Genomic DNA, 57,671 nt, shown 5'->3' on the forward strand with positions numbered 1-57,671 from the left:
TCGGCATCAGGAGCTTCCGGTGGCACAAGGACCGTTCGAAAGGCTCCGTACTTGTTTGTGTTAGGTAAATTTGGAAAAGGTGTAAAAAGGTGCGGCAATAATGCCTCTTATACGGCATCTAAAATAATAATAATAAAACAATACTGGAAGTAATTTAAATGATTCATAGGCATACAACCATTTTTAACACAATGACAGTGAAGGGGCTAATTTGCAAAACTTTCCGGATTAGTACTGTGCTAACGGATATATTTTATAGGTCGGCCTGTAAAAAAAGCAAATGCGCGTGAATAGCTAAGCCAGCGCATGTGTGCCTTGTTATTGCTCCAGCACATTTACGCTCACGTACCCGTGTCCGCCTTTGCTGGCCACACGCCAGCCTGATTTTTTCAAGTATCTAAGTATAAAACTGTTGAGTAGGCCATGTGCTACCAGCACCGCTATGCCGCTGGCCTGCGCTTCGGTTGCCAGTAGGGTGGCACCGGCCTGGGCGCGTTGCCTGGCCTGCCGGAAACTCTCGATTCCCTGGTGGTTGAGCCCCAGAAACCATAGCAGGCGTGCTGTCAGCAGCCAGAAACCAAGCGGCAGGCGCAGCAGGGGCAGCGGAAAGATTTTTCGCTCAAATTCCCGGAAGCGGGCATCCGCCACCAGGCGCACCTTTTCTCCGAAAATAGCCTTAGCCGTTAGTTGGGAGCGCAGCAGCGTGCTGCAGTATACTTTGGTGATGTGCTTATACGGAAAGGCTTCGTGCTGCAGAACAAACGCTTCTACTTCAGCGGCATCGTAGGCGGTCAGGAAGCCGCGGGCCGAACGGGCCGAGAACAGGCCGCTGCGCTGCACCAGGGGCCGCGCATGGCGGATAAGAAAGATCTGCTTTGGGGGAGTGCTGCTGGTTGTTTCCAAGTATAAACGGGTGGTTGGCTATACGTTGCAGTACCGCCTGCTCGGTCGAAAGGTTATGCCGGCTGCTATAGAACAGGTCCGCAAAGACCTTCTGCCGGAGGTACGCCCCTGCCGGTAAGAGAAGTATACTATCCAATATCGTGTCGCGCGAGCGGCCATCATGCAGTACGCCGGCCAACTTGCCCATGGCCTTGTGAGGGCAGGCTCAGTCCGCCTTTTTTCAGCTTGATCCGCACTGTTCAGAAACCCCACAGACAATGCAATAGCCTCTGCAGATTTTGGCGACTCGTAAAGTATAAAAATAATCGTAAAAGGCTGGGCCACGGCAAGCTATCAAATTTTTATATAGCCTTATTTCAGCATCTATAACCCTATTTGCCTCTCCTACGTTTTACCTAACAATGTTAAGGAATTTAACAATTTCTATATAGGGAGAAAAATTTACAGCATCACGTGCAGCATCTGAAGGGTAGAAAGGCATTGATCAGTGGGGGAGCCTCGGGCATTGGCCGGGCCATAGCGGCCAGATTGATTCAGGAAGAAGTAGCCACCGCGCTGGCCGACCTCCACCTGCCCGGAGAAGCGCCCCCTGCCACAAAAACCTTCCGGTGCGACGTCACGTCCGGCCCCGATGTGGATACGCTTTTTGCAGGCGTTCAGGCTAGTATAGGCGCCCCAGATATCCTTGTTTGCAGCGCGGGGCGCGGCATTCACGAAAAACTAACGGAAGGTGATCCTGCCAAATGGCAGCAAGCTATTGAGGTAAACCTGCTGGGTGCCCTGCGCATGATCCGTGCGTTTGTGCCGGGTATGGTTGCGGAGGGGCAGGGCGATGTGGTGCTTATCTCGTCGGTAGCAGCGGGGCAGGCTTATACCTATGACGGCGTGTACGGGGCTTCAAAAGCGGCGCTGGAGGTAATAGCCGAAACGCTGCGCCTGGAAGTGCTGCCCCTTGTGCGGGTAACCGTCATTGCCCCGGGCGTAACAGATACTCCCTTTTTCGAGCATACTATTTCAGGATCTCATACGGCAGCAGCTATCGGCTTCGGCGCTATTTCGCCGGAGGTAGTGGCTGACGCGGTGCTTTATGCATTGCGTCAGCCTAAAGGTGTTTCGGTCAACCGCATCACCGTCAGGCCTACAGCCCAGCCGTTTTAACTTGTATAAACCAAACCGATGACGAACAACAGACTATGAAAGAAACGATTTTAATCACGGGCGGAGCTGGGTTTATTGGTTCGCACCTGGCAGATGAACTGATCAGAGAAGGCTATCGCGTGCGGGCCCTGGATAACCTGAGCGAGCAGGTGCACGGCAAAAACTGCGAGCGCCCCGAGTACCTACACGAAGAAGTGGAGTTGCTGGTGGGCGATGTGCGTAATCCCGACGATGTGGCGCGCGCGCTGGAAGGCGTGGATTATGTTTTTCATTTTGCCGCCATGGTGGGCGTGGGGCAAAGCATGTATGAGATCCGCAACTATACGGATGTCAACAACATGGGCACAGCCGTACTGCTCGAGGCACTCATCAAAAAGCCGGTGAAGAAACTGGTGGTAGCCAGCAGCATGAGCATCTATGGCGAGGGCTTGTACCAGAACCCGCAGGGGGAGCTGCAGACGGTTTCTGAACGGCCGCTGGAGCAGCTCAAAGCCGGCGACTGGGAACTGCACGATGCGCAGGGCCATACCCTGCAACCTATCCCTACCCCGGAATCCAAAATTCCTTCGCTTTCATCAGTATATGCCTTGTCTAAGTATGACCAGGAGCGCCTTTGCCTGATGGTGGGCCGGGCTTACAACATCCCGACGGTGGCCATGCGCTTTTTTAACGTCTACGGCACGCGGCAGGCGCTTTCCAACCCTTATACCGGGGTGCTGGCCATTTTTGCTTCGCGGCTGCTGAACAACAACGCCCCGATGATCTTTGAGGACGGCTACCAGCAGCGCGACTTTGTGCATGTGCGCGACGTGGCGCTGGCCTGCCGCCTGGCCATGGAAAAGGACGAAGCCAACGGCCAGGTATTCAACGTAGGCAGCGGCAATAACTATACTATCCGTGAGATCGGCGAACGCCTGGCGATGGTGATGGACAAGCCCCAGCTGGTGCCCGAGATCACAGGCAAGTATAGAGTCGGCGACATCCGCCATTGCTATGCCGACATTTCCCTGGCCAATAAGGTGCTGGGCTTCTATCCGCAGGTAGATTTTAATGATGGCCTGGACGAGCTGGCCAAATGGCTCGAAGGGCAGATTGCTTATGACCGGGTGAGCGAAGCAAGCGCCGAACTGGCCGCCCGGGGCCTGACAGTATAGTAAATGGTAAAAGCACCCGCACCCCATATGTAGATAAAAGAAGTAGCACAAAATGAAAATAGATAAGGCAAAGAAAAACGAATCGCTCCCTGTTGTCGGACTAGTGGAGTGGTTCCGGATGGGTGAGCACGAGCAGGTTAAGCAAACGCTCGCCGATTTAAAGGAGATTGGCGTAACCGAGCTGAGAACTGGCGTGTCGTGGGCGGATTATTATACCGAAGAAGGCAAAGCATGGTACAATTGGCTCATTCCGACGCTGGCCAAAGAAGTGAACGTACTGCCCTGCTTCCTTTACACACCGCCTTCTATCGGGGAGCGTGCCCGCACCTCGGCGCCGCCAAAAGATAAAAAAGCCTATGCCGATTTCCTGGATGTATTTATCACCGAACTGGGCGAGCACTTTGAATGGGTGGAGCTTTGGAACGAGCCCAACAACAAGGTCGAATACGATTTTACGCTGGACTACGGCTGGTATAAGTTTGCCGAAATGGTGGGCGGCGCAGCCTACTGGTGCAAGCAGCGCGGCAAGAAAACGCTGCTCGGCGGCATGAGCCCCATCGATCCTAACTTCCTGCATACCATGTATGAGCGCGGCGTGATGCAGTACATCGATGCGGTAGGCCTGCATGGCTTTCCGGATGTATTCGACCAGCAGTGGGAGGGTTGGGCTGAGAACATCAACGCCGTGCGCGAGGTGATGGCACAGCATAATTCCACCGCCGAGCTCTGGATAACGGAAGCTGGTTTCTCTACCTGGCAACACGACGAGTTCAAGCAGGTGCAGGAGTTTAAAGCTACCCTGAAAGCCGATGCCGCCCGCGTATACTGGTACGGCCTCCGCGACCTGGATGCCAGTCTGCCCACTGTAGGCGGGTTTCACCTGGATGAACGCGAGTACCACTTTGGCCTGAAACGATCCGATAACTCCACCAAGCTGCTGTACCGCCTCTGGGCTAAACACGGCCTGGCCAAACTCCAAAGCCTCGACTACATCAAACGCACTCTCACCGAAGCGACCGAACCCTATACTTTAATTACAGGTGGCGCCGGCTTTGTAGGCACCAATGTGGCCAAGCGGCTGCTGGAGCAGGGCAAACGCGTACTCGTTTTCGATAGCCTCTCCCGTGATGGCGTAGAGCAGAACCTGAAATGGCTGCATGAAACCTACCCCGACAAGCTGGAAATATACGTTGGCGATATCCGTGATCTGCAAACAGTGCGCTACGTGATGCAGAAGGCCGAGGCCGTTTTCCACTATGCTGCGCAGGTTGCCGTAACCACTTCCCTGGATTTCCCGATCAACGACTTCGAGGTGAATGCCCGGGGCATCATCAACGTGCTGGAGGCCATACGCGAGCAGCCGACGCCGCCGCCGCTGGTGTTTACCTCTACAAACAAAGTATACGGCGGCCTCGAAGACCTTAAATTCATCTCGAATGGCTCGCGCTATTATCCGGCGGAGGTAACCATCAAGAACCATGGCATCAGCGAGGCCCGTCCGCTGGATTTCCATAGCCCTTACGGCTGCTCCAAAGGCGCTGCCGACCAGTATGTGATCGACTATGCCCGTACTTACAACCTGCCCATGGCCGTGTTCCGGATGAGCTGCATCTATGGGCCGCACCAATATGGCAACGAAGACCAGGGCTGGGTGGCACACTTTGCCATCCGGGCTATTGAGGGCAAGCCCGTTAATATTTACGGTGATGGCAAGCAGGTACGGGATATTCTTTTTGTGGAAGATCTGGTAGACGCTTTCCTGCTGGCGCAGGAACACATTCAGGAGATAAAAGGCCAGGCCTTCAACATTGGCGGCGGCCCTGAGAACACGGTCAGCCTGCTGGAGCTGTTAAAGACCATCGGCAAGTATAGGGGCAAAGAGATTCCGCTCAAGTTTGGCGGCTGGCGTCCCGGCGATCAGCATTATTATGTGTCCGATACGCGCAAGTTTCAGAAAGCCACCGGCTGGTATCCCAAGCACAACGTGCAGGAAGGCGTAGCCAAACTCTATCAGTGGCTCTGTGAGAACCGCGGCCTTGCCGTGCCTATGATTTTATTATCTGAAAAAGAAATAGCAGAACCCGTTAAAAAAGCAGCAGTAGCCTAACCATGCCAGATACGCTGACAACCGAAGAAGAGACCGTAGCCAGCACCCGGGCTACCACCATGCATGCCGCTGTGATCACAGCCCCGAAAGTAGTAGAAGTACAGCAAGTACCTATGCCGCAGCCTGCTGCAGGGCAGGTGCGTATCCGCCTGCAGGGCTGCGGCCTTTGTGCCTCCAACATCCCCGTTTGGGAGGGCCGCGAGTGGTTTACTTACCCCGTCGCTTCGGGCAACCCAGGCCACGAGGGCTGGGGCCTGATAGATGCCGTGGGCGAAGGTGTGACAAACGTAAAAGTAGGCGACCGCGTGGCGGCCCTTTCCTACAACGCGTATGCCCTGTATGATTTGGCAGATGCTGATAAAGTAGTGAAACTGCCGGCCTCCCTGGCAGGCAAGCCGTTTCCGGGCGAACCCCTGGGCTGCGCCATGAATATCTTTAAGCGAAGCGATATTTCCGAAGGCCAGACGGTAGCTATACTAGGTATTGGCTTTTTAGGTGCGTTGCTTGTGCAGCTGGCCAAAAAGGCGGGCGCAAGAGTAATTGCTGTGTCGCAGCGGGAGTTCTCACTCGAAACAGCAAAGGCCTGTGGGGCAGATGAGGTGATCCGGATGGACGACCATTATAAAATTATTGAGAAAGTTAAAGAACGCACCAACGGAAATTTCTGCGAACGCGTAATAGAGTGCACCGGAAAAGAATGGCCTCTCAACCTGGCCGGAGAACTGTGCGCCGAACGGGGCAAACTCATCATTGCCGGCTTCCACCAGGATGGCCTGCGCCAGGTGAACGTGCAGCTCTGGAACTGGCGCGGACTGGATGTGATCAACGCCCACGAGCGCGATCCGCAGGAGTACATCAACGGAATAAAAGCAGCAGTAACAGCCGTAGAGCAGGGTACCATTAACCCCGATCAGCTCTACACGCACACCTATACCTTAGATGAGATCGCGTCGGCCTTTGAGCATTTGACAAGCCGCCCCGAAGGATTTATAAAAGCCCTGATAACCTTTTAAACCCTATGCAAGAAACAATACTGGACAACGCGCAGGAAATTCAAGCTTCTTCTTCTACCATCCTGGCCAAGCCGAAGCTCGGCTTTCTGGGCGTGGGCTGGATCGGCCGCAACCGCATGGAAGTGATCGCCAGGCACGAGACAGCCGAAGTGGTTTACATAGCCGACACGGCGCCGCAAAATGCCGAAGAAGCGTTGAAAAGTGCTCCGGAAGCCAAACAGGTAAACTCGCTCGAAGCTATCATCAGCAAACCCGACGTAGACGGTGTGGTAATTGCGACACCCAGTGCGTTTCATGCCGAGCAAAGTGAGCTGGCGCTGGAGGCCGGCAAAGCCGTGTTTTGCCAGAAGCCGCTCGGCCGCAACGCCGAGGAAACAAAGCGGGTGGTAGAGGCTGCCCGCCGGCACAACAAGCTGCTGGGCGTGGACCTTTCCTATCGTTTTACAGCTGCCATGCAGCAGGTATACAAGGTGGTGCAGAGCGGCGAACTGGGGCAGGTATACGCCATCGAACTGGTATTTCATAACGCTTATGGCCCCGACAAAGCCTGGTTCTACGAGCCAAAATTATCCGGCGGCGGCTGCGTGATTGACCTGGGCGTGCATTTGGTGGACCTGGCCCTGTGGAGCATGAATTTCCCGGAAGTAAAACAGGTACACAGCCAGTTGTTTGCAAAAGGCAAGCCCATCGCCATGGGCGAGGGCAAGGTGGAGGATTACGCCACAGCAAGTATAGAACTGGCCGGAAACACGCATGTGCAGCTGAGCTGCTCCTGGAACCTGCCTGCTGGGCAGGAAGCCATTATCAGCGCCACCTTTTATGGCACCAATGGCGGCGTGGCTTTAAAAAACATAAACGGCTCTTTTTACGATTTCGTGGCTGAACGCTACCACGGCACCAGTTCGGAGCGCCTGAGCACGCCACCGGACGAATGGTCGGGTCGGGCAGGTGTGGCCTGGGCCGAACGGCTGGCCCGGGGCGAAGGCTTTAGCGAAGAAGCAGAGGAGTTTGTGCGCGTAGCAGAAGTTTTAGATAAAATATACGGGAGATAAAAGTATGGAAGCACATCATCCTTCAAACATTTTGATGACAGCAGATACCGTGGGCGGTGTCTGGAATTATGCCCTGGAGCTGGTTCGCGCACTGGCACCTTTTGGTACTAAAGTGGCCCTGGCCACCATGGGAGCCCCACTAACAGCGGAGCAACGCCGCGAAACCGAGGAGATCAACAACCTGACGGTACACGAAAGCAACTACAAACTCGAGTGGATGGACAACCCCTGGGAGGATGTGGAAAAAGCCGGCGAGTGGCTGCTGGAGCTGCGCGATAAAGTGCAGCCCGACCTGGTGCACCTCAACGGGCTGGTGCATGGCAACCTGAACTGGGGCGTGCCGGTAGTGGTGGTGGTGCACTCGTGCGTGATGTCGTGGTGGCGGGCCGTAAAAGACGAGGAAGCGCCAAGAGAATGGGATACCTACAGAGCGATGGTGAAAGCCAGCCTCCAGAAAGCCGATATGGTGGTGGCGCCTACCCAGGCCATGATGCACCAGGCCGAAGACCTGTATGGCCCTTTTAAAGCCCGCACGGTCATTTACAATGGCCGCGGCCAGCACAGCTTCCAGTTCGGTAAAAAAGAGCCGTTCGTGTTTAGCATGGGCCGTGTGTGGGACGAGGGCAAAAATATCTCCCTGCTGGCTCACATCGCCTCCGACCTGCACTGGCCGGTATACATTGCCGGCGATGACAAGCACCCGGCTACCGGCCAGACAGTAGAGCTGGATAACGTGCACTTCCTGGGGCAGCTCACCGAGAAGGAAGTATCGGACTGGCTTTCCAGGGCATCTGTGTATGCGCTGCCTGCCAAGTATGAGCCCTTCGGCCTCACCATCCTGGAAGCCGCAATGTCAGGTTGCGCGCTGGTAGTAGGCAAAACCGACAGCCTGGCCGAAGTATGGGGCAATGCTGCCCGGTATGTAGATCCTGGTAACGCCGACGAGCTGCGCGATACGATCAACAACCTGATCGAAGACGAGTTTGCCCGCAACATCATGGCCATGCGCGCTATCAAGCGCTCGCACGGCTACACTGCCGACCCCATGGGCCAGGATTACGACCATGTGTACCGGCAGGTAATGAAGCAAACCGTTTCGGTTTAAATAAATTTTGAATAATTGAATTTTGAATAACTGAATGGCTCGTGCACGATAAAATGGTTCGTGAACGATCTATATAGAATTCAGTTATTCAAAGTTCAATTATTCAGTCATCCTAAATTCAATTATTCAAAATTATCCACATGCATATAGTCCTTTTCTACCACTCTATACTTTCTGACTGGAACCACGGCAATGCGCATTTTCTGCGGGGCATTGTGGGCGAACTGGAGAAACGGGGGCATCAGGTTAAGGTGTATGAGCCGGAGAACGGCTGGAGCCTGCAGAACCTGGTGGAAGGCTACGGAAAAGAGAAGTTAGAAGAGCTGCAGACCTATTATCCTGGCATCAGCACCAATTTTTATACCTTGGAAAGTATCAATCTGGATGCGGTGCTGAAAGAGGCTGACCTGGTATTGGTGCACGAATGGAACGACCATGAACTGGTAAGACGCATCGGCGCACACCGCGCCAAAAGCGGCAAGTATAAACTGCTGTTCCACGATACCCATCACCGCGCCGTAAGCGAGCGCGAAAGTATGGCCAAGTATGACCTGACGCACTATGACGGCGTGCTCGCCTTTGGCCAGAAAATACGTGATTTATACTTGCAGGAGGGCTGGACGACCAAAGCCTGGACCTGGCACGAAGCGGCTGATACCTCCGTATTTTATCCGCATGAAAAAACGGGTGTTGAAGGCGACCTGATCTGGATCGGCAACTGGGGCGACGAAGAGCGCACCGCTGAGCTGCACGAGTTCCTGATCAACCCAGTAAAGGAACTGGGCCTGAAAGCAAAAATATACGGCGTTCGCTACCCCGAACATGCCCGCAAAGCGCTGGCCGATGCCGGCATTGCATACGGCGGCTGGCTGCCTAACTACAAAGCGCCCGAGGAGTTTGCCCGGTATAAAGTAACCGTGCATGTGCCCCGCAGGCCGTACGTGGAAGCGCTGCCCGGCATTCCCACCATTCGCCCGTTTGAGGCGCTGGCCTGTGGCATTCCGCTGATCTCCTCGCCTTGGGACGATGCCGAACATCTCTTTACGCCGGGAGAAGATTTCCTGGTGGCCCGCACCGGCCAGCAGATGAAAGAGCAGCTGCAACTGATCCTGAACAATTCCGGAAGAGCAAAAGAACTGGCCGACCACGGCCTGCAAACCATCCGAAACCGCCATACCTGCGCCCACCGTGTAAACGAGCTGGAAAAGGTATGCGCAGAGCTGGGCATAGCCCCCTCAAAAATCTATCTCACCCCAAATGAACAAGTGCTGCATGAAGACTAAGAAACTCAACATCGCCTTTTTTGGCTCAAGCCTGGTATCGGCCTACTGGAATGGCGCCGCCACCTATTACAGAGGCATCATCAGAGCCCTGAACGAGCGCGGCCACCAGGTCACTTTTTACGAGCCGGATGCATATGAGCGCCAGCAGAACCGCGACATGGACGACCCGGAATGGGCAAAAGTAGTGGTATACGACGCTACCGAGGAGGCTGCTTTTAAATGCCTGAAAGAAGCCGCGGCCGCTGATATAATTGTGAAAGCCAGTGGTGTGGGCGTGTTGGATGAGCTGCTGGAGCGTGAAGTGCTGAAACTACAGACCGATGACAAACTGGTGGTGTTCTGGGATGTGGACGCGCCAGCCACGCTCGACCGTGTTCACCATAACCCTAATGATCCGTTTCTGGCCCTGATCCCGCAGTACGACATGATCCTGACCTATGGCGGCGGAGACCCGGTGGTAAATGCCTACGAAGCGTTAGGGGCAAAAAAATGCGTGCCCATCTACAATGCCCTGGATACAACTACGCACTACCCGGTAGCGCCGGAACCGGATTTTGCCTGCGACCTGGCTTTCCTGGGCAACCGTTTGCCTGACCGTGAGGCCCGCGTAGAAGAGTTCTTTCTGAAACCCGCGGCGGCTATGCCCGACAAGCAGTTTATCATTGGCGGCAGCGGCTGGGGCGACAAGCAAATGAGCGGCAACGTTACCTACATTGGTCACGTTTACACAAATAACCACAACGCCTTTAACTGCACCCCGAAAGCAGTGCTCAACATCAGCCGTGAGAGTATGGCCCGCTATGGGTTTTCGCCGGCCACGCGCGTGTTTGAGGCCGCAGGAGCAGGCGCCTGCATTATTACAGACTATTGGGAGGGCATCGATTTCTTTTTTGAACCGGATCAGGAAATTCTGGTCGCAAAAGACGGTGCTGAGGTGGCGGCTATACTTGCCGGTTTAACCGACGAGAAAGCCAGGGCCATCGGGGAGGCTGCTTATCGCAAAGTGCTGTCGGGGCATACCTACAGCCACCGCGCCGGGCAGCTCGAGCAGCTACTATACGCGAAAGTAAAACAGGTTAACGAAGCATTGGCATGAATATCGTAATTCTAGGTTTATCGATTACCTCCAGTTGGGGAAATGGCCACGCCACCACCTTCCGGGGGCTTGTGCGTGCGCTCAACGAACAACACCATCATGTCCTTTTCCTGGAACGCGATGTTCCCTGGTATGCCGCCAGCCGCGATCTGCCGGCGCCCGAATACTGCCAGACGGAACTTTATACTTCCTTAACGGACCTCAAAGCGCGTTTTACCGAGCATGTGCAGGAGGCGGATATGGTGATTGTAGGCTCTTACGTGCCGGAAGGCGTAGCGGTAGGCGAGTGGGTGATCAAGACGGCGCATGGCATCAAGGCTTTTTACGATATCGACACGCCCGTAACGCTGGCCAAGCTGGAACGCGGCGACTACGAGTACCTGCATCCCCGCCTCATCCCCAAGTATGATTTATACTTGTCGTTTACCGGTGGCCCGACTTTAAGGATGCTGGAGCGTACGTATGGTTCCCCAATGGCGCGGGCGCTTTACTGCTCGTTCGACCCGGGTTTATACTATCCCGAGTTTCAGAATGTGCAGTGGGACCTGGGCTACCTGGGCACGTACTCTGATGACCGCCAGCCACCGCTCGAAAAGCTGATGCTGGATGCAGCCCGCCAGTGGGAGGGAGGCCGCTTTGTAGTAGCCGGCCCGCAGTACCCCGAAAGTATACAATGGCCTGTAAACACGCAGCACATCCAGCACCTGCCGCCTGCCGAGCACCGCAAGTTTTACAACAGCCAGCGCTTTACCCAGAATATTACGCGGGCCGATATGATCAAAGCCGGCTATTCGCCAAGCGTACGCCTGTTTGAGGCGGCCGCCTGTGGCACGCCGATCATTTCGGATTACTGGGAAGGCCTCGATTCTATTTTCGATATAGGGTCCGAGATACTGGTCGCTTACTCTGCCAAAGATACGCTTCGGTTCCTGCGGGAGATCTGCAAGTCAGAACGGAAAATGATCGGTGAACTGGCCCGTAAAAAAGTGCTCTCGCGCCATACGGCCGCGCACCGCGCCAAAGAGCTTATCAGCTATGCCGAAGAACTCATGACGCTGGAATCGTCGGACAGTGAGGAACTGGTGGTAAGCAGCTAAATAAAAAAACATTCAAGTATTCACTCATTCAAAATTAATAATGCAGGAGGAAATAAAGCAGCTCGGGCCCTGGTTTCATAACTTACACTTGCCCAACGGCGAGCAAACAGCCCCGAATCATCGGTTAGGTGATTTCCCTGCTTTTAAATGGGCAGAACTGGCATCCTACATTCCCGCAGACCTCACCGGCTGGAAAGTGCTGGATATTGGGTGTAATGCCGGCTTTTATAGTATAGAACTGGCCAAGCGCGGCGCGCAGGTTCTAGGTATCGATGTGGACCCGCACTACCTGCGGCAGGCTGCCTGGGCGGCCAAGCAATTTGGCCTGGAGGATAAAATTGAGCTCCGCCAGATGCAGGTCTATGACCTGGCCCGCCTCGACGAGCAGTTTGACCTGATCTGGTACATGGGGGTGCTGTATCACCTGCGCTATCCCTTGCTCTCGCTCGATATCCTATCGCAGAAAGTGCGGAAGCTGATGGTGTTTCAGACGCTGACCATGCCCGGTAAAAAGGCAGCCGAAACGCCCGCTGATTTCGATATCAATGACCGCAAACGGATGCTGGCCGAAGATTGGCCGAAAATGGCGTTTATAGAAAAGCGCATGGCCGGCGACCCGACCAACTGGTGGGCGCCCAACCACGCCGCCATCGAAGCCATGATGCGCTCCTGCGGCCTGCGCGTAACTGCGCGGCCTGGCCACGAAATGTATATCCTGGAAGTGGATGAAGCTTTGCGCGAAAAACAGCAATGGAACCAGTCGGAGTACCTTTCTGCAACCGGCCAGGACTGGCAGGAAGCGGTGCTGCATAAAGTGAACAGCAAGAACGAGTACATGGTAGGCCACAACGGAAACGGCCAGCCCTGATGCGCCTCGACTGCCTTTGCAATGAAGCGCAGCTAGTTTAGCATACACCTTACCTAAAAGCCCGGCACCTGAACTTTAGCAGGCGCCGGGCTTTTTAGGTTTTAATCCTAACTTGCAGCGCCATATTTTTATACTCTGTCAGCATGGAACATACCGAAAATACCCCAAAGCCCTGGAAAGTACTTAAGTCAGAAATGGTGTTTGAGCACAAGTGGTACAAGCTCCGGCGCGACCACGTGGCCTTGCCCAATGGCCGCGAAATGGACGATTACTTTGTAAGTGTGCGGCCCAATGTGGTACTTACGTTCCCGCTAACCGAAGATAACCACGTGATTTTTGTACGACAGTATAAACACGCGGCAGGGAATATTTTTATGGAGCTTCCCGGCGGCGTGATCGACGAAGACGAAACAGACCCCAGTGCAGCAGCCATGCGCGAGCTGCTGGAAGAAACCGGCTATACTTCGGATGCGGTGGAACCCTTGCTGGAGGTGATCGATAACCCGACCAAAGACACCAACAAAATCTACTTTTTCCTGGCCCGTAATGTGCGCAAAGTAGCGGAACAGGACTTGGACGAAAGCGAAGACATCGAAGTGCTGAAAGTGCCCCTTGCTGACGTGGAAAAGCTGGTGCTCGGGGGCAGCATTCATGTGTCGGGTTCGGTGGCGCTTTGCCTGTTGGCCATACGAAAATTAGGTTTGTAACCTGCACCTATATCTGGTTTACTTCTTCAAAGCGCCTGTTTGCAACAGGCGCTTTGCTGTAAGTACAAGCTGCTGCTAACTACCCGAGCCGGAAAGCCATTCTGCCTGAGTAACGAACGCTGCTTTCATACTTCTCCCAACAAGGCCTGTTTACTTCCCGCCTGCCTGCTCCTATGTTTCAGGAACTCCTTCTGTAATGCCTAGGAAATCAATTACATAGGTATAATTGTGGATTTTCAAGCGAAAAAGGTGGAGGAAATATTTTGTTTTCATGAACTATGTACGTACATTTGATGTATATACATATAAATAATCTTCCTTCCCGGATCGGTATAACAAAGCAGCAATCAGCACAGCTCGTGTTATGCGTCAGGTCCGAAGGCAGCTCTAAGAAAGTATAGCAGAACAAAAAAACGACACAACCTATGAATCCATCAACAGAAACAAAGTCAATCTGGACCGTCGATCAAAGCCATTCTCAAATTAAGTTTGCCATTCGTCACATGCTGATCTCAGAAGTAGAAGGCAATTTTGGCGATTTTACTCTCGAAGTTACTTCTTCCGGCGAGGACTTTTCAGATGCCGCAGCCGAGGTAACCATCCAGGTGGCCAGCATCACCACCGGCAATACCGACCGCGACAACCACCTCCGTGCCAATGACTTTTTTGATGTGGCCCATTACCCGGTAATCTCCTTTAAGAGCACCAGCGTAACGCAACTCGACGAAGAAGAATTTAAGCTGACCGGTGAGCTGACCATCCGAGACGTGACCAAAGAAGTGACCCTGAACGTGACTAAAGGAGGCGTGATCAAAGATCCGTATGGCTACACCAGAGCTGGCTTCCAGGTAGAAGGCAAAATCGATCGTTTTGACTTTGGCCTGCAGTATAATGCCTTGATGGAAACTGGTGGCGCCATGCTGGGCAAACAGGTAAAAGTAAAAGCGCAGCTCGAACTCATCAAACAACAGTAAGCAAGACTGAGTAAACCTTATCGTAAGGCACATTGCCTGAAGAGAAAGGTATAAACAGTAACCCTGGCCATGATGGAAGCGATGCAAGTACACGAATTGATCCGTAACAGACGCAGTACAAGAGCCTACAGTGAAAAACCTTTACCGGCTGAGGCCCTCCAGGCATTATTTGAAGCTGCCCGCTGGGCGCCATCGGCCATGAACGAGCAGCCCTGGCGTTTCGTTTACGCCGATAAAGAGCAGCAACCCGAAGCATACCAGGCCATGCTGGCCTCGCTGGCCGAAGGCAACCGCATCTGGGCGCAACATGCCCCGGTGCTGCTGCTAACGGTAGCTAAAATGAATTTCGGCGATACGGAAAATGCCTATGCCCATGCCTGGCATGATGTGGGTCTGGCCACAGGTAACCTGCTGGCGCAGGCCACCGAGCTGGGGCTTTATGTGCATCTGATGGGTGGTTTCTCTGCTGCCAAAGCAATAGAATCACTGCATTTGCCAGCTGGCTACCAGCCCGTGCTGATGGCTACCATCGGCTATCTGGGTGATATAGAACAACTGCCGGATAATTTAAAAGCCCGCGAAGTGGCGCCACGCATCCGCAAGCCGCTCAGCGAGGTGGTGTATGCCGGCAGCTGGGGCAATAACGCATTTACAATAGAAGGAAAAACAAATGAGCAATAAAATAATTGATAGAGCGAGCTCCCGGGGCCATGCCAACCACGGCTGGTTAAACTCGCACCACACCTTTAGCTTTGCCCGCTACTATAACCCGCAACGCATGGGTTTTGGCTTGCTGCGGGTCATCAACGACGACGAAGTAGCGCCGGGCATGGGCTTTGGCGCGCACCCGCACGATAACATGGAGATCATCTCTATTCCATTGGCCGGCGCCCTGGAACACCAGGACAGCACTGGTACCAAGGAGGTTATCCGCACCAACGATGTACAGATCATGTCGGCTGGCCGTGGACTTACGCACTCGGAGTATAACCACTCTAAAACAGAGAAGGTGAAATTTCTGCAGATCTGGGTGTTGCCCAAGGAGCAAAACATTGAACCCCGTTATGCCCAGAAAACTTTTCAGCCCGAAGACCGCCAGAACAAATTGCAGGTGGTGGTATCGCCTGATAAAAATGGCGAAGGAGTCTGGATCAATCAGGATGCCTGGTTCTCATTGGGTACACTGAAAGAGGGCTTTTCGGAAGACTACAAGATCCATAAACCAGGCAACGGCCTGTACGCCCTGGTGCTGGAAGGCAACGTGGAGATCGATGGCGAAAAACTGAACAGACGCGATGGCATTGGCCTATCTGAAACCGATATGATCTCCATCAAAGCTAGTTCGGATGCCGAGCTGCTGCTGATGGAAGTACCGATGAATTAAAAGCCTTACTGCTTTCCAATGGCCTTTATTTCATATGCTTATAGTATAGCAAAGCCCCGGCAGCTGCCGGGGCTTTGCTTTTTTCAGGGCCTGGGCAAGTGCCGCATCACGGCAAACGGGAGCGGTGCCCACAATGCCGTGCGTACACCGGCCGCTTTCAGGCCCCTGTTCACCCAGTTGTTGCAATTGTTAAAGAGGAAGAACCTGCCTCTGGCTTCATAGAAATTATCCTGGTCGGTATACCCAACCCCCGGCATAAGTATAAAACGGCCATTTTGCTGCTGAAACGAGTGGGTGATGTAGGTAACAAGCTGTTGGTACTGGGCCGGCGAAAGCTGCAACCGGCGCTGCCTTTTGCCAGGCGCCAGCCGGCCCCGCAGGTAAGCCACGTGCAGGGCAGAGGGTGTGGGCCACAATGCAGCCGAAATGGCCACATCCGGCGTCAGGTCTTTCCATTCCGGCGTTTCCACGTAAAAACGGCGGTCGCCCCAACCAAACGACAGGTAGGTATAAGTGCTGTCGGCGCCGGCAAACTGGTAGAGCGGTAAGCGCTGCCGCCAGTCGATGTCCGGGGTTTTAACCGGCACCACTAGGTCGGTGTGCACGCCGTTAGAAATGACAAAGATCTCCACGCCACCTGCTGTTTGTGCATAGCCCCTGTTTACGGGTATACTTGTCAGCAGCAGGCCCGCCACACACAACAGCAGCAGCATACTTATACTTGCCAGGCACCCGCCCCGGTAGTTTGTCCGCATACGTAGTTTGCTATCCTGGTTGCGTAGGTATAGCCCCTAAGAAAACGTAATCTTCCGCCGGAAGGATCAGGTGATGTATGGATTGCCTTTCTGCTAGCGCGCAGTGGTCTTTTATTCTCTTGTGAAGGTGGTAAGGTATGAGACGGTAGGGCTCACCTGTTGCTTCCATACCATCGTATCGTCTGTCACCGAAACGATCTCATACGAGTAAGCGGTCGTGGTACCCTCCCGGTAAAGCGTATATTCCAGGTATGTTTTTTCCGCTTCGTCTCTGAACGTGTACTCCGTCATCGAATTTTCCGGGTTTTCTGTTGCCCAGTATATAACCAGGTATTCCGGTTCAATTTCATAGCTGCTGATCTGGTTCGTTACGCCTTCTGTTTTCAGGATGTTTCCAGCCGCATCATAAGTTACCCGGGTCGTGGTATCCGTGTCCCAGAAGCCGGTTATTTTGCTTTCCAACGGATGTTTGATCATTTTCCGGAAAGAAAGCCTGAAATGCTCGTCCTGGTTTAAGTCAGATAGCGCGGCCAGGCTATCGGTCATTTCCCAGGTCATACTGCTATCCGTAATAGCGGTTATTTCATACTTTGCGTACCCATTTATATTATCAATCCATTCTATATAATTCCTGTTGCCGCTTTTCGTAATTGTATATCTTCCGCCTCCCTGGTCATGGCCTTCCACATTATAATAGATGGAGAGGATTTCCGGTTTGATGTGATAAACGGTATACGTGATGGGATGCGTCGTTTCTTTGTTATCTGCATCGATCGTGATACGTTCATAGTTACGCCAGTCACCGATGAGCAGCTCACTTATGGGCTTTTCCGGGTCTGGTAAGGGCACTTCCTCATCAGGCTTCTGGCAGCCGGCCAGCAGTAGCAAAAACAACATCGGAAGCAAATACAGGTTTTTCATCATGGTTAAGCAGCTTTAAATAATGAAATACTATGTACGGTAAATTAAATTTTAAGGATTGCTTAAGTGTAAACAATGCTTTAATAAGTATAATTTGCGTTTAGGTGAGGTCGTGAATCAGAAAGGTAGCGACAGGTGAAATCGCCATGAGCAGGTGAAAAAGGGGCTTTAAAGGAGTAGCAACAAAAACAGCAACGGGAGGTCCTGGCCTCCCGTTGCTGTTTTTAGGGCTTTATAAGCCTAAAGTTTACCTCACCTACTTTCTACGCAAGGCAATGATATAGGCTACTGTGGCGCTTTCGGTACTTTTCCAGACCATTTTATCGCCGGTTACCGAAAGGATTTCATTTGTGATCATGGTTGGGTGATCTTCGTCGTTGTACGAAAGGAAGGTCTTGCCACTTATGTCCTTCAACAACCAATCCCCATAGGCATACTCCCTGCCTGACTCCGTCAGGGGGAAAAACACCGTGCACCAGTCAATTTCGAATTCAAAGCCCCTGGTTTGGTTGGCAACTTTCTCTTCTTTCACAACATTGCCAGCTGCGTTGTATGTCACTTTTGTGGTTTTGGCGGTGTCCCAGAAGCCGGTTATTTTATCTTCCAGCGGATGTTTAACTCTTTTTTTGAACTGTAGTTGATGTGGTTTAGTATCTTCAAACCATAACCGGGCAAGGCTATCGGATACTTCCCATGTCATGGCGCTGTCCGAAATGGAAGTGATCTGGTAAATCTGATACAAAGCATTCAGGTCATTCAGTTCGATATACGTTTTGCCTCCGCTTTGCTTCAAAGTATAATCAGCTCCGCCTTCATTCATACCCATGGGGTCCGTAAGTGTAGTGATGACCTTATCTGTAATGTCATACCTGGAATAGGCATTACTGGAGGCTTTATACCAACTTCCCTTTATGAGCTCGCTTACCGGCTTTTGCGGTTGTGGTTTTGGAAAATCAACATCATCGTTTGGTTCCTGGCACCCGGTAATCAGGAGAGGAAGCATAAGGAGCAGTAGTAAAAGTTTGTTTTTCATCCATTAAATAGTATTAGTATTTAAGTGTTAATTGTTTTAAAGGAGCTGTTTTGGTAGGCAGTGGAAATGTTATACTATGTCTCTGATGTAGCCAGCCCTTTGCTTTTTTATTTCCACTTACATATGCAGGCAGCTTTTAAGTTGCTTCAAAGAAGTATAAACAATAAGGGGGGCTGCTAACTCCCCTTATTGTTGAAGTTACTTGCTGCGGGTTAGCACAATGGTGCCACCATACGTGTTTTCGCCGTAGCCAGGCAAGAAAGGAAGATCATCCGCCGGCACCAGGGTCATGCTGTTATCCGACAGTTTGGTTACCTCATAGTTGTTCCTGGAGGCATCATCGTCCAGGTAGGAGAAGTATGTTTTGCCCTCCCGTTCGATTACAAAGTATGGGCCGCCCGCTACAACATCATGGTCCGGTGTGGTGTAAATTTCGAAGTTGCTGCCGTAAAATGCATAGTGCAAGCCACCCGGAAAGGCGGGGTCATCTTGTATCCATTCTCCTATCATTTTTGCGGCTTTCGACCCATCGGGAGGCGCCAGGTTGTCGACTTTTGTGAACTCAGTGATGTACGCTATGGTAGCACTTTCCTTTCGCTCCCATGTCATACGATTTTCTGAGAGGCTGGTCAGTTTTACTTGTAAGGCCACGTCATTTGTAGCAGGGGATTTAAGGGTGAGGGTTGTGCTATTAAGGCCTTCGTCTAACGTATAGTTGTACCCCGCGTCAATTTTATCATTATTCCAGTCAACGAAAACCGCTTTATCTGATGAAACGATCTGCAATGCATTCACCTCGTTGGCTGCTGCCTTTCTGCTAACCACATTGCCGGCAGCATTATAGGTTACTTTCGTCGTTTTGCTGGGGCTCCAGTTCCCTGTAATCTTATACTCTGGCGTTGTCTCCAGCCTTCTGAACTTTAATATAAAGTGCTCGCCCTGATGCGCATCAGACAATTGTGAGAGGCTGTCGGTCAGCTCCCATAACATCGTGCTATCTGTAATGGAGGTAATCTCATACGTCGTATTTCCCTCATTGGCAGTGCCAAACGCAATGTAGTCCTTGCCACCGCTTCGCGTTAACGTATATGCGCCACCTTGTGCATCGTGCCCATCAGGACTGGAAAGTATATATAAATCATGCTCGTCGAACTGCCACCTGTTATAATATTTGTTATCATGCGTGGTTTCATTGCCGTTCTGATCTATATCGATTCTGGCAGATTGTACCCATTCTCCCTGTATGAGCTCGCTTACCGGCTTTTGGGGTTCAGGCTTTGGAAAATCAACATCATCATCAGGATCCTGGCACCCGGCCAGCAGGAGGGGTAGAAAGAAAAGGAGGAGTAAAAGTTTGTTATTCATGTGCTTGTACGTTTTTGTTTCATCTTTTGTGCATTAGCTGATACTCGCTAAACAAAAGTATATAACATCTAAGAGTAGCAGGATTTTAATGGAGTTTGCGTATTATACTTCAGCATACAAGGAATTATACTTGCAATCAGATAAAAGAAGGGCAGGATGTCTGGTGATAATCCTGCCCTTCTTTTGGGCTCGCTGCTATTGTCTGCTTAGTTCGATAATATACGAGACCGTTGGGCTCTCTTTCCGCTCCCAAACCATCTTATCGTCTGTAACAGAAATCACTTGATTGATGATCATAGTGGTGTAGTCTTCACTATCATACTCCAGGTATGTTTTGCCCTCTCTGTCTTTCAAAATCCAGGAGGCTTCATAATAGTCAGCATCTGGCTCATTTTGCGGTGGGTAAATTTCTGCTATATCAATTTCAAAGTTAAAGAGACGGTTTTGATTGGAGGAACCTTCCTTTTTAATAATATTGCCTGCCGCATCGTACGTTACTTTAATAGTAGAATCAACATTCCAGAATCCCCCAATTATTTTATCTTCCAGCGGATGTTTAACTCTCCTTTTGAATGTCATTTTAAAATGTTCAGACAATGGGTAAGGTGGCGGATTCTCAGCCCATAGCTGTGAAAGGCTGTCGGTAACTTCCCAGGTCATCGAACTGTCATTGATAGAGGTTATCTCATAAATTTCATAGAGAGACCTATTATAAAGTTCAAGATAAGTTTTACCTCCGCTTTCCTTAAGCATGTAATCTCCTCCTCCCGAATCATGTCCTGTGGGATCATAGTAGATTTGGATATAATCTTCCTCAATATTGTATCTGGTATTTCTAGGATTCGTTGTTTCTTGGCCAGCGGGATCAATATTTATAATCTCCTTAAGATACCAATCGTCCTTTATGAGCTCACTTACAGGCTTTGGGGGCTCCGGAGTTGGGAAATCAACATCATCATCAGGATCCTGGCACCCGGCCAGCAGGAGGGGTAGAAAGAAAAGCAGGAGTAAAAGTTTGTTTTTCATCAATCAGATAAGTTTTAGTGTTTAACCATGAATTGCTGTACGGGATGTTCTTTCAAGGGTTGTTGGAAAAATCATACTTTGTCTTTGATGTGGCTTGCCTGCCTTCCACGAGCCTTATATTTTTGATGGCCAAATACTTTGGCAGCTTAAAACTTGTCTAACCAGGTATAAACAGCAGCGGCAGGCCAGTGCCTGCCGCTGCTGTTTATACCTGGTAACTATTGCTCTATGGATAACTTCTCTTTGATACAGAGGTTATTAGTATAAGTATTTTTGGCGAAGGCATCCGCTAAGGCGGCCAGGATTTCGTTCATTCCCCAGTTCATTTGAGTGTCTATGAGGGATGATTCCATACTTCATCTATTCTATCTATCCTATCGATAATTTCAATGTAGTGTTAGCCGCCATCTTCGGGCAGGGTATAAGCGCCGCTGTAATTATTATAGTGATCCGGGTTGAGCTGATAACCGGCAAAATACGAGCACATTATTCAGAATAGGATGAATTTTGTGGTAGGCGCGTTTCCACACCTGGCAATACTTGCCTAAGTCACCATTTTTGCGCAGATTGGGACTTAATCGATCGCTTTACTTTTAAGCACTTTCACAATCCTAAACCTATGACAAACACGTTGAAGCGAACCTTCGCTTTTGTGGCCCTGCTGCTAAGTGTGCAGGTGGCGCTAGCCCAGCAAACCCTGCAGACGCCAGAGCAATTTCTGGGCTATAAGCTGGGGCAGCAGTTTACCCCGCACGCCCGCCTGCTGGATTATGTATACTATGTAGCCCGACAGGCGCCGAACCGCATTAAAGTGCAGGAATATGGCCATACCTACGAGGGACGGCCGCTGGTGCTGGCCTACATTGCATCGGATGAAAACCTGCCGCGCCTGGAGCAGATCCGCGAAAACAGCCTGCGCATGGCAGGTATGGCCAAAGGACAGGTAGAAGGCAACCAGCCGGCTATTGCCTGGCTTAGCTACAACGTGCACGGCAACGAGGCCGTAAGCTCGGAGGCGGTGATGCAGGTACTTTACGACCTGGTGAACCCGGCAAACGAGCAGAGCCGGCAGTGGCTGCAGAACGAAGTGGTGCTGCTGGACCCTTGCATTAACCCCGATGGCCGCGAGCGCTATGTGCAGTGGTACAAGCAGGCCTCTAACCGCGGCGGCAATGCCTCGCCTTACGCCTGGGAACACTGGGAGCCATGGCCGGGCGGACGCCCCAATCACTATTACTTTGACCTGAACCGCGACTGGGCCTGGCAAACGCAGATAGAAACAAAGCAGCGCATAGCCGTTTACAACCAGTGGCTGCCCCAGGTGCACGCCGACTTCCACGAGATGGGACCGGAGGCGCCGTATTATTTTTCGCCGGCGGCCAAGCCTTACCACGAAAGCATCACGCCCTGGCAGCGCCAGTTTCAGAACACCATTGGTGAGTATAACCGCCAGTACTTCGATAAGAACAACTGGCTATACTTTACCCGCGAAGAATATGACCTGTTTTACCCCAGCTACGGCGATACATGGCCTACCTACAATGGGGCAATCGGCATGACCTACGAGCAAGGCGGCTCGGGCCGTGCAGGCCTGGCGTATATAAAAGCCGATGGCGACACGCTGACCCTCACCGACCGCATTGCACACCACGTAGCGGCCAGTAAGGCAACCCTGCAGGCGGCTTCTGAAAAGGCCGACCAGCTGAAGCAGGAGTTCCGCAAGTACTATGACAACAATCTGAACCACCCGGGCGGTACTTACAAAACGTTCGTACTGAAAGCTACCGACCAGAATGCCGAAAAAATACAGCAACTGGCCAACTACCTCGACCGGCAGCAGATCGCCTATGGGTATGGCAGCAAGAGCAAATCCGCGAAAGGGTTTAACTATACCACTGGCAAGAACGAAAGCTTTAAAGTAGGCGATAACGACCTGGTGGTAAGTATGTATCAGCCGAAATCCACGCTGGTAAAGGTGCTATTCGAACCCGAGTCCAAACTGGAAGACTCGCTGACCTACGACATTACGACTTGGGCCATTCCGTACGCGTATGGCTTGCAGGCTTATGCGCTTAAAAACCGCCTCGAGCCCGCTTCCGCTAAATCGGCTGTGGCGGCTGCGCCAGCTATTTCTGTTGCCCGCCCTTATGCTTACCTGGCGCGCTGGAACAGCCTGGAAGACCTACGTTTCCTGGCAGACCTGATGAAGCATGATATCAAGGTTCGTGTTTCGGAGAAGCCTTTTGAAATGGGCAAAACGCAGTATGCTCCCGGCACCCTCATTATTACCCGCAGTGGCAACGAGCGCCTGGGCGATAAACTGGATGCTACTGTGCGCCAGCTGGCAGCTACGTATAATGTGTCGCTTCAGGCTACCGAAACAGGCTTTGCTACCAGCGGTGGCGACTTTGGCTCGGGCAGTGTGCATGCTATCAAAATGCCGAAAGTAGCCATCATGACAGGAGAGGGCGTTTCGGCGTACGGTTTTGGCGAAGTATGGCACTATTTTGAGCAGCAGATCAACTACCCGGTTACAGCCATCAACACCGCTTATTTTAGCAGGGTGCCACTTCAGGAGTTTGACGTGCTTATCCTTCCGGATGGCTCGTACGGCGAGGTGCTGAATGAGAAAACGCTCGGAGCCGTGACAGACTGGATAAAGGCGGGCGGCAAACTGATCGCGATGGAAGATGCCGCAGGCTTTCTGGCCGGCAAAAAAGGCTTCAACCTTAAACTGAAAGGGGAAGACGAAGAAGAAGCGGGCAAGGACAAGGCGAAAGCTGAAAAAGGCAAAAGCCCGTACGCTGCCCTGCAGGTATACGGCCAGCGTGAGCGCCAGGAACTGAGCGACATGGTGCAGGGAAGCATTTACCGCGTGGACCTGGATAAAACCCATCCGCTGGCCTTTGGCTACGATGATACCTATTATGCCCTGGTGCGGTCGGCCAATGCCTTTGAGTTTTTAGAGGATGGCTGGAACGTGGGCGTGCTGAAGAAGAAAAACTATACTACCGGTTTTGTGGGTACACAGGCAAAGCAAAAGCTGCAGGACGCCATGATTTTGGGCACCCAGGAGATGGGCCGCGGGCAAGTCGTGTACCTGGCCGATAACCCGCTCTTCCGGGCTTTCTGGCAAGGCGGCAAGCTGCTTTTTGGCAATGCCGTGTTCATGGTAGGCAGGTAATTCCTGCGCCGAAATTACTTTTTGAAAATCCCCTTGCCACTATAGGCAAGGGGATTTTTGTTTTAGAAGAAGTTGCAGGATGAAACTAGCCGCAGCAAAGTATGAAACCGGGCCGAGGCTGGCTTTGCAAAGTCAGTAGCATGTTTGCAGGGGTAAAGTATAAACTCACAGGCTTTTTCGGAGGAAGGATGCTGTAGGCGCTTTGGTAAAATTAAGTACCTTCGCAGGTAGAAACAGATGCTGCCACAGGCAAGATAAAAATGAGCACCATAATTACGTTCCCGCAACCAACAGAGTATAGTCCCGCTTTTGCAAACTATATACAGGAAGCGCAGGCCGAAGACCTGCTGGAAGGCCTCACCGCTAGTTATACTTACATTGCCGGGTTAATGCAGGAGCTGAGCGAGGAGAAACTGCTGCACCGCTATGCAGCGGGGAAATGGAGTATAAAAGAGTTGTTGGTGCACATGATGGATGCCGAACGGATCTTTGCTTACCGCGCGCTGCGCTTTGCCCGCCAGGACAAAACAGAACTACCGGGCTTCGACGAAGGTATTTATGTAATACCTTCCAAAGCGGATGCCCGCGATATGATGGCCCTGCTTGCCGAGTATACGGCTGTTCGAACCGCCACCATCGCCCTTTTCAGGAGCTTTGATGCGGAAGCATTGCAACAGACCGGCGTGGCCAACGGCAACGTTTGCTCGGTGCGGGCACTGGGCTACGTGATCCTCGGCCACGAAATTCATCACCTCAAAGTAATCCGGGAGCGCTACCTGGCGTAAACCATCAGAAACGTATTCTTAACTAATTAACAGCCATTCCATGCAGAACCGGAGGTTTTATCGCATTGTACTTACTATTGTCTGTTTTGTGTTTGCCGGACTAAACGGGTATAAAATTATGATGGGCAACTATAGCAAGCTGGATATTTTCCTGACTGTTGTGTTCCTGGTGTTCGGGATCCTGTACCTGGTGATGTTACTGCGCAAGCAGGACCTGTAGGAGCGGGTATAAACGGGAAAAACCTGAAAGCTAATTTATCTTTTTGGGGATAGATCAGACTCTCAGGTTTTCAACTTTTAGCCAAAGGTATCTATCTATACGTAGGGCTGGGGCAGGAGTTGTAACAGATGCTGAAAATAAAAAATAAATTTTCCTGCCGTCTTCCGGTTGCTTTTTGCCTGGCCTGCAGGGCTTTGGCTACACCGGATCTACATCGGCTACAATGCGCAGCCCTTTGAAATCAGGCAGCAGCTTCACGTTAAAAATGGCCTGGGCGATCTGTCCTTTAGCAGCTTTCAGGTTGGTATGCTCGCGGGGCAGCTTGATATGGATCTCCTGCAGAAACAAATTCCGAATCTTGAAGATGTAGGGCACTTCCGGCCCGAGCACCTGCTGCTTACCCAGCCGGTCGGCCAGGTCCTTGGCCAGCACAATCGCCGCGTTCTCAGCGGTGTGTTCCTCCCCATGTTTCACCGTGATGCGGATCATGCGCACAAAAGGCGGGTAACTGAAGCGCAGCCGCTCTTCAATTTCATGCTCGTACAGGCTCTGGTAATCGTTGCTGTGCACTTTTCGGAAGATAGGCTGCAATGGGTCACGGGTCTGGATGATCACGGCGCCGGGCTTGCCTTTGCGCCCCGCCCGGCCGCTTACCTGCACAAACAGCTGGTACGCCCGCTCGTGCGCCCGGAAATCGGGGAAGTTGATGATCGTATCGGCATTCAGGATACCGACCAGACTCACGTTCTCAAAATCCAGTCCTTTCGTAACCATCTGCGTGCCCACCAGCACATTGGTGCGGCCGGTCTCGAAATCGGCGATGATCTGCTGGTAGCTGTTCTTCTTTTTGGTCGTGTCCAGGTCCATGCGCTGCACTTCGGCATTGGGCAGCAATAGTTTCAGCTCGTCCTCCACCTTTTCGGTACCAAAGCCCATACTTTTCAGTGTGGTAGCCCCGCAGGCCGGGCAGTCGTGGGGCATGTGCTCGTGGTAGCCGCAGTAGTGGCAGCGCAGCTCGTTGTTATACTTGTGGTACGACAGGCTCACGGCGCAGTACTTGCACTTGGGTATCCAGGAGCACTCCTCGCAGGAGATAAAGGGCGCGTAGCCCCGGCGGTTCTGGAACAAAATCACCTGCTCCTGGCGGTGCAGCCGTTCTTCAATAGCCGTTAAAAGCTTGGCCGAGAAGTGGCTGTGCATATTTTTGCGCTGCTGCTCCTCGCGTGTGTTCACCAGCTCGATGCTGGGCAACTGGGCTTTGCCGAAACGCTTGTTCATTTCTACCAGGCCCCAGCGACCACTCTTGCAGTTATAATAGCTCTCGATAGCGGGCGTGGCCGAACCCAGCAGCGTTTTGGCGCCCTGCAGGCTGGCCATGACCAGGGCCGTTTCGCGGGCATTGTAGCGTGGCGCCGGGTCATACTGCTTGTAACTGGCCTCGTGCTCCTCGTCGATAATGATGAGCGAGAGGTTGTGGAAGGGCAGGAAAACCGCCGAGCGCACGCCCACCACCACCTGGAAGCGCCCGGCCAGCACGCCCTGCCATACTTCGGCCCGCTCGTTATCCGAGAACTTGGAGTGGTACACGCCCAGCTTATCACCAAACACTTTCATCAGGCGCGTCACGATTTGGGCCGTAAGGGCAATTTCGGGCAGCAAGTATAATACCTGGCCGCCGCCTTCCAGGGCATGTTTGATCAGGTCGATGTATACTTCGGTTTTGCCACTGCCGGTGATGCCATGCAGCAGCACCGAATCTTTCTCTTTAAACAAACCCAGGATCTCGTCCTTAGCCTGCAGCTGGTGTTCCGACAAGGCCATGGGCATTTGCTGGGGCTCGTTGTCCATCGGGAAGCGCGACACGATCTGGTCGAACTGCTCCAGCACACCTTTTTTAATGAGCGTGTTAACCGACGAAGCCGACAGGTGCGGGTTGCCCGTGAGCGTACTTTTCTCCAGGCCTTTGTAGTTGAGGTGCACGTCCTGGTGCACGGGTACTTTCTGGAGGTAATTGAGCAGGATATCGAGTTGCTTGGGGAGCGGGGTCAGCTGGTTAAAAAGCTCTTCCAGCATGCCTTCTTCCTGCACAAAATGCTCTGAGAGGCGCACCTTCTTTACCACTTTGGGCGAGAACTTGTCGCTGACCTGCTCATAAATGATGATGGCCTCTTTCTGGATGAGCGACTTGATAAACTTATGTGAGCTTTTGAGCTGCAGCAGGTTGCCCACTTCGGTAAAAGTGAGGGCCTGGTTTTGCTGCAGGGCAAAAATGATTTTTTCTTCCTGCGGGGCAAGTATAAGCTCGTCTTCTTCGGGGTTATACTGCGGGTGCAGCTGTATGCGCGACTCGCTGCTCAGTTTCAGCGCAGAAGGAAGTGCCGCGTTGATCACCTCGCCCAAAGTGCACATATAATAGTCGGCAATCCATTTAAAGAGCTTGAGCTGCGGCGCCGTAATAATGGGCGTATCGTCGAGCACATCCAGTATATACTTGGCCTGGTACTCGGCTGGGGCATTTTCGTGGATCTCGGCCACAATGCAGCTTAGCACTTTCTTGGCTCCGAACTGCACAATTACGCGCGCCCCCACCAGCACCTCATCGTTCATCTCAAAGGGGATGCGATAAGTATAGAGCTTGGGTAGCGGCAGGGGCAGGATCACGTCGGCAAACAAGGTGACGCGGTCAACGGCCGGCTCCGGCGGAAAATTGAAATTCAGCAGTTCGGACAAGGGTGTTTCTACGTTAGCGTTTACAAAGGTCGTAAAAATTGCGGATTGTTGGCGGCTGATTACGCGAGAATCAAAAGGAAGGCAGCAGGCCCTTAAAACCGCATCCGGCCATACCTGTAATAGCCTTTACCGATGCCCAGCACAATATATTCCCGCTCCGAGACCTGGAAAGTAGCCGGAGGGCGCAGGTAAAAACTAGCCGCCGAGTCTGCTACGCTGTATTGAAGCGGCCGTAGCTGCTGGCTTCCGTCTGGCGCAACGGTTACATGCACCGGTACTGCTTCTTCCGGAAGGATGCTTTCTTCTTCGTTATTTTCAGCAGTATCGGCGTATCTGAAATTCAAATAAAGCAAATGCAGCGTGTCGCCGATGGCGGTAGCAAAATAGGAGCCCTGGAAAATGGCATTCCGGGGGCTGTGCTGCTCTTTGTTGATGGTGGTAATGTAGGTGGGTGTGCCTGCAGGCGAAAGGGAGGTCATAAGGATATCGTCATGATTCTGCGTGACATAGCCGCCGGCAGCCTGTGCAAACGTTACTTCCCCGATCAGCGTCGCCCCCTGTTTTCCGGCAGGTATTAAAGGGCCGAGCTGCAGGCTGCGCAGGCGCTGGCTGTGGTCGTCGTCTGGTTTGTGCCGCTTGTAGTCAAGTATAAAATCGGTATCAAACAAGCTGAAGGAAATCACCGGGTCCGGCATCTTGCCGTCAGGCAGCCGGTAGTAAAAGGTGCCTTTGGGTTCAGGGTTCTGGGTAACCACCGATGTGGCGGGCACAATGTAACCGGCTACCACCACGTCGCGCCCGGGAGTAAGCAGGAGCCGGGCCTGCAGCGGCCGGTATTGCTCATGGCCCAGGGCTTTGTTTGTTAGCCGGCCGTCATCGCTGAAGCGGTAAAGCTGAAAAGCGGCGGTAGCGGGGGCTGTTGCCCCGTCCCAGGTAAGTATAAAAGAAGACCCATCACGTTTTAACAATACTTCCTGTATTCTGCCTGTTGTCTTGAGGTCCTCCGTCCAGCGGGGTTTCAGGTCCTTTGAGAGCAGGGTGACGGAAGCGGGGCCGCTCGTCTCACCTGTCTGCACCAGTAGCAGGGTAGCCTTGTTTGGTTCCGTGGCAAAAAGCACCCGGCTGCCATACACGCTGCTGCCTAAAACCAGGATTTGCGGGTTATAGTTGCCTGTTTCGGAAATATGCTGTGCAAAGACCCGGGTGCGCCCGCCGCTGGAAAAGGTAGAGAGCACATAAAGTTTGTTATGCAGCAGCACCGCGCCCAAGAACCGGGAGGTTTGCCCCTGCGGCGTGCGCGGCAGCACCGCAATGGCCCAGAGCAGTTGCGCGTTCTGATCGTAGCGCTGCAGTGTAACCTGGTGATCCTGAACATAGGAGGCATAAAAGCCGGTACTGTTCGCCGCCACTACCTGCATTTGCTCCAGCTCCCGGGCTTCGTGGTTTACAGCAGGGCCCCAAGTAAAAACAGGCTGCTGTGCCCGGGTGGGTAAGCCCTGGAGCAAACAAACAAGCAGTAAGAAGTATCGCATGCGTACGGGTATAACTAACTATTCTCTCATACGAGTACTGCAGCAGTTGCGGTATGTGTAACTGTAGTATAAGGTGCAGCGGCAACTGCACCTTATACTACAGCTGGTTATTCTACCGTGGCCGTATCGACCCGGGTGGGGGTGTCGGTGCCATTTACAATTCCCTGCGAGGCCAGCGCAATGGCTTTTACCATGTTAGTCAGGTGGACCATGTCCAGCGTCTCAAATTCATCGTTCACGGTGTGGTAATAAGGATCCGTGTCTATCTGGTCCGAAGAAATTGTATGCGCCGGCACGCCTAAACGGGCCAGGGTGGCATTGTCGGAGCGGTAAAAGAGGTTCTGCTGCGGATAGGGGTCAGGATGAAGGCTGTACGCGGTGCCCTGCAGCCGTTTCTGCAGCAACTGGCCCATATCCGATTTCGCGTAACCCGTAATAAAGGCGCTGTTAGGTCCAAACTTAGAAGGCTTGCCGATCATCTCAATGTTAAACATGGCTACGATCTTATTTGGGTCCAGCTGCTCCGAAAAATAACGTGAGCCATAGCCGCCGATCTCTTCGGCTGTAAAGGCGACAAAGATCAGGGTGCGTTCCGGCTTGCGCTGCTTTTTATAGTATTCGGCCAGCATGATCATCGCGCTGGTGCCGGAGGCGTCATCGTCAGCCCCATTGGAAATGCTGTCGCCGTCCAGGGGCGCGCCAATACCAATGTGGTCGTAGTGGCCCGAGAACACCACCACTTCATCCTTGCGCTTGCCCTCCAGCATACCGGCCACGTTTTTGAGTTCCTGTTGCGTGACCTTGTTGGTTACCGACAGCTCAAAATCCGGTGCTGTGGGCTGATCGGTGAGCACAAAAGCAAGGCTGGGGCCTTTGCCCAGGCTTGTGGTGGTCGTGCCCTGCTCAGCGCGGTTCTTAAAGCCGTTAAAAGCTTTCTCATGTTTTGGGTTTACCAGCACCAGCGCATCCTGGCTGCCTTTCAGCAGCGGGCCCAGCACGGCCCGGAAGTTATCGTTCTCGCCAATGGTAACTACTTTGCGGCTGGCATCGGGCTGCCAACTGAGCTTTTCCTGCATGGTATAGGCAAAAAATCGATCAGCGGGTAGTTCCTGGCCGCTTAGCTTTGCTGCCTTGGTACCTGGCGCAAGGCGGTACACCGTAAAACTTTGCAGAAAATCGTTGTCGCCGGCCAGCGGAGCCAGGCCGATCCGCTTGAACTCGCCGGAGATAAAATCGGCGGCCTTGTCGATGCCCGGCGTAAAGGAGCCGCGCCCCTGCATGGCATCGGCACTCAGGGTCCTCACCAGGCGGGTGGTTTCCTTTTGCGAAATGGTTTTAAGCTTTTGTGCCGAGGCGGCCATACTCAGGCTAAGCGCGATCGCAGCCAGGGCCAGTCCTTTTTTTCTCATGGTGTAGCGGTAAGGTAGTTATAGGTATATAGTTGGTTTTGTGTTTAGCGCCGGGGCAGCCTGGCTAAGGCTCTTGCCGTGCCTGCCATTCCTGTCGGAGCAGGCTGTATACTTCCAGGTCGTGAAAAGCCCCGTTCAGGTACTCGCTCTGCCGCTGCACGCCCTCCAGCAAAAAGCCCAGCTTTTGCGGAATGTTGCTGCTTCGGGTGTTTCCAACGCCCACTTTGATCTGGATCCGGTTCATGTGCAGGTCCTCGAAAGCGCACTTTACCAGCGCCTGGCAGCTCTGGCGCATGATGCCTTTGCCTTGCAAGGCTTCGCTTAAATAGTAGCCGATCTCGAGCTTTCTGTTCAGGTAATCTATTTCTTTCAGGCTGATGAGCCCGGCTACTTCGCCGCGGTACAGGATCACAAACACTTTGTCGGAGGTATTTGCTTTGTCAGTCACATACTTCAGAAACGAGCGCGTGTCGGCCTCTTCCTGGCTTGCATCCACAAACGGCAGCCATTGGCGCAGGTAGTCCCGCTGGGTATCAATGAGGTGGAAAAGGGCGGCAGCATCGGCCAGGGTAACCGGCCGCAGGTATATTCCTTCGGTAACCGGCAGCAGGGCAGGAACTTCATTCTTTTTCATAGTATAGGCGGCATAGGCAGTGTTTAATCACCTCAAGATAGATGCTTTCGCTAAATCGGCCCAAAATCACTACAACAAAGTTATAGTTTCTATAGTTAAATGATTTTAATATGTTGAAAATCAGGAAGCAAAATAAATTTAAATACTGTGAGGGGAATTTATGATGAAAAGATTACAGATAGTTTTGGTGGGTACGCTGTTGCTGCTAGCGATGCATAGCGCAACTGCGCAGGAAATGAAAATCGGGGCCAAAGTAGGCGTTAACTTTTATAATATCAGCGATGATCCCAACATTACGGAAGATGATACCGGTATCGGCACGGAATTCGGCATTTACGGGCGCATCGGGAATCGCTTATTTGTGCAGCCGGGCGTAGAGTTTGTCACCCATAAAACATTTGCCGTTACTACCAACCAGCTGCGGCCGGGCGAGCGTGATGCGTTTGTGGCGCAGTACCTGCGCGTGCCGGTTTTATTGGGTTACCGCATGGAGGTGGATGGCGATTATGTAAGAAGCCTGCGGCTGATGGCCGGCCCGAGCTCCGCCTTTTTGCTGCACGTGAAAGACAATAACATAGACCTGAAACGCAACGATATTCATAATGCGCAGTTTGCCTTAAGCGGCGGCATTGGCTTGGATGTGTGGGTGTTGTCGCTGGACTTGCTCTACCACCACGGGCTGTCTACTGTGTTGAACGCCGGCAATGCAGAAGGTAAAAGTCGCTCCTTTTCTGTGAGCCTGGGGGTAACGATTTAATTCGATCTGCCGGCAAAAGTGAAGTATAACCATAAAGGCCCGGTCCGACGAACATCGTTTCGAAAGACCGGGCCTTTGCGTTTATACTTCTCCGTTTATACTTTGCTTGCTTGTACTTCGGCAGCAACCTACCAGGGAGGAGGTGCCAAGGGCTTAGTTGATCTGCTTCCGGAAGCCGCCGCGGCTATCTTTTTGGCCTTTGATTTGCGGACGCTTGTTGCCGCTGCTGCGCGGTGCTGCTGCACTACTTTTAGCTGCCAGACTTTTCAGTTCACTGATTTCTTCAGGAGTGAGCGCGCGGTACTCGCCGGGCTGTAGCCCACCTAAGGTAAGCGGGCCTATACTTGCGCGGATGAGGCGTAGCGTGGGGTAGCCGACCGCAGCGGTCATGCGCCGCACCTGCCGGTTCATACCCTGCGAGATGCTGATCTCTACCCACGTGGTGGGAATGTTTTTGCGGAAGCGGATGGGCGTGGCGCGTTCCCATACCTGCGGTTCCTGGTCCAGCAGGCGCACTTTTGCCGGAGCCGTTTTTACCTCCTTAATGCGCACGCCAAGCCGCAGCTTTGTCAGGGCGGCCTCTTCCGGGGTACCCTCTACCTGCACCCAATATGTTTTCTCGACCTTAAACTGCGGATCGGAGAGGCGGTGCTGCAGTGCTTTGTCGTCGGTGAGTAGCACCAGGCCTTCGCTGTCGTAGTCGAGGCGGCCGACCGGGTAAATGCCAGGCTCCTTTACAAAGTCCTTCAAGGTGGCGCGGCCGGCCTCGTCGGTAAATTGTGTGAGCACTTCGTAGGGTTTGTTTAGCAGGAAATATTTCAAAGTATAAAGGAAAGTTAAAAAGGCACAGGCCTATAAGTTATACTGCCTTGGGATGCTGTTGTTGCCAATCGGCAAATTCGGGCTTCAGCAGCGAATATACGACAGAATCCTCCAGCACATCCTCCACCATATAATGATTCCGCAGCAGACCTTCTTTTTTAAACCCGAAATGTTGTAGCAATTGCATCGAAGGCGTGTTCTTTGGCGACACCATGGCTTCCACACGGTAAAGGTTCATGTGTTCGTAGCCACAGGCCAGCACGGCTTCCAGCGCCTCGGCCATCAGCCCCCGGTTCTTGAAAGCTTCGCTGGTGATCACATACCCCACCTCGGCGCGCCTGTGGGTGGGCACCCAAGTATGATAATCGCAACGGCCAATGACCTGGTGGCTGGCCTTGTCCAGCAGGTGGAAGAGCTTGAAAGTAGAAAAAAAGGTGGTCGCGCCTTTAGTAAACCGTATTTCAGCCTCCTTATACTCCTGGTCGGTGTGCAGCCCCAGGTAGGCCATGATGGCGGGCTTGCGCTGGGTGGTAAAAAGCTCTTTGTAGAGTGCCGGCGTCAGCTCCCGCAAGTATAGCCGCTTTGTTTCGAGGAGCAGGGGCGGAGTGGAAGGAGAAAACATGGCTCTCAGTTGATAGGGTTTTATACGATCTATATGGAGATGAACGCAGTTACAGGTGTCTGGATAACTCAATAGCTGCCGTTATACTTGCGCACGAACCATTCGGCACTGATAAAACCCAGCAGCAGGAAGAAAAGCCACTTCATATCCACCAGGTCCGTCAGCTCTTCCTGGCTATAAATAATGGCTTTGTGGTTACTGGTTAAAATATCCTGCTGCAGTTGCGGCAGCTGCTGCGGAAAGTATAAGCGGCTGCCCGTGTTGCTGGCCAGCTGGTAGAGCAGGTTGTGGTCGGCCACCGCGTTCAGCGCTTCGAGTTGCAGTTCCTCTACAATGAACTCGCCTTTATCCTGCTGCAGCTGGCCGTTTACCGTAGCCGAGGCAGTATAAGTATAACGGCCGCCGGGCAAAGTGCCCACCGTCACGCCGGTCTGGTTTTCGCCGTTGGCAAAGGTAAAGCTGCGGGTGTTGTCTTTTTCGCCGGTCACTTTCAGGGTGATGTTCTGCCCATAGATGGGTTCCAGCGCCTGGTTATATACTTCGGCGTTGAACCGGATTTCATCCGAGCTGGTGTATTCGGTTTGCACCGGGTATACGTTCAGGCGCTTTTTATTGCGGGGCGCACTGAGCAACTGCACCAGGTTGGTAATAAGCTTGTTGTATACCTGGGCGTTCTGGTAGGTGGCATTCTCCTGCAGCCGCCATTGCCAGGTGCCAGAAGCGAGCAGCGTTGCGTTGCGTTTGTCGCCGGCGGTCTGGATGGTGAGCAACGGCTTGTTTGTTTTGACGCGCCCTACTTGCTGGTACAGGATCACCTCGGTGTTAGGCGCCAGGGTATAGGTGCCGAAGGGTACCTGTGCCGGCGGGTACCCGGCCAGGCGCTCGGCCGTGCCTTCGGGCATGGTATAGGCAGTAAAATTCGGGTTGACGGCAGCTACTACCTGGTCGGTTTGCCCGCTGCTGCTGATGCGGAGCCCGGCTCCCAGGGCATTATAATCCCTCAGATCGCTTTGCGGACCCAGAATATACAGGACGGGTAGATTTTTCTGGCGCACCAGGTTCAGCACGGCCTCGCCGCCGGCTACCCGCCCGGGCAGCTGGTGTAGCACCGCCACATCGTAATCCTCTTGTTTGAGCGGGGTAAGACCCGGTATGTACAGCTCGGTTTCGTAATTCTCGTTTGTTTCGATCGCGGCGCGCAGGGCTTTGATGTCGGGGTGCGGGGCCGCCGCCGCTACCAGTATCTTGATCTTGCCTTTCACCACATCGATGTAGGCATGTTTGGTGTTGTTGAGGGTGGTAAACTCGCCAGCCAGTGGCTGCACCTGCACCTCGTAATGCCGTTTGCCCAGGCCGCTGGCCAGCACCTGGAACGGCACCTGCTGGATGGCTTGCTTTGGCTGCAGCAGGATAGTTTTGCTGGCAATCGTGCGGCCGTTCTCCCTGAGCAGGACGGTGGCCTGCCTGCCGCCGAAACCTTCGTGCTGCAGCTCGACTTCCAGCGGAAACCGATTTCCGCTATAGTTTACCTTGTTATAGCGCAGCGAGGCTACCAGTACATCCTGCTTGGGAACCGTGTCGCCTACGGCCACCGGGTAAACAGGATAGTTATAGTGGGCATAGGTAGGCGAGAGGCCCTGGTTCACGATGCCATCCGAAAGCAGCACCACGCCTGCCAGGTTTTGTTCGGCATACGTGTTCTGCACGCCTTGCAGCAGCTCGCTCAGGTTGGTGGTTTCAGAAGTATAGGGTACGGCCGTTATACTTGCCGGCGGCTGCGTCGGGTTAAGCGTCTGCACCTCCGTAGTATACCCTTTGGCTTCCAGACGTTCGCGCATTTGCTGTAACTGCTGAGCCGTTTGCTGCAGTTGCACCGAATCAGAAAACAGCCTCACCGATTGTGAATTGTCCAGGGCAAATACAATGGTGGGCTTTACGGTGGTATTTTTGAAGTAACGTACCAGTGGCCCCAGCAACAGAAAACAAAGCAAGCTTACCACCACAAACCGCACCGCTGCCAGCAGGTAGTTGAGCGCCTTAGGCCAGGGCGTACGCTTGCTGTACAGCAGCCAGGCATACAGCGCACCGGCTGCCAGGCAGGCAAGTATCAGCCAGGGGGAGGAGGTGGTTATGAGGCGGAAGCTGTTCAAGCAATTACGAATTATGAATTAAAACCATTTAGCCGGAAGAAGTGGCCCTTACTATTAGCCGCATACCAGCGCAAGCGTCCGCTTGTGCTTTTGTAGCAGGCTTATACTTTATGCAAGCGTTTCACTAGGACAACCGTACCTTTGTATTTGCTTGCACAGCGTATACGCAGGTTTTTACGAGGCTTCACAGGCACAAGCGGATGCTTGCGCCATCTTGCCATCGGATAGCAAAAGCTAACGAGTAGCCGTGCCTTATACTTCTGCCAGCAGCAACTAAAGGTAAACGAAAAAGACCAATGCTACTAACGTAAACGCCGCGGCATTGGTCTTTTATATAGTGCTGATATAGTGCTGAGTTCTGATTTAACTCAGAACCCGTGACTCAGAACTCTTTTAAGTAAGCATACCGCCGTCTACCTGCAGCACCTGGCCGGAGATATAGGCCGAATCATCAGAGGCCAGAAACACGGCTGCTTTGGCCACATCTTCCGGAGAGCCGCCGCGGCGCAGCGGAATAGCCTTGCGCCATTCTTCCACCACTTTCTGGTCTAGCTCGCCGGTCATTTCGGTTTCGATAAAGCCCGGGGCAATGGCGTTGCTGCGGATGTTACGCGAGCCCAGCTCCAGCGCAACGGATTTTGTAAAGCCGATGATTCCTGCCTTAGAAGCCGCATAGTTGGCCTGGCCTGCGTTTCCTTTGATGCCTACCACCGAGGTGATGTTGATAAAGGAGCCGCTTTTGGCGCGCATCATGTGCTTGCTGGCGGCCTTGGTTACATTAAATACCGATTTGAGATTGGTGTTGATCACCGCGTCCCACTGCTCTTCGCCCATGCGCATCAGCAGCCCGTCGCGCGTAATGCCGGCATTGTTCACTACCACGTCCAACTTGCCGAATTCCTTCACCACATCTTCAACCAGCTGCTCTGCTTGGGCAAAGTCAGAAGCATCGGAGCGGTAGCCTTTTGCCTTGCCACCATTGGCTGATAGCTCCTGCTCCAGCTGCTGTCCTTTTTCAACACTTGAGAGGTAGGTGAACGCTACCTGAGCGCCCATCTCCACAAACTGCTGTGCAATGGCGCGGCCTATTCCTTTGGATGCCCCGGTTACCAGAGCTACTTTTCCTTCTAATGCTTTCATAGAGGCCAAAGTTAAAAAAGATTTCCTTAATGCGAACAAGTGCTAGAAAAGAGCAGACCCAAAGGCAGAAACCGGCTGGTTTAAAGGCGGTTATGCTTGCAGATGACGATCCGGATACAGGCTGCTAAACAATAAGAGTACTATATTCTTATTCGGAAATTAAGTTGTAACATATTTACAGTCTGAATATTGTATAGGGTTTGATTTTTATTTCTATCGGTTTCGGCATATTTTCGTGCCAGATTAGAACCAAAGGTATTCATTGCATTATGTTGAAACGCAGTACAGGACTTGCCCTCCTCATCGCTCTTTCGCTGTTTATTTTTATTACCGCTGCCAAAACGCTGCACTTCAACACCGACAAGGTGCTAGCCCGTCCCCAGCAGACTGCAGCCGTTGAGAAAGTGCTGCTTCCGCCTGCAAAACCGCTGCCGGCTCCCGTTCTCTACGGCATCCCCACCGACTCCATGGAAATAGTGGAAGGTACTGTGGAGCGGGGCGAAAGCTTGTCGGCAATCCTGTCGAGCTATAATATTTCGCCTGTTACCCTGCATGCTCTTGCCCGCAAGTCCCGGCAGGTTTTTAATGTGCGCCGCATAGCCTCGCACCGCAATTATACCATCCTGCACCTGCGCGATTCGGCGCAAACAGCCCAGTACTTTATTTATGAGCCCAACGAAGTAGAGTATGTGATCTATGACCTGCGGGGCGACCTGGCCGTAACCAAAGAAAAAAGAAAAGTAGAAGTGCTCGAGCGCACCCTGGCCGGGGAGATCACCAGCTCACTTTTTGAGTCCATGGTGGCCGCCGGCGGCTCGCCGCAACTGGTCAACCGCTTTGCCGATATCTACGCCTGGCGCCTGGATCTGAACCGTATCCAGCCTGGCGACAAGTTTAAACTGATCTATGATGAGAAAGTAGTGAATGGCAGCAGCATCGGGTTCGGGGAGCTGAAGGCCGCTTTTTTTGAGCACGAAGGCGACTCGATCTATGCCATCGCGTTTAAGGAAGGCAATAGCAATGGCTATTACGACCAGAACGGCAAAAGCCTGAAAAAAGCGTTTCTGCGGGAGCCGCTGGAGTATAGCCGGATCAGTTCGCGCTACTCCAAAAACCGTTTTCATCCGGTGCAGAAACGCTACAAAGCCCACCTGGGCACCGATTTTGCCGCCCGCAGCGGCACGCCAATCCGTACCGTAGGGGATGGCCTTGTGCTAGAAGCCCGCTACACCAGGGGCAACGGCTACTTTGTAAAGATCAAACACAACAAAACTTATACGACCCAGTACCTGCACATGTCCCGTTTTGCCAAAGGCATCCGGCGGGGCGTGCATGTAAAGCAAGGGCAAACGATCGGGTATGTGGGCTCTACGGGGCTGGCCACCGGGCCCCACCTTTGCTACCGCTTCTGGAAGAACGGCCGGCAGGTAGACGCCCTGAAAGTAAAGCTGCCATCGGGATTCCCCATCAGCAATAAACACAGAACCGCGTTTAGGGAAGTGAAAAAGGAGGTGCTCCGTAAAATGGGTAACCAACCCCAAGATGCCGGAGAGGAACCCCTGATCGCAACTAAAAAAGAAAAGGACCCGGCTGAGGCCTGAGGCTAAAAAGTAACATTTGGTTTAATTTGGAAGGGGCGCTGCTACAGCGCCCTTTTCTTTTCGAGAACCTGGTGCAGGACGCGGAGAGTAGCGGGGCGTGTTACTTGCAGTAGTTCTTCAGGGAGACAGCGGCATCTTTTATGCCCAGAGCTTTAGCTTTGGTCCAGTCGGCACAGGCTCCTTTTGTATCGCCGAGCCTGTAGCGGGCTGCTGCGCGGTTATAATAGGCCGCGCCATACGTGCTGTTCAGCGCAATGGCCTTGGTATAGTCGGCTACGGCGCCGCTGAAGTCTTTCAGGCCATAGTATGCCAGGCCGCGGTTGTTGTAGGCTTTGGCGTTTTCAGGAGCCAGGGCAATGCCTTTGTTATAATCCAGCAGGGCGCTGCGGTAGTCTTTGAGGTTATACCTGGAAAAGCCGCGGCTCAGGTAAGCCTCCGCATAGTCGGGGGCCAGCGCAATAGCTTTGGTAAAGTCGGCGATGGCGGCCCGGTACTGCAACAGGCGGTCCTGGGCTACGCCGCGGTTGGTGAGCGTGACCACATGCTTTGGATTGCGTTTCAGCACCGCATCATAGTCTTTGATGGCTTCGGCAAACTGGCCTGCTTTAAACTTGGTGTTTCCGCTGATAAAATAAGCTGTTGCTGATTTCTGGGCAAAGCCCGGCAGGGTGAGCAGCAAAAAGAGTAAAAGAGGTAAATATTTTTTCATGGGCAAAAGGTGATCTGTCAGTTGGAGCCGTAAAGTACAGCTGTACAAAACAGGCATAAAAGAGATTTTTGCATTAAATCCGCCAATCGCCTTATCATCCTACCCCGCTGTGGGTATAATGCCAAACGGGTAGGTGCTTGTGTTGAGTTTGGCGATGTTAGGATAATAGATTAATTTTGCTCAGCAACTTTAAAAAAGAGACTATGGCATCAAAATACGATTTAGTAGTGGTTGGAAGCGGCCCGGGCGGCTATGTAGCTGCTATCCGTGCAGCCCAGCTGGGTATGACAGTAGGCGTGATCGAGCGCGAGTCGCTGGGTGGTATCTGCCTGAACTGGGGCTGTATCCCAACAAAAGCACTGCTAAAGAGCGCAAACGTTTTCGAATATATCAACCATGCTGCTGATTATGGCATTACGGTGGCCGATGCTTCCGTTGATTTTGGTGCTGTGATCAAGCGCAGCCGCGGTGTAGCCGACGGCATGAGCAAAGGCATTCAGTTCCTGTTCCGCAAAAACAAGATCGATGCGATCATGGGAACAGGCAAAGTAGTAGCCAAAGGAAAAGTAGAAGTAACAAACGCCGAAGGGAAGAAAGAGACCATCGAGGCGACCAATATCATACTGGCAACAGGCGCCCGCTCGCGCGAGCTGCCGAACCTGCCCATCGACGGCAAAAAGATCATCGGCTACCGTCAGGCTATGGCCCTGGATAAAATGCCTGAGAGCATGGTGGTGGTTGGCTCCGGCGCCATTGGCGTGGAGTTCGCTTATTTCTACAACGCCATGGGCACCAAGGTAACCGTAGTGGAGTATCTGCCCAACGTGGTGCCGGTAGAGGATGAGGAAGTATCCCGCCAGCTGGCCAAGTCGTTCAAGAAAGCAGGCATCAACATCATGACCGAGTCTTCGGTAGAGTCGGTGGACACCAGCGGCAACCTGTGCAAAGTGCAGGTGAAAACAGCCAAAGGCACCGAAACGCTGGAAGCGGAAGTCGTACTGTCGGCCGTCGGCATCCAGACAAACCTGGAGAACATTGGCCTGGAAGAGCTGGGCATTAAAGTAGACCGTGGCCGCGTGGTAGTGGACGAGTTCTACAAAACCAACGTGGATGGCATTTATGCAATCGGCGACATCGTGCCGGGCCCTGCCCTTGCGCACGTAGCCTCTGCCGAAGGCATTATCTGTGTAGAGAAACTGGCCGGGCACAACCCCGAGCCGCTGAACTATGGCAACATACCGGGCTGTACGTACTGCACGCCTGAAATTGCCTCTGTAGGCTTAACCGAAAAAGCAGCCCGCGAGCAAGGCCTGGAGATCCTGGTTGGCAAGTTTCCGTTCTCTGCCTCAGGCAAGGCAAGCGCGGCCGGTACAAAAGACGGGTTCGTGAAAGTGATCTTCGATGCCAAGTATGGCGAGTTCCTGGGCGCGCACATGATCGGTAACAACGTAACTGAAATGATAGCGGAAGTTGTGGTAGCGCGTAAGCTGGAGACCACCGGCCATGAGATCATCAAGGCGGTGCACCCGCACCCAACCATGAGCGAAGCCATTATGGAAGCAACGGCTGCCGCCTACGGTGAAGTGATCCACCTGTAAGCTATCTTTTAAGGCACCTAAAAACGGCGGAAAGAGGTTCTTTCCGCCGTTTTTATTTATAGATTTTATACTTGGTTTACCGGAAACAGGACAAGGACGTGATGGAAACGGGCGCTTTCTTCTGATAGCATCCGGCTATACTTTACAAGGCGCCAGCTTATGGCACTGTTTTGGCAGCATAAGATACGGCTGCCTTACTGCGAAACCGGGCTCAACATGGGCAAAGCGCTTGCCGGCAGGGAGCTGAAAGCAGGCAGGTATATTTTTGCGCTGGTGCCATACATAACCGTAATGCCATCTTTTATGCCTACATTGTACCCTTGCCTGTGCTGGCACCGGCTGTTTTTCAGGCTTTCTGTTTTTATAAGAACCCGAAAATTACCTCCGCTTTAGAAATTTAAATTGGACGTTTTTTCTTTTTTAAACGACACGCCCTAACACCAGCACAACCATTAAATTCACTCCTGAGCCTTTTGTTTCTCTACGTGTGAGTTCGTATATTTTCACACAAACAGAAACCGCTACATGAAGTTGAAGAGTAAAATAAAGTTCGTTAACAAAGATAAAAGCCTGTTTTTTCCGACGCTTCGCAAACGCGTAGACCAGTATTTCGAAGAACGCAACCTGGCACGCACCGCCAATACGGCCATGATAGTGAAGAGCGTTATACTTATACTATGCTACGTGCTGCCCTTTGTGCTGCTGCTGGCGCTGACGCCTTCGCCGGGCATAAGCCTGCTGCTGTGGTTTGTAATGGGCCTGGGCGTGGCCGGCATTGGCATGAGCGTGATGCACGACGCCAACCACGGCGCATACTCGCGCAACCAACGGGTAAATTACCTCATGAGCCATACCCTGAACCTGGTAGGCGGCTCGGCCTTTAACTGGAAACTGCAGCACAATATTCTGCATCATACTTATACCAATGTAGTGGATATGGACGAAGACATTCAGGACCGCCTGGTGCTGCGTTTCTCCCCTCATACCAAAGTTAAGTTCTTCCACCAGCTGCAATGGCTGTATGCCTTCGTGTTTTACGGGCTGCTGACGTTGTATTGGGTGCTGGCCAAAGACTTTGTGCAGTATGTGCTGTTCAAAAATAACGGCGTAAACCCGAATTCCGAAGCGAAGAACCGCAGCATGCTGCTCCGGCTGGTAGTGCTGAAGCTGATGTACTTTTTTGTGATCCTGGGCGTGCCGAGCCTGTTTTTCGGCATTCCGTTTCTGGAGGTGCTGCTGGGCTTTCTGCTCATGCACTTTGTTGCAGGTATCATCCTGACGGTGGTGTTCCAGCTGGCGCATACCGTGGAGGGCACCAGCCACCCGCGGCCTACCGAGCACGGCATCATCGAAAACGACTGGGCCATTCACCAGCTCAATACTACCGTTAACTTTTCGCGCAACAGCAAACTCATCTCCTGGTATGTAGGCGGCCTGAACTTCCAGATCGAGCATCACCTCTTTCCGCGGGTATGTCATGTGCACTACCCGGCCATTGCCGAAATTGTGCGCGAAACAGCTGCTGAATTTGGTATTCCATACCTGGAGAACGAGACCTTTACGCAGGCAGTGCGCTCGCATATTGCCACCTTGCACCGCTTTGGCCGGCTGCCAGGGTTAAATGAGGCCATTGGCTGATATATGAAAAAATTAAAACAAAAGCGGCGGGGAGGAAACTTCCCGCCGCTTTTGTTTTAATTTTATAGTTTCAAATCTAACACCTCATGTCGCACATTGATATCCGTCCCTGCACCGGGCAGGAACTGCATACTTTACAGGATATTGCCATTAACGCCTACGGCGATCATTATTTATACTTGTGGTACGATGGCGGGGCCTGGTACCTGGAGCGCAGCTTTAGCGAGAACACGCTCAAAAAAGAACTGGCCGATCCAAACGCCGCTTTCTTCCTTATTTATGACCAGGACCAGCTAACCGGCTTTCTCAAACTCAACATCGATGCACCCCTGGATAACTACCCTGCCCGGGAGGCGCTGGAGCTGGAACGTATTTACCTTACCAAAGCCGCGTCGGGCAAAGGCATTGGGCGCGAGGTGGTGCGCTTTACCAAAGCCTATGCGCGGGAACGGGGCAAACGCCTGATCTGGTTAAAAGCCATGGACAGCAGCCGCTCTGTGCAGTTTTATGAGCAGAACGGTTTCCGGAAATGCGGCACCTATACCCTGGATTTTGAGCAGATGAAACCCGAGTACCGTGGCATGTACGTATTACAAACCGAGCTATAGCAACAGCAGCAAAAAGGAAGAGTAGACCAATGTAGCTACATTAAACTTTGGGGTGGTGGTTGCTGTTGTAAAGAATACCCATACCTTGGCTATAGATGAAAGAAGACGCTTTGACAATACCTTATTACGATATACTGATTATCGGCGCAGGCCCGATCGGGCTTGCTACCGCACTGGAGGCGCAGCAGGCCGGACTTAGCTACCTGATCGTGGAGAAAGGCTGCCTGGTAAACTCGCTCTACCATTACCCGCTCAACATGACGTTTTTCTCCACCGCCGACCGGCTGGAGATTGGCGGCATCCCGTTTGCCTCCATCCACTCAAAGCCTAACCGGGCGGAGGCTATGGAGTACTACCGCCGCGTAGCCGATACCCGCAAGCTCAACATGCACTTGTTCGAAGAGGTGAACGGGATGGAGCCCCAAGGCGACTTGTACCGCATCAGCACCAGCAAAGGGGCATACCTGGCCCGCAACGTGGTAGTGGCCGTCGGATTTTACGGCAAGCCCAACGTGCTGCACATCCCCGGCGAGGAGCTGGAGAAAGTACGTCATTATTATTTCGACCCACATTTTTATTACCGCCAGAAAGTAGTGGTGGTGGGGGCCAACAACTCGGCGGCCGATGCGGCCCTGGAAACCTGGCGCAAAGGTGCCGAAGTGACCCTGGTGGTGCGCCAACCTGAACTTGGAAGTATAAAATACTGGACCAAGCCTGATCTGGAGAACCGCATCAAGGCCGGCGAGATCACCTGTTATTTCTCTTCCAGCCTAACTGAGGTCCGGGAGCGGGAAGTAGATATCGAAACGCCTGAAGGCAAACTGACGCTGGCCAACGACTTTGTGCTGGCCATGACCGGCTATCAGCCCGACTTCAGCTTTCTGGAGCGGCTGGGCGTGGCGCTGCTGCCCGACGAAAAGTGCCATCCGCAGTACGACCCCGAAACCATGGAAACCAACTTGCCCAATGTATACCTGGCCGGCGTGATCTGTGGCGGCCTGGACACGCATGTGTGGTTTATCGAGAACTCGCGCGAGCACGCCGTGAAAATTGTGCAACACATCGTGCACGTACAGAAAGCGGCAGAAGTATAAGCCTGGCGTTTGCCGGAACCGCTGGTAAATCGCTTTTAGCTGCCGCGTATGTTCGGCTTAATGCCGGCTTCAAAGCATAGTACAAGTATAATTAGTGCCTGCTGCTGCACAGGGCGGCACTTGCCGCATCAGGCACAACCAAATGCTGCCGTGTACGTCCACAAGGGGGCACAGCGCAAAACGAGAGCCGGTCCCGGCTTCTTCCCGGTTATACCTTTATATTAGGATGTACCAATATCTGCTTGTATCTTTGCACATTATTCTTTCGCCTGTTTTAGAACTATAGTTAGGTTTTAAAGGTTAAAGCTACAACAACAGGTCGGGAATGGCCTTTATGCAGATAAGCCTGGCTTGTATGCCTTATCTAATTCCGGCCACTTCTCCGCGAAAGCAGCATACAAGGTGTTGCGCGGTTTTTTTTAGAACCATTTGATGACATTCGAGAATCTTAATTTGATTGAGCCAATCCTAAAAGCTCTTAAAACAGAAGGATACACTACCCCAACCCCCATCCAGGAAAAATCAATTCCGATTATACTTCAGAAGAAAGACTTATTGGGATGCGCGCAGACAGGCACCGGCAAAACGGCTGCTTTCTCTATTCCGATCCTGCAGTTGCTTTCTGAAACAAAGAACCTGAATGACCGTGCGCCCCGCAGAATAAAAGCCTTAATCCTGACGCCTACGCGTGAGCTGGCTCTGCAGATCGGCGAGAGCCTGGCATCCTATGGCAAGCACACCGGCCTGAAGCATACCGTAATTTTTGGTGGCGTGCCGCAGCGCCCGCAAACCGACGCCCTTCGCGCCGGAATCGATATTCTGGTAGCTACGCCGGGTCGTTTACTCGACCTGATGGCGCAAAAGTATGTGCACCTGGACAGCATCCAGATGTTTGTGCTGGATGAGGCCGACCGTATGCTGGACATGGGTTTTGTGAACGATGTCCGCAAAGTGCTCAAAGTGCTGCCAGAGAAAAAGCAATCGCTGTTCTTCTCCGCCACTATGGCGCCTGAAATTCTGAAACTGGCCAATACCATCCTGGTAGATCCGGCGCAGGTAGAGGTAACACCGGTTTCGTCTACAGCCAATACCATCAAGCAGGCGGTATACTATGTAAAGAAAAACGACAAGAAACACCTGCTGCTTCACCTGCTTAAAGATGGCTCTATTGACCGTGCGCTGGTATTTACCCGCACCAAGCATGGCGCCGACCGCGTAGCTAAAGACATGAGCAAAGCGGGCGTGCAGGCCGAAGCCATCCACGGCAACAAGTCGCAGAATGCCCGCGTGCGTGCCCTGGATAACTTTAAAAAGAGCCAGACCCGTGTGCTGGTTGCCACCGACATTGCCGCCCGCGGCATTGACGTGGACGACCTGAGCCATGTGATCAACTTTGAGCTGCCCAACGAGCCCGAAACTTATGTGCACCGTATTGGCCGTACCGGTCGTGCCGGCGCCAGCGGCATTGCACTGTCTTTCTGCGATGCAGAAGAGACGCCATACCTGGCCAGCATCCAGAAGCTGATCTCCAAAGCAGTGCCCGTAATTGATAACCATCCGTACCCGTTAACAGCAAAGGACTTTGCAGATGCGGCCAGCACTATTAAAGAGCAGAAGCAGCAGCGCAGAGGCGGTGGCGGCGGTCGTTCCGGAGGAGGCAATCGTCCAGGCGGTGGCAGCCGACCAGCTGGCAGCAATGGCAGCAACCCGGGAGGCGGTCAGCGCCAGGGTGGCAACCGCAGCAACGGAAACCGTAACCGAACGCATCAATCAAGCTAATTAAGCTATAGTATAAAGTATAAAACGTCCTGCCGGAGATGATCCGGCAGGACGTTTTTGTTTAACAGCGGCAGAACTTTTACAAACCTCGCAGTGTGCATACCTGCCTTGAAGCATTTCGGGGCGCCTGCTTGTGTCTTGCCTGCTACCAGGCAGCGCCCCGGGCAGAAAGCCTTCTAAAGTTGAATCTTCGCTTAAAGATTGGTTTTGTGATTGGTATAGTGATAATTATCATTATATTTTTTATAATCAACACGTATACTTATAAACTCCCACTCCTCCGCCTGACAAGTATCTTGTCCCTGACCGTACTCCTGGGCAACCCACTATTACCACAATAAGCTATGATATTTTTACGCATTCAACGTGTTCGTGGAACATTCCTCTCATTACTGGTGCTGTTGTTATCGGGCAGTTCGCTTTTTGCCCAGGCACTGCTGGACCCTGCTGTTGTTCCGAAATTTAAAAATAAGCTGCCGATTCCTGCTGTTATAGACGCTACCAATGGGGGCAATCGATATCTTACCATGACCATGTCGCAGTTTAAGCAGGACCTGGGGCTGGGCCTGAAAGATGCAGCCGGCAAACCTGTGCTCACTACTGTCTGGGGGTACAACGGCCAGTATCCCGGCCCTACCATACTTGCTAAAAAAGATCAACCTATCACAGTAAAATGGCTCAACAGGCTGGTAGACGAAAATAACCAACCTTTGCCGCACCTGTTGCCTGTGGATAGATCCATTGCATGGGCAGACCCGAAAACACCGGGTGTGCCGCTCGTAACGCACCTGCACGGGGGGCATAACGAATCAGCCAGCGACGGACTGCCCGAGGCCTGGTACACGCCATTTGCACAAAGCAAAGGACCGCATTTTGTTAAAGGCGATGAAGTGCCATACTACTATGACAACAACCAGGACGCCGCCACGCTGTGGTACCACGACCATGCGCTCGGCATCACCCGCCTGAACGTATACGCCGGGCTCGCTGGCTTTTACCTGTTAACCGATGGGTTTGAAAATGGGCTAAGGCGAAGCAAACGATTGCCAAACGAACGCTACGATATTGGCCTGGCCATCCAGGACCGCATGTTCACGACCGACGGGCAACTTTATTATTTAACGGAGCCGGAAGATAAGGAGGCGCCAGAACCCAGCGTTTTGCCCGAGTTCTTTGGCAACATCATTCTGGTGAATGGCAAAGCCTGGCCTGTGCTGCCTGTGGAGCCCAGGCAGTACCGTTTCCGGCTGCTGAACGGTTCAGATTCCAGGTTCTATCACCTGAAGCTGACCAGGGGAATAAAAATGTGGCAGATTGGGTCAGACGGTGGTCTGTTGCCTAAACCCGTTGAACAAACAGAACTGTTAATCGGGCCGGGAGAGCGTAAGGAGGTGATCATTGATTTCTCTGACGCCGCGCTTTGGAAAAAGACCATTATCATGAAGAATGATGCGCCCATCCCTTACCCGAACGGAGATGATGTGGATGAAGACGATGGCGCGGCACAGATCATGGCCTTTAAAGTAACTGTGCCGCTCAACCCAGCGTACCCGCTTACGCCGGTTCCTGCCTCCTTCCATAAGCCACTGCCTGTTGTACCAACTGCTGTTAAAACAAGAAAATTGATCTTATTTGAAGGAGAAGATGCGTTTGGCAGGCTGATGCCAATGCTGGGTACTGTAAACGAGGGTGCCAAGGAGTTTCAAGAACCGGTCACAGAGAATCCCGCCCTGAACAGCACCGAGATCTGGGAGATCTATAATTTAACGCCGGATACGCACCCAATCCACCTGCACCTGGTGTCTTTCAGGGTGCTCAGCTCGCAGGAGTTTACCGGTACCGTAAACGAGGAAACAGGCGCCTTGTCGGATATTAAACTGGTGGGCCCGCTAAAAAAACCGGAACCCGGGCAGGACGGTGAAAAGGATACCTACCCCATTGCCCCCGGCGAAGTAACGCGGTTAGTAGCTACCTTCGACAGAGAAGGCCTGTATGTATGGCATTGCCACATTCTCTCGCACGAAGATCATGATATGATGCGGCCATACTATGTGGGCACCATGCCAAACCAGCTGTTGGCAAATACGAAACACCTTATAGATCTTATTTTAAAGCGGGGAAGTGAGATCTTTACCGTGTATCCAAACCCTTTCTTCGGTTCGGCTACCCTGCAGTTGATGATAGAGGAGCCTGCTGCAGTTGTAGCCTTGCGCCTGTTAGACCTGAACGGCAACCAGGTGCTGGAAGTACTAAACCAGCAATTGGAAAAAGGCGAACACCAGCTTGAAATAAAGGGTGACAACCTGCCGAGGGGGATCTATGTATGCGAAGTCTCGGTAAACAACCGCCTCTACCGCCAAAAGCTGATCCTGATGAAATAGAGATTTATGCTAACCAAAAAGCCCCGCCTGGTGTGGGTTTTTTACTTTGAACGGTTGCCTATACTTCAACTTCTACTTTCCGAGCTTCCGGCTGCCGAGTCCGGCTCACCAGGTAAACGCCGGCAAAGATCACCAGCGCATACAGGCCTTTCTGCAGCGTAAATACATCCTTTCCAAATGCTACGGCAATCAGAATGGCCAGCACCGGCTGCAGGTAAATGTAGGCGCCCACCACCGAGGCGTTGGCATAGCGCAGCGCCCAGGAGTTAAACAGGTAAGCGATAATGGTTACCCCAAAGACCATGAACCCGATGGCTGCCCAGATGGCGGCCGGAAAAGAAGTATAAGCAGGCGCCACCACCTGCGACCAGCCAAACGGAATAACGATAACAGCACCCACGGCAAACGCCCGGCTTACAACCGTAATGGCATGATACTTCTGCATCAGCGGCTTTACCAGCACCAGGTACATGCCGTAGGCAGTCGCATTCAGGATGATGAGCAAATCGCCCCAGCGGTTGCCGGTGGCGCCTGCGCCGCGAGAAGTATAAATCAGCAGGAAAGCACCGCCGCAGGCAAGTATAATGCCGCTTACTTTGGCCTTGCCCACGCGTTCTTTCAGCAGCATAGCCGAGAAGAGAAGCACGATTACGGGTGTGATCACCATCAGCAGGGCCGCATTAATAGGGGCGGTGAGGTTTAGCCCGCCGAAAAAGCAGAGCTGGTTCACGGCGATGCCCGTAATGCCGCAAAGGATGGCGCGCACGTTATCAGCACGGCCCACGATTTTTTCCTTCACCACCAGCCGCGAAAAAATCCCAAAGAAAAGTGCTGCCGAAACCACCCGGATCACGATCAACCCATACGGGCCCACGTAAGCAGGCATTACTTCTTTGGCGATACTATAATTGCTTCCGTAAATAAGCGCTACCAACAACAACGCCCCGTGCACCTGTACTTGTTTACTCATAGGGTAGCAAAGGTAAAAGGTTTGTCGGAGGATATCAGCTAAGTAGGACCTTAGAAATGCAATTATACATCGAGCAAATCATAAGGCAGGTATACTATGCGGGAAAGCCACCTGAGCGGGCGCTTTGCGGGGAATTTGCTACTTTGTAGGCTTTATTGGAGAATTATAGCCGGCCGGTTTAAATACAGCGGCTAAAACAAACGATACATGCCGGAAACAACCTTAGAAAGACGCCTTGGCCTGGGGCAAGCCACCGCCATCAACATGATCGATATGGTGGGCATCGGCCCGTTCATCACCCTGCCCATGGTGATTGGCATGATGAACGGCCCCTACTTTTTATATGCCTGGCTGGCCGGGGCGGCCTTGTCGTTTGTGGATGCCTTGGTCTGGAGCGAGCTGGGCGCAGCTTTTCCGAGAGCCGGCGGCAGCTATAATTTCCTGCGGGTAGCCTACGGCGAACAGGGTGCCGGCAAGCTGATGAGCTTTCTGTTTGTGTGGCAAACCATGATACAGGCGCCGCTGGTGATTGCCTCAGCCGCCATCGGCTTTGCGTCCTACTTTTCGTACCTGGTGCCGCTCTCTGCGCTCACCTCCAAACTGGTGAGCGGCGGGGTGGTGATCCTGATCGTGGTGCTGCTATTCCGCCGCATCGATGCCATAGGCCGTATCAGCGTGTTGCTCTGGAGCGGCGTGATCGTTACGCTGCTGTGGATCATTGGTGGGGGCATTGCACACGGCAATTTTCTACAGCCCATCCGCCACATGAACGATGGCCTGACGGTGAACTATGCTTTTATCACCGCCATCGGGTTTGCCAGCGTAAAAAGCGTGTACAGCTACCTGGGGTATTATAATGTGTGCCATTTGGGCTCTGAGATCATCAACCCGACCCGGAACATTCCGCGCAGTATGTTCATTTCGATTACGGGCATTGCCGTGCTGTACCTGATGATGAACATCAGCGTGGTGAGCGTAGTGCCCTGGCAGGAGGCCAAAGACAGTGCCTTTGTGGTAAGCGTTTTTGTGCAGCGCCTATTCGGGAGCACAGCAGCGAACGTAGCGACCTGTTTTATACTTTGGGTGGCCTTTGCGTCGGTTTTTTCGGCTACGCTGGGCTACAGCCGCATCCCGTACGCTGCCGCCGAAGATGGCGCTTTCTTTAAAATATTTGCCAGGCTGCACCCCACCAAGCATTTCCCGTATGTTTCGCTTCTTTTCCTGGGCGGACTGGCCTTTGTGTTCAGCATGTTGTTTAAACTGAGCGATGTGATCAGTGCGATCCTGGCCATGCGCATCCTGATCCAGTTTATCGGGCAGGCAATCGGCTTGCTGTTGCTCCGGCGCAAACGGCCAAAGGCGGATTTTCCTTTCAGGATGCCCCTGTTCCCATGGCCCGTTTACATTGCCATCCTGATGTGGGTGGGTATACTTGTTTCTACCGGAACTGCGATGGTGATCTCCGGACTGGCGGTGATTGCAGCCGGTATTCTAGTCTATTTTCTGAAGGCAAAGCTGAACCGGGAATGGCCCTTTCAAGCAGCACCCGCCGGCGACTCCATGCCGGAATAATGCGAATAACCGCTTCCAAAAGCCCGCAATCAACTAAAAGGAAGTATAAGCGGCAGCAAACGTCACTGCTTATACTTCCTTCTTGAAGACTACTTCAGCTTGTTTTCGAAGAAAGTCATTGTCATGGCCCAGGCTTCTTTGGCGGCATCGGGGTTGTAGCTGCCGCGCTGGTCGCAATGGAAGCCATGTTCCGCGTACGAGATCACCACATTGATGTAATCTTTACCGGCTGCTGCTACTGCAGCGGCAATGGTGTTCACCTGCTCCTGCGGAATATGGGTGTCTTTCCCGCCCCAGAAGAACAGGTGCGGCGCGTGCATGTTGGCCGCTTCATCCAATAACGACGGGATGCCGCCGCCATAGTAGGAAACCGCTGCCGAGAGCGGCAAAACAGCGTTAGCCAGAAAAGAAACGCGGCCACCCAGGCAAAAGCCGATGCTCCCGATTTTACCGCTTACAACGTTCTGCTGCGCCTGTAGCCAGTTAAAGGAAGTTTTCAGGTCTGCCGCCAGGCTTTCTTTTGTAAGGGCCTGGTAATGCGGCGCCACGCCGGCAAAGTTGTTATAATCGCCTTCGAACCGCCTGGCGGTGCGATGAAACAGGTCGGGCGCAATGACCACATAACCTTCGCGGGCCAGTCGCCCGGCCACATCCCGTATATGGCTGTTCACGCCAAAGGCTTCCTGCAGTAAGATGATACCCGGAAACGTGCCTGGCTCCTCAGGCAGTGCAATATAGGCGTCCATTTCGGAGCCATCGCTTACCTGTAGCGGGATGAAAGTATGGTTTGTCATGGAGATAGAATATAGAGGAAAAGTGCTTAAACGCTAACGCAGGAGCGTGCCTGCTTGTTTTTAAGTATGGCGCCTTACCGGGCTATGTTTAACCGGCAAAGGCTAAGATCGCTCCGGGAAATATTAGTCTTGTAATCAAAGTAGAGGCAACACAAGTATAGCTGTTACTTACCGGGCTACCTGTTCAGATGCGGGCTGTAACGCAAAGGCTTCGGCCAGCAACTCAAACGAGCGTTTCCTGTCTTCAAAGGACGTGGTCATGGTGGTCACCACGATCTCCTCCACATCAAAGTCGGTGGCCAGTTTGGTGAGTTCTGCCTTTACATGCTCGGGCGTACCGGAGATCACGCGGCCGGCATTGGCTTTGATACGCGCCTGTTCCGGCGGCGAGAACACGTAATCCCGTATCTCTTCGTATGGGCCCATCGCATCAAAATTGCCTTTCTCCATCTGCACAAAGCGGTAGTCGAGCAGCTTGCGCATCTGGGCTGCTTTTTCTTCGGTGTCAGCGCACAGCACCATAATGGCTACCAGCGCAGCCGGCTCGGGAAACTGTGCAGAAGGTATAAAAGCCGCTTTGTAATCGGCTACCATGTCGGGCTGAGCGTGGCCGTTAATGAACTTGGCTACCGCCAGGCCCATACCATACCTGGCCGCCAGCTTGCTGCTGCCTCCGCTGGAGGAGCTCAACATCCATTGCATTGGCGCGGTAGTTGCCTGCGGAATAGCCAGAATACGCCCGTGCTCCGAGGAGGCGGTATCGGTAAAAAAGAGTTGCAGGTAATCGAGCTGCTGCTCATACCCTTCGTCGCTGAATTCGTTGGAGGGGTTAAGCAGATAAGAGGTCAGGCGGTCGCCGCCGGGTGCGCGTCCAATGCCCAAATCGATGCGGCCGGGGAAGAGTGCCTCCAGCAGCCGAAAATTCTCAGCCACTTTCAGGGCGCTGTGGTTGGGCAGCATAATACCGCCTGAGCCAATGCGGATATGCCGGGTGGCATCAGCCAGCTTCACCATCAGCACCTCGGGCGCAGAACCTGCAATGGCCGCAATGTTGTGGTGCTCCGATACCCAGAAACGGGTATAGCCCAACAGGTCGCCTAACCGGGCAATTTCCACCGTTTGCTGCAGGGCTTCGCTCACGCCCACGCCTTTGCTAACGATGGACTGGTCCAGTATACTTAGTTTGATCTTTCTGTTTTCCATGATGTGTCAGGACAAAAGTGGGCCGGGACAAAATAGGTTTGGACAATAGAAGTATAGACAAAAGACTTTAAAGTATAAAGGATTGCTCCAGACAGCTGTTAAGGAATACTGTTGATTATACTTCAAATTCATACTCCATCCCTCTGGTTGGGTAGCAGCAAAACAATTCACTTCCTCAAATTCATCATTTGTCCTTTGTCCAACTTTTCTTTGTTCAGTTATCCTTTGTCAAATTATTTTGTACGGTCTACCAGCTTCTGTTGCGCCTCGTTATAGCGGCTACCAATGTTGGGGTACCTGGCCAGCAATGCCTCTATCGCCTGCAGGTCAGCGGGAGACAAGTCCACGTTGACGGCACCAGCATTTTCCTGCAGGTATTTTCTGCGCTTGGTCCCCGGAATCGGAATAATGTTCTCGCCCTGCGCCAGTACCCAGGTCAGCGCCAGTTGCGCCGGCGTACAGTTTTTCTGTGCTGCAAATTTAGCGAAAGCGGCAGCCAGTTGCTGGTTATTTTCCAGGTGCTCGGTCTGCTGAAAGCGCGGCAGCGATTTGCGCATGTCATCGTCGGGCAGGCTGTTCATATCCACGGTATTGGTCACCAGTCCCCGCACCAGCGGGCTGAACGGAACAAAGGCAATGCCCAGTTCTTTGGTTAGCGGCAGCACTTCTTTTTCCACATCGCGTGTCAGCAACGAGTATTCTGATTGCACGGCAGCAATTGGGTGCACCGCATGTGCTTTACGGATAGAGGCCGGCGATGCCTCGGACAGCCCCAGGTAGCGCACCTTGCCTTCTTTTACCAGTTCGGCCATGGCGCCTATCATCTCCTCTACCGGCACATTCGGGTCGATGCGGTGGGCATAGTATAAATCGATCACATCTACTTTCAGGCGCTTCAGGCTGCCTTCTACTGCCGTGCGCATATAGGCCGGCGAGCCGTTAAAGGTCATGCTGCCATCGTCCCCGCGCTGGAAACCAAACTTTGTGGCAATAAACACCTTGTCGCGGTTAGGCACCAGCACCTTTGCGATGAGCTCTTCGTTGTGATGGGGCCCATAAACGTCGGCCGTGTCCCAGAAGTTAATGCCCAGGTCTAGTGCTAGGTGAAGTGTGGCCACAGACTCCTCGTCGTTGCGGGTGCCGTAAGCCTGGCTCATGCCCATGCAGCCCAGGCCAATGGCAGAGAGCTGCTCGGCCGTATTTCCGAATTTTCTGTATTTCATCGTTTCACTTTAAAATTGTTCACTCGTAATGGGATCGTACTGTTAAGGTGTACTTGGCTTGCGGGGTTGTTGTTGCCCGCTTGCGGCAACAGGTCAGTACTTATACTTACGCCCCTGTTTTTCGCATTGCAGTACAAAGGTATACTTGTGCGTATAAGGGAAACGGTAAGTTCAACCTGTTACTAACTACTAACGATACGTGCATACGCTACCACTAACTGTAAGGCGATCCATCGAGGTGATGGGGCTGTTCTTTCTGGGCTGGATCATTGTGCTGGGCCACAGCCTGCTGGCTCCTATCCTGATGGCTTTTTTCCTGAGCATTATGCTGCTGCCGGTATACCGCTTTTTTCGCCGCTGGCGGTTTCCGGAGGTACTGGCCATTGGCATCTGTATTCTGGTGCTGGTGGTGGTGCTGGGCCTGATCGTCTGGTTTTTTTCGTCGCAGATAGGCAACCTGGTAGCGGATTTCCCGATGATCCAGAAAAACGTGACCAACCACCTCAACAACCTGAGTGCCTGGATCAGCAGCAAAACCGAATACTCCACCGAAGAGCAGACAGCCTTTATCCAGGACCAGAGCAGCAAATTACTCAGTTATGCGGGCGGCTTGCTGGGCGGGGCGGCTACCTCGGCCACCTCGGTGCTGATCTTTCTGGGCCTGTTGCCGATCTATATTTTTCTGATGCTGTTCTATAAAAACCTGCTGCTGCGCTTCGTGTTCCTGTGGTTCCCACCCGAAAACCACGCCCGGGTAGAGGGCATTATGCACGAAATAGAAGTTATCATCAAAAGTTACCTCTTTGGCCTGCTGATCCAGATCTCCTATATCACCGTGCTGCTGGGCGGTATTCTGCTGCTGCTGGGTATTAAGCATGCTTTGCTGATCGGCGTTATCTTCGCTTTCCTTAACCTGATACCCTACGTAGGCGCCCTGCTGGGCAACATTATAGGGGTACTGCTGACCCTGGCTTCCTCGTCGGAGCTGTTGCCTATTGTGGAGGTGCTGGGTACCATTGCCGTGGTGCAATTTCTGGATAACAACATCCTGATGCCGCGCATTGTGGGTTCTAAAGTAAAGATCAATGCGCTGGCTACCATTGTGGGTGTGCTGGTTGCAGGCGAGCTGGCAGGCATTGCCGGCATGTTTCTGTCGCTGCCCATCATTGCCATTCTTAAAATTATTTTCGACCGAAGCGAACTCTTCAAGCAGTGGGGGGTGCTGTTCGGAGACGAGAACCCGGACCGTAGCCCCATGCATACGCCCGCGCTGCGCAGCAAGGACGATGCGGTGCGCAAGCAGCTGGAGCGGGAGAATGACGTATCGCCTCCCGAAGCCCGGGATAAACTGGTGTAAGGAGCGCGCCCGCAAGCCTTTCTTGTTTACTGCTTTGCTCCCAAATTCGTAACTTTGTCTTAAACCGATCCCGGAGAAATGATCCACCCGAACATACCGCTTGCCGAGCGCATGCGTCCCCATAACCTGGACCAGTACTATGGCCAGAAACACCTGGTAGGCCCCAATGGCATTTTACGCCGCTACATAGAAGGCGGCGTGATTCCGAGCATGATCTTGTGGGGCCCGCCGGGGGTAGGCAAGACCACGCTGGCCAACATCATTGCCAACCAAATGAAAGTGCCGTTTGTAGCCCTGAGCGCCATTAATGCCGGTGTGAAAGACATCCGCGAGGTGATTGACCAGGCGAAGAAGCGGCAGGGTACGGTGCTGTTCATCGACGAGATTCACCGGTTCAACAAATCGCAGCAGGATGCGCTGCTGGGCGCTGTAGAGAAAGGAACTGTGACGCTGGTGGGCGCTACCACCGAGAATCCTTCGTTCGAGGTGATCTCGGCCTTGCTCTCGCGCTGCCAGGTATACATTCTCAAGCACCTGACCAAGGAGGAACTGATTGAGCTGGTAGACAAAGCCGTGCAGCAGGACGAGTGGATGCGCCACCGAAATGTGCGCATTGCCGAGTATGAAGCGCTGCTGACCATTTCGGGAGGCGATGCGCGAAAGCTGCTTAACCTGCTCGAGATTGTGGCCGAAGGTGTGAAAGCGGAGGAAGTGGTGCTAACCAACGAACTGGTGCAGCAGGTGGCGCAGCAAAATATCGTATTGTATGATAAGTCGGGGGAGATGCACTATGACCTGGTGTCGGCCTTCATCAAATCCATCCGCGGCTCTGACCCGAATGCGGCCGTTTACTGGCTGGCGCGCATGATAGAAGGTGGCGAGGATCCCAAATTCATTGCCCGCCGGTTGCTGATCGCTTCCTCCGAAGACATTGGTCTGGCAAACGCAAACGCGCTGCTGATGGCTACGTCCTGCTTTCAGGCGGTGCAGATGATCGGCTACCCCGAGGCGGAGATCATCCTCTCGCAGTGCACGGTATACCTGGCTACATCTCCCAAGAGCAATGCCTCGTACAAGGCCATCAAACAGGCACGCGCCATGGTACAGCAAACGGGCAACCTGCCGGTGCCGCTGCACATCCGCAACGCGCCGACCAAACTGATGAAAGAGATCGGCTACGGCAACAACTACAAGTATGCGCATGACTATGAAGGCAATTTTGTGACGCAGGAGTTTATGCCCACCGAACTCAGCAGCACCGCTTTTTACCAGCCCGGCCAGAACGGCCGCGAAAACGACCTGCGCAAACAGCTGCAGGGCCAATGGGGTAAGAAATACAACTATTAGTTCTGAGTCACGAGTTCTGAGTTCCGAGTAGGGAATTTAGATAACTCAGAACTCGTGACTCAGAACTAATAAAGTTTGTCTATAAAAAGCGCATGTTAGTCGAATAGTGGGGGAGGGGCAAACCGGTATTGAACTATAAGCGGTAAATTAGCATATTGTAAGCAGGGCGTATGTGCGCTGCTGCACTCAAAAATACACTACAAACCTGGTCCTGATATGTTAAAATTCCTGAAATATGTGCTGGCAACCATTGTGGGCTTGCTCATATTCGTTTTCATCGGCGTGCTGCTGCTCATTGGCTTTGCGGCAAGCACAGCCTCCAATGATGAAATACAGATCACCAAAGGCTCCATCCTGGAGCTTAAACTCGACAACCCCATCAGCGAACGCGACCCGCAAAACCCGCTGGCCGAACTCGGTTTCTCCTTCGGGTCCTTTTCCAGCACTGATGGACTGGACCAGATCAAGGCTGCTATCCGCAAAGCCAAAACCGACGATAACATCGAAGGGATCTTCCTGAACATGGGTTATGTGGAGGCCGGCATGGGCAAGATGGAGGAGATCCGCAACGAGCTGATCAACTTCAAGAAATCCGGCAAGTTCATTGTGTCCTACGGCGACATGACGACTGAAAAAGGCTATTACCTGGCCTCCGTAGCCGACAGGATATACCTCAACCCGTTGGGTGCCCTGGAGTTTAACGGCATGAGCTCGGAAGTATACTTCTATAAGAACCTGCTCGACAAGCTGGGCATCAAAGCGCAGATCTTTAAAGTAGGCACGTATAAAAGCGCCGTGGAGCCTTTCTTCC

The 57,671-nt window shown here is 52.8% G+C and carries 48 protein-coding genes (1 of these 48 cut by a window edge); 29 read left to right on the forward strand and 19 right to left on the reverse strand.

Annotated elements, in window-relative coordinates:
• Positions 1 to 318: 318 nt before the first annotated feature.
• Positions 319 to 903: a histidine phosphatase family protein gene (locus tag LWL52_RS03055; RefSeq protein ID WP_242916813.1), complete on the reverse strand. Its 585-nt coding sequence runs from the start codon at positions 901 to 903 to the stop codon at positions 319 to 321.
• A 453-nt stretch (positions 904 to 1,356) separates the two neighbouring features.
• Here LWL52_RS03055 and LWL52_RS03060 point away from each other — a divergent pair, with 453 nt between their 5' ends.
• The 14 genes from LWL52_RS03060 to LWL52_RS03125 all read left to right on the forward strand — a co-directional run bounded on the left by LWL52_RS03060 (position 1,357) and on the right by LWL52_RS03125 (position 15,901).
• Positions 1,357 to 2,061 carry an SDR family oxidoreductase gene (locus LWL52_RS03060; RefSeq protein WP_242916815.1) on the forward strand — a complete coding sequence of 235 codons (705 nt, stop codon included), beginning with the start codon at positions 1,357 to 1,359 and terminating at the stop codon, positions 2,059 to 2,061.
• A gap of 35 nt (positions 2,062 to 2,096) precedes the next feature.
• Positions 2,097 to 3,215, forward strand: a complete 1,119-nt coding sequence (locus LWL52_RS03065) for an SDR family NAD(P)-dependent oxidoreductase (RefSeq protein ID WP_242916817.1) — start codon at positions 2,097 to 2,099, stop codon at positions 3,213 to 3,215.
• Between the two features lie 52 nt (positions 3,216 to 3,267).
• On the forward strand, positions 3,268 to 5,322 hold the full coding sequence (locus LWL52_RS03070; RefSeq protein ID WP_242916820.1) for an SDR family NAD(P)-dependent oxidoreductase: 2,055 nt from the start codon (positions 3,268 to 3,270) through the stop codon (positions 5,320 to 5,322).
• A 2-nt stretch (positions 5,323 to 5,324) separates the two neighbouring features.
• Positions 5,325 to 6,335: an MDR/zinc-dependent alcohol dehydrogenase-like family protein gene (locus LWL52_RS03075; RefSeq protein ID WP_242916822.1), complete on the forward strand. Its 1,011-nt coding sequence runs from the start codon at positions 5,325 to 5,327 to the stop codon at positions 6,333 to 6,335.
• A 5-nt stretch (positions 6,336 to 6,340) separates the two neighbouring features.
• Positions 6,341 to 7,387, forward strand: coding sequence for a Gfo/Idh/MocA family protein (locus LWL52_RS03080; RefSeq protein WP_242916824.1), 1,047 nt, complete (start codon positions 6,341 to 6,343; stop codon positions 7,385 to 7,387).
• 34 nt (positions 7,388 to 7,421) lie between these two features.
• Positions 7,422 to 8,492 carry a glycosyltransferase family 4 protein gene (locus LWL52_RS03085; protein WP_242916826.1) on the forward strand — a complete coding sequence of 357 codons (1,071 nt, stop codon included), beginning with the start codon at positions 7,422 to 7,424 and terminating at the stop codon, positions 8,490 to 8,492.
• Between the two features lie 140 nt (positions 8,493 to 8,632).
• A complete protein-coding gene (locus LWL52_RS03090) occupies positions 8,633 to 9,775 on the forward strand; it encodes a CgeB family protein (RefSeq protein ID WP_242916828.1) in 1,143 nt (380 codons plus the stop codon).
• Complete coding sequence (locus tag LWL52_RS03095) at positions 9,765 to 10,871, forward strand: CgeB family protein (protein ID WP_242916830.1); 1,107 nt, start codon at positions 9,765 to 9,767, stop codon at positions 10,869 to 10,871. Before LWL52_RS03090 ends, LWL52_RS03095 begins: the two co-directional genes overlap by 11 nt.
• A complete protein-coding gene (locus tag LWL52_RS03100; RefSeq protein ID WP_242916832.1) occupies positions 10,868 to 11,968 on the forward strand; it encodes a CgeB family protein in 1,101 nt (366 codons plus the stop codon). The genes LWL52_RS03095 and LWL52_RS03100 overlap by 4 nt, the downstream gene beginning before the upstream one ends.
• 40 nt (positions 11,969 to 12,008) lie before the next feature.
• Positions 12,009 to 12,836, forward strand: a complete 828-nt coding sequence (locus LWL52_RS03105) for a TIGR04290 family methyltransferase (protein ID WP_242916834.1) — start codon at positions 12,009 to 12,011, stop codon at positions 12,834 to 12,836.
• A gap of 143 nt (positions 12,837 to 12,979) precedes the next feature.
• Positions 12,980 to 13,543, forward strand: coding sequence for an NUDIX hydrolase (locus LWL52_RS03110; protein ID WP_242916836.1), 564 nt, complete (start codon positions 12,980 to 12,982; stop codon positions 13,541 to 13,543).
• Between the two features lie 425 nt (positions 13,544 to 13,968).
• On the forward strand, positions 13,969 to 14,517 hold the full coding sequence (locus LWL52_RS03115) for a YceI family protein (protein WP_242916838.1): 549 nt from the start codon (positions 13,969 to 13,971) through the stop codon (positions 14,515 to 14,517).
• Between the two features lie 69 nt (positions 14,518 to 14,586).
• Complete coding sequence (locus LWL52_RS03120; protein WP_242916841.1) at positions 14,587 to 15,198, forward strand: nitroreductase family protein; 612 nt, start codon at positions 14,587 to 14,589, stop codon at positions 15,196 to 15,198.
• Positions 15,188 to 15,901 (forward strand): pirin family protein, encoded by a 714-nt coding sequence (locus tag LWL52_RS03125; protein ID WP_242916843.1) that lies wholly within the window; start codon positions 15,188 to 15,190, stop codon positions 15,899 to 15,901. Before LWL52_RS03120 ends, LWL52_RS03125 begins: the two co-directional genes overlap by 11 nt.
• Before the next feature lie 83 nt (positions 15,902 to 15,984).
• Here LWL52_RS03125 and LWL52_RS03130 read toward each other — a convergent pair whose 3' ends face one another.
• The 5 genes from LWL52_RS03130 to LWL52_RS03150 all read right to left on the reverse strand — a co-directional run bounded on the left by LWL52_RS03130 (position 15,985) and on the right by LWL52_RS03150 (position 21,001).
• Entirely contained in the window at positions 15,985 to 16,656 is a 672-nt protein-coding gene (locus tag LWL52_RS03130) for a TIGR02117 family protein (protein WP_242916846.1), read from the reverse strand.
• A 111-nt stretch (positions 16,657 to 16,767) separates the two neighbouring features.
• Positions 16,768 to 17,580 (reverse strand): hypothetical protein, encoded by an 813-nt coding sequence (locus tag LWL52_RS03135; protein ID WP_242916848.1) that lies wholly within the window; start codon positions 17,578 to 17,580, stop codon positions 16,768 to 16,770.
• Between the two features lie 253 nt (positions 17,581 to 17,833).
• A complete protein-coding gene (locus tag LWL52_RS03140; RefSeq protein WP_242916850.1) occupies positions 17,834 to 18,580 on the reverse strand; it encodes a hypothetical protein in 747 nt (248 codons plus the stop codon).
• 228 nt (positions 18,581 to 18,808) lie between these two features.
• Positions 18,809 to 19,975 (reverse strand): hypothetical protein, encoded by a 1,167-nt coding sequence (locus tag LWL52_RS03145; protein WP_242916852.1) that lies wholly within the window; start codon positions 19,973 to 19,975, stop codon positions 18,809 to 18,811.
• A gap of 195 nt (positions 19,976 to 20,170) precedes the next feature.
• Complete coding sequence (locus LWL52_RS03150; RefSeq protein ID WP_242916855.1) at positions 20,171 to 21,001, reverse strand: hypothetical protein; 831 nt, start codon at positions 20,999 to 21,001, stop codon at positions 20,171 to 20,173.
• A gap of 619 nt (positions 21,002 to 21,620) precedes the next feature.
• Here LWL52_RS03150 and LWL52_RS03155 point away from each other — a divergent pair.
• The 3 genes from LWL52_RS03155 (at position 21,621) to LWL52_RS03165 (ending at position 25,190) form a co-directional block, all read left to right on the forward strand.
• Positions 21,621 to 24,185, forward strand: a complete 2,565-nt coding sequence (locus tag LWL52_RS03155) for a M14 family metallopeptidase (protein ID WP_242916856.1) — start codon at positions 21,621 to 21,623, stop codon at positions 24,183 to 24,185.
• A 260-nt stretch (positions 24,186 to 24,445) separates the two neighbouring features.
• Positions 24,446 to 24,970, forward strand: coding sequence for a DinB family protein (locus LWL52_RS03160; RefSeq protein WP_242916857.1), 525 nt, complete (start codon positions 24,446 to 24,448; stop codon positions 24,968 to 24,970).
• Positions 24,971 to 25,010: 40 nt separating this feature from the next.
• Positions 25,011 to 25,190 (forward strand): hypothetical protein, encoded by a 180-nt coding sequence (locus LWL52_RS03165; protein ID WP_242916858.1) that lies wholly within the window; start codon positions 25,011 to 25,013, stop codon positions 25,188 to 25,190.
• 198 nt (positions 25,191 to 25,388) lie between these two features.
• Here LWL52_RS03165 and priA read toward each other — a convergent pair whose 3' ends face one another.
• The 4 genes from priA to LWL52_RS03185 all read right to left on the reverse strand — a co-directional run bounded on the left by priA (position 25,389) and on the right by LWL52_RS03185 (position 31,495).
• Positions 25,389 to 27,920 (reverse strand): replication restart helicase PriA, encoded by a 2,532-nt coding sequence (gene priA / locus LWL52_RS03170; RefSeq protein ID WP_242916859.1) that lies wholly within the window; start codon positions 27,918 to 27,920, stop codon positions 25,389 to 25,391.
• A gap of 92 nt (positions 27,921 to 28,012) precedes the next feature.
• Entirely contained in the window at positions 28,013 to 29,452 is a 1,440-nt protein-coding gene (locus tag LWL52_RS03175) for a hypothetical protein (protein WP_242916860.1), read from the reverse strand.
• 107 nt (positions 29,453 to 29,559) lie between these two features.
• Positions 29,560 to 30,861 carry a M20/M25/M40 family metallo-hydrolase gene (locus LWL52_RS03180; protein ID WP_242916863.1) on the reverse strand — a complete coding sequence of 434 codons (1,302 nt, stop codon included), beginning with the start codon at positions 30,859 to 30,861 and terminating at the stop codon, positions 29,560 to 29,562.
• Positions 30,862 to 30,925: 64 nt separating this feature from the next.
• On the reverse strand, positions 30,926 to 31,495 hold the full coding sequence (locus LWL52_RS03185) for a GNAT family N-acetyltransferase (RefSeq protein WP_242916865.1): 570 nt from the start codon (positions 31,493 to 31,495) through the stop codon (positions 30,926 to 30,928).
• A gap of 160 nt (positions 31,496 to 31,655) precedes the next feature.
• Between LWL52_RS03185 and LWL52_RS03190 the strand changes: the two genes are divergently transcribed.
• The gene (locus tag LWL52_RS03190) at positions 31,656 to 32,252 is read left to right on the forward strand and encodes an outer membrane beta-barrel protein (RefSeq protein WP_242916866.1); all 597 of its coding nucleotides are present in this window, start codon (positions 31,656 to 31,658) and stop codon (positions 32,250 to 32,252) included.
• A gap of 153 nt (positions 32,253 to 32,405) precedes the next feature.
• Here LWL52_RS03190 and LWL52_RS03195 read toward each other — a convergent pair whose 3' ends face one another.
• From LWL52_RS03195 to fabG, 4 genes are all read right to left on the reverse strand, one after another.
• On the reverse strand, positions 32,406 to 33,074 hold the full coding sequence (locus LWL52_RS03195) for a pseudouridine synthase (RefSeq protein ID WP_242916867.1): 669 nt from the start codon (positions 33,072 to 33,074) through the stop codon (positions 32,406 to 32,408).
• Between the two features lie 37 nt (positions 33,075 to 33,111).
• Positions 33,112 to 33,696, reverse strand: coding sequence for a GNAT family N-acetyltransferase (locus LWL52_RS03200; RefSeq protein WP_242916868.1), 585 nt, complete (start codon positions 33,694 to 33,696; stop codon positions 33,112 to 33,114).
• A 68-nt stretch (positions 33,697 to 33,764) separates the two neighbouring features.
• A complete protein-coding gene (locus tag LWL52_RS03205; protein ID WP_242916869.1) occupies positions 33,765 to 35,846 on the reverse strand; it encodes a VWA domain-containing protein in 2,082 nt (693 codons plus the stop codon).
• Between the two features lie 393 nt (positions 35,847 to 36,239).
• Positions 36,240 to 36,986, reverse strand: coding sequence for a 3-oxoacyl-[acyl-carrier-protein] reductase (gene fabG, locus LWL52_RS03210; RefSeq protein WP_242916870.1), 747 nt, complete (start codon positions 36,984 to 36,986; stop codon positions 36,240 to 36,242).
• Positions 36,987 to 37,255: 269 nt separating this feature from the next.
• On the opposite strand from fabG, the gene LWL52_RS03215 reads away from it, so the two are divergent.
• A complete protein-coding gene (locus LWL52_RS03215; RefSeq protein WP_242916871.1) occupies positions 37,256 to 38,587 on the forward strand; it encodes a peptidoglycan DD-metalloendopeptidase family protein in 1,332 nt (443 codons plus the stop codon).
• Positions 38,588 to 38,687: 100 nt separating this feature from the next.
• Here the strand turns inward: LWL52_RS03215 and LWL52_RS03220 are convergent, their stop codons facing one another.
• Complete coding sequence (locus tag LWL52_RS03220) at positions 38,688 to 39,296, reverse strand: tetratricopeptide repeat protein (RefSeq protein WP_242916872.1); 609 nt, start codon at positions 39,294 to 39,296, stop codon at positions 38,688 to 38,690.
• A gap of 203 nt (positions 39,297 to 39,499) precedes the next feature.
• Here LWL52_RS03220 and lpdA point away from each other — a divergent pair, with 203 nt between their 5' ends.
• The 6 genes from lpdA to LWL52_RS03250 all read left to right on the forward strand — a co-directional run bounded on the left by lpdA (position 39,500) and on the right by LWL52_RS03250 (position 48,394).
• Positions 39,500 to 40,894 carry a dihydrolipoyl dehydrogenase gene (lpdA, locus tag LWL52_RS03225; protein ID WP_242916875.1) on the forward strand — a complete coding sequence of 465 codons (1,395 nt, stop codon included), beginning with the start codon at positions 39,500 to 39,502 and terminating at the stop codon, positions 40,892 to 40,894.
• Positions 40,895 to 41,419: 525 nt separating this feature from the next.
• On the forward strand, positions 41,420 to 42,532 hold the full coding sequence (locus LWL52_RS03230; protein ID WP_242916876.1) for a fatty acid desaturase family protein: 1,113 nt from the start codon (positions 41,420 to 41,422) through the stop codon (positions 42,530 to 42,532).
• 86 nt (positions 42,533 to 42,618) lie between these two features.
• Entirely contained in the window at positions 42,619 to 43,140 is a 522-nt protein-coding gene (locus tag LWL52_RS03235; protein ID WP_242916878.1) for a GNAT family N-acetyltransferase, read from the forward strand.
• Positions 43,141 to 43,235: 95 nt separating this feature from the next.
• A complete protein-coding gene (locus LWL52_RS03240; protein WP_242916880.1) occupies positions 43,236 to 44,234 on the forward strand; it encodes a YpdA family putative bacillithiol disulfide reductase in 999 nt (332 codons plus the stop codon).
• A 432-nt stretch (positions 44,235 to 44,666) separates the two neighbouring features.
• Positions 44,667 to 46,013: a DEAD/DEAH box helicase gene (locus tag LWL52_RS03245; protein ID WP_242916882.1), complete on the forward strand. Its 1,347-nt coding sequence runs from the start codon at positions 44,667 to 44,669 to the stop codon at positions 46,011 to 46,013.
• A 344-nt stretch (positions 46,014 to 46,357) separates the two neighbouring features.
• Positions 46,358 to 48,394, forward strand: a complete 2,037-nt coding sequence (locus LWL52_RS03250; protein WP_242916884.1) for a multicopper oxidase domain-containing protein — start codon at positions 46,358 to 46,360, stop codon at positions 48,392 to 48,394.
• Positions 48,395 to 48,452: 58 nt separating this feature from the next.
• Here LWL52_RS03250 and LWL52_RS03255 read toward each other — a convergent pair whose 3' ends face one another.
• Positions 48,453 to 49,364 (reverse strand): DMT family transporter, encoded by a 912-nt coding sequence (locus LWL52_RS03255; RefSeq protein WP_242916887.1) that lies wholly within the window; start codon positions 49,362 to 49,364, stop codon positions 48,453 to 48,455.
• A 207-nt stretch (positions 49,365 to 49,571) separates the two neighbouring features.
• Here LWL52_RS03255 and LWL52_RS03260 point away from each other — a divergent pair, with 207 nt between their 5' ends.
• A complete protein-coding gene (locus LWL52_RS03260) occupies positions 49,572 to 50,936 on the forward strand; it encodes an APC family permease (protein WP_242916888.1) in 1,365 nt (454 codons plus the stop codon).
• An 89-nt stretch (positions 50,937 to 51,025) separates the two neighbouring features.
• On the opposite strand, the gene LWL52_RS03265 is transcribed toward LWL52_RS03260, so the two are convergent.
• From LWL52_RS03265 to LWL52_RS03275, 3 genes are all read right to left on the reverse strand, one after another.
• Positions 51,026 to 51,730, reverse strand: a complete 705-nt coding sequence (locus LWL52_RS03265; RefSeq protein WP_242916889.1) for a dienelactone hydrolase family protein — start codon at positions 51,728 to 51,730, stop codon at positions 51,026 to 51,028.
• A 168-nt stretch (positions 51,731 to 51,898) separates the two neighbouring features.
• Positions 51,899 to 52,933, reverse strand: a complete 1,035-nt coding sequence (locus LWL52_RS03270) for an LLM class flavin-dependent oxidoreductase (RefSeq protein WP_242916890.1) — start codon at positions 52,931 to 52,933, stop codon at positions 51,899 to 51,901.
• 233 nt (positions 52,934 to 53,166) lie between these two features.
• Positions 53,167 to 54,156 carry an aldo/keto reductase gene (locus LWL52_RS03275; protein WP_242916891.1) on the reverse strand — a complete coding sequence of 330 codons (990 nt, stop codon included), beginning with the start codon at positions 54,154 to 54,156 and terminating at the stop codon, positions 53,167 to 53,169.
• A 199-nt stretch (positions 54,157 to 54,355) separates the two neighbouring features.
• On the opposite strand from LWL52_RS03275, the gene LWL52_RS03280 reads away from it, so the two are divergent.
• The 3 genes from LWL52_RS03280 to sppA form a co-directional block, all read left to right on the forward strand.
• Positions 54,356 to 55,513, forward strand: a complete 1,158-nt coding sequence (locus LWL52_RS03280) for an AI-2E family transporter (RefSeq protein ID WP_242916892.1) — start codon at positions 54,356 to 54,358, stop codon at positions 55,511 to 55,513.
• Positions 55,514 to 55,591: 78 nt separating this feature from the next.
• The gene (locus LWL52_RS03285; protein WP_242916893.1) at positions 55,592 to 56,860 is read left to right on the forward strand and encodes a replication-associated recombination protein A; all 1,269 of its coding nucleotides are present in this window, start codon (positions 55,592 to 55,594) and stop codon (positions 56,858 to 56,860) included.
• Between the two features lie 216 nt (positions 56,861 to 57,076).
• Positions 57,077 to 57,671: the 5' end (the start) of a signal peptide peptidase SppA gene (gene sppA, locus LWL52_RS03290; protein WP_242916894.1), read on the forward strand. Its footprint extends 1,169 nt past the window's final position; 595 of the gene's 1,764 nt are visible here — the first part of the coding sequence; the start codon lies at positions 57,077 to 57,079; its stop codon lies beyond the right edge, outside the window.

It is taken from the genome of Pontibacter liquoris (genome assembly GCF_022758235.1).
GTDB lineage: Bacteria > Bacteroidota > Bacteroidia > Cytophagales > Hymenobacteraceae > Pontibacter > Pontibacter liquoris.

Coding starts and splice junctions, on each gene's coding strand:
- LWL52_RS03100 (WP_242916832.1), top strand. CDS start 10,868: ATGAATATCGTAATTCTAGGTTTATCGATTACCTCCAGTTGGGGAAAT.
- LWL52_RS03115 (WP_242916838.1), top strand. CDS start 13,969: ATGAATCCATCAACAGAAACAAAGTCAATCTGGACCGTCGATCAAAGC.
- LWL52_RS03230 (WP_242916876.1), top strand. CDS start 41,420: ATGAAGTTGAAGAGTAAAATAAAGTTCGTTAACAAAGATAAAAGCCTG.
- LWL52_RS03085 (WP_242916826.1), top strand. CDS start 7,422: ATGACAGCAGATACCGTGGGCGGTGTCTGGAATTATGCCCTGGAGCTG.
- LWL52_RS03215 (WP_242916871.1), top strand. CDS start 37,256: ATGTTGAAACGCAGTACAGGACTTGCCCTCCTCATCGCTCTTTCGCTG.
- LWL52_RS03145 (WP_242916852.1), bottom strand. CDS start 19,975: ATGAATAACAAACTTTTACTCCTCCTTTTCTTTCTACCCCTCCTGCTG.
- LWL52_RS03080 (WP_242916824.1), top strand. CDS start 6,341: ATGCAAGAAACAATACTGGACAACGCGCAGGAAATTCAAGCTTCTTCT.
- LWL52_RS03095 (WP_242916830.1), top strand. CDS start 9,765: ATGAAGACTAAGAAACTCAACATCGCCTTTTTTGGCTCAAGCCTGGTA.
- LWL52_RS03135 (WP_242916848.1), bottom strand. CDS start 17,580: ATGATGAAAAACCTGTATTTGCTTCCGATGTTGTTTTTGCTACTGCTG.
- LWL52_RS03185 (WP_242916865.1), bottom strand. CDS start 31,495: ATGAAAAAGAATGAAGTTCCTGCCCTGCTGCCGGTTACCGAAGGAATA.
- LWL52_RS03190 (WP_242916866.1), top strand. CDS start 31,656: ATGATGAAAAGATTACAGATAGTTTTGGTGGGTACGCTGTTGCTGCTA.
- LWL52_RS03175 (WP_242916860.1), bottom strand. CDS start 29,452: ATGCGATACTTCTTACTGCTTGTTTGTTTGCTCCAGGGCTTACCCACC.
- LWL52_RS03235 (WP_242916878.1), top strand. CDS start 42,619: ATGTCGCACATTGATATCCGTCCCTGCACCGGGCAGGAACTGCATACT.
- LWL52_RS03070 (WP_242916820.1), top strand. CDS start 3,268: ATGAAAATAGATAAGGCAAAGAAAAACGAATCGCTCCCTGTTGTCGGA.
- LWL52_RS03180 (WP_242916863.1), bottom strand. CDS start 30,861: ATGAGAAAAAAAGGACTGGCCCTGGCTGCGATCGCGCTTAGCCTGAGT.
- LWL52_RS03110 (WP_242916836.1), top strand. CDS start 12,980: ATGGAACATACCGAAAATACCCCAAAGCCCTGGAAAGTACTTAAGTCA.
- LWL52_RS03260 (WP_242916888.1), top strand. CDS start 49,572: ATGCCGGAAACAACCTTAGAAAGACGCCTTGGCCTGGGGCAAGCCACC.
- LWL52_RS03265 (WP_242916889.1), bottom strand. CDS start 51,730: ATGACAAACCATACTTTCATCCCGCTACAGGTAAGCGATGGCTCCGAA.
- LWL52_RS03220 (WP_242916872.1), bottom strand. CDS start 39,296: ATGAAAAAATATTTACCTCTTTTACTCTTTTTGCTGCTCACCCTGCCG.
- LWL52_RS03240 (WP_242916880.1), top strand. CDS start 43,236: ATGAAAGAAGACGCTTTGACAATACCTTATTACGATATACTGATTATC.
- LWL52_RS03255 (WP_242916887.1), bottom strand. CDS start 49,364: ATGAGTAAACAAGTACAGGTGCACGGGGCGTTGTTGTTGGTAGCGCTT.
- LWL52_RS03065 (WP_242916817.1), top strand. CDS start 2,097: ATGAAAGAAACGATTTTAATCACGGGCGGAGCTGGGTTTATTGGTTCG.
- lpdA (WP_242916875.1), top strand. CDS start 39,500: ATGGCATCAAAATACGATTTAGTAGTGGTTGGAAGCGGCCCGGGCGGC.
- LWL52_RS03130 (WP_242916846.1), bottom strand. CDS start 16,656: ATGCGGACAAACTACCGGGGCGGGTGCCTGGCAAGTATAAGTATGCTG.
- LWL52_RS03125 (WP_242916843.1), top strand. CDS start 15,188: ATGAGCAATAAAATAATTGATAGAGCGAGCTCCCGGGGCCATGCCAAC.
- LWL52_RS03150 (WP_242916855.1), bottom strand. CDS start 21,001: ATGAAAAACAAACTTTTACTCCTGCTTTTCTTTCTACCCCTCCTGCTG.
- LWL52_RS03120 (WP_242916841.1), top strand. CDS start 14,587: ATGATGGAAGCGATGCAAGTACACGAATTGATCCGTAACAGACGCAGT.
- LWL52_RS03270 (WP_242916890.1), bottom strand. CDS start 52,933: ATGGAAAACAGAAAGATCAAACTAAGTATACTGGACCAGTCCATCGTT.
- fabG (WP_242916870.1), bottom strand. CDS start 36,986: ATGAAAGCATTAGAAGGAAAAGTAGCTCTGGTAACCGGGGCATCCAAA.
- LWL52_RS03160 (WP_242916857.1), top strand. CDS start 24,446: ATGAGCACCATAATTACGTTCCCGCAACCAACAGAGTATAGTCCCGCT.
- LWL52_RS03245 (WP_242916882.1), top strand. CDS start 44,667: ATGACATTCGAGAATCTTAATTTGATTGAGCCAATCCTAAAAGCTCTT.
- LWL52_RS03105 (WP_242916834.1), top strand. CDS start 12,009: ATGCAGGAGGAAATAAAGCAGCTCGGGCCCTGGTTTCATAACTTACAC.
- LWL52_RS03140 (WP_242916850.1), bottom strand. CDS start 18,580: ATGCTTCCTCTCCTGATTACCGGGTGCCAGGAACCAAACGATGATGTT.
- LWL52_RS03250 (WP_242916884.1), top strand. CDS start 46,358: ATGATATTTTTACGCATTCAACGTGTTCGTGGAACATTCCTCTCATTA.
- LWL52_RS03075 (WP_242916822.1), top strand. CDS start 5,325: ATGCCAGATACGCTGACAACCGAAGAAGAGACCGTAGCCAGCACCCGG.
- LWL52_RS03090 (WP_242916828.1), top strand. CDS start 8,633: ATGCATATAGTCCTTTTCTACCACTCTATACTTTCTGACTGGAACCAC.
- LWL52_RS03165 (WP_242916858.1), top strand. CDS start 25,011: ATGCAGAACCGGAGGTTTTATCGCATTGTACTTACTATTGTCTGTTTT.
- LWL52_RS03155 (WP_242916856.1), top strand. CDS start 21,621: ATGACAAACACGTTGAAGCGAACCTTCGCTTTTGTGGCCCTGCTGCTA.
- LWL52_RS03275 (WP_242916891.1), bottom strand. CDS start 54,156: ATGAAATACAGAAAATTCGGAAATACGGCCGAGCAGCTCTCTGCCATT.
- LWL52_RS03200 (WP_242916868.1), bottom strand. CDS start 33,696: ATGTTTTCTCCTTCCACTCCGCCCCTGCTCCTCGAAACAAAGCGGCTA.
- LWL52_RS03285 (WP_242916893.1), top strand. CDS start 55,592: ATGATCCACCCGAACATACCGCTTGCCGAGCGCATGCGTCCCCATAAC.